We start from the raw sequence: 56974 nt of genomic DNA, 5'->3' as shown, positions 1-56974 counted from the left end.
TAGACGCCGCGTTTGACGTGATCGGCGAGCGCGCGCAGGTGGGCATTGCACGGGGTCAATTCGGACCAGGTGTTGCAGATGCCGATCACCGGGCGGCCGTCGAAAGCGTCGGCGGGGATGCCCTGGTTCTTCATCCAACTGCGGTGCATGAAGGCGTTCTTGCCTTCACCGCCGAACCACGCCTGGGAACGCAGCTTGCGTTTCTTGTCCGTCACGATGCCTCTTCCCGATCCTGGCGACGCTTGTTGCGGTTCTCGACGCTGCGGCGCACGTCTTCCTCGGCATTGTCGATGAGCACCAGCAATGCCTTTTGCGCGCCGATCGCGTCGCCGGCGGCAATCTTCTCGGCCACTTCCCGATGCAGCGGCAAAGAATGGCGCTGCCCGTCCGGATTGTCGTTGGAGAGGCGAAAGCTCATCACCAATGCGGTTTCGACCAGTGCCGCCAGTGAGCCGATCAGCTCGTTGCCGGTCATGCGCAGAATGGTCTGATGGAACAAAAGGTCTGGCTTGGCGAAGCGGTCGCCATCGTCGACAACCGCTTCCATTTCGGCCAGCGCGGCATTGATCTCGGCAATCTGCGCCGGTGTGGCGCGCTGGGCCGCGAGGGCGGCCGACATCGGTTCGATGGCGCGCCGCAGCTCGAACAGCGCCCGGACATCCTCGGCGCTGACGCCGCTGGCGTAGCGCCATGACAGGACGTCCGGATCGAGGAAATTCCAGTCGGAGCGGGGACGCACCCTTGTGCCGGTCTTCGGCCGCGATTCGACTAGCCCTTTGCCGGCCAGAACCTTGATCGCCTCGCGCAGAACTGTGCGGCTGACCCCCAGCATCTCGCTGGAATCGTCGGCATTGGGCAGTGCCTCGCCGGGCAGGAAATCGCCTTGCACGATGCGCAATCCGATCTGCTCGACAACAGTCGCATGCAACGCCGTAGAGCCGCTGGAGACCGCCACTGCAACCCTTGACGTGCGCGCAGCGCTGAAAGATTTCTTATTCCTCATACTATTCATATGATATGTCTTATAGGCGTTGCGAGTGGAGTCAAGGGATGGGGGAGTGCCGATGACAAAGAATTCCGCTGCCGTTGCCGGGCAGCACCAAGCGCTGGTCTCGATCAGCGATCGCATTGCGACAGTTGAAATTGCTCCGGCCGCCGGCGGCGCGCTGGCATCGTATCGCTGGCGGCAAAACGGATCCGTCATGGACTGGCTGCGCCCTGCGGATCAGGCGGCGATCGACAGCCGCGATGCCGGCGCCATGGCCTGCTTCCCGCTGGTTCCCTATTCCAATCGCATAAGGGGCGGGCGGTTCGAATTCGCGGGCCGCGCCGTCGAGTTGCCGACCAGCTCCGACGATCCTCATCACGAGCATGGCCATGGCTGGCGTCGGCCATGGACAGTCGTGCGGCACGAAGCCAGCACCACCGTCCTATCCTATCGCCATGCCGCCGATTCCTGGCCGTGGAACTATGAAGCAAGGCAAGCGATCTCGCTTGTCGATGGCGGGCTGGTCATTGCCATCTCGCTGCGCAACCTGTCGGATGCGCCGATGCCGGCAGGCTTCGGCCTCCATCCCTATTTCCCGTCGACGCCGTGGACACATATCCAGGCGCGGGTGTCCGGCATGTGGGAGACCGACGCGGAAATCCTTCCCACCCGGCACGTCCTGCCGCTCGCTGGCTCCAACCCGACCACGGGCTTCGACGTGTCGGAGACGGATTTCGACACGGTCTTCACCGGATGGGCGCGCCGCGCCCGGATCTCCTGGCCGGAGCATGGGCGGCAACTGGACATCGAGGCCGAGGCGCCGCTCGATTTCCTCGTGCTCTACACACCGCCCGGCGAGCCGTTCTTTTGCGCCGAGCCGGTCAGCAACATCACCGATGCCTTCAACCGCAAAGGTGACGCTGGCATCGACACCGGCTGCATCGTGCTGGCACCCGGGCAGATGCGATCCGCAAGCGTTCGCTTCACGCCTTCCCAGGCGATCTGATCATCAAATCGACCGCCCAAGCGAGGCCGGGTCAGAAGGGATAATGTTGGCCCGGATCCTCGATCGTCACCCAGCGCAAATCGGTGAACTCGGCGATCGAGGCCTTGCCGCCGAAGCGGCCATAGCCTGAGCCCTTGACGCCGCCGAACGGCATCTGCGGCTCGTCGCCGACGGTCGGGCCGTTGATGTGGCAGATGCCGGCTTCGATGCGCGCGGCGACGGCAAACGCGCGCTTGATGTCGCGGCTGAAAACGGCTGACGACAGGCCATACTCGGTGTCGTTGGCGACACGCACGGCCTCATCCTCGCCCTTCACCCGGATCAGCGGCTTGACCGGTCCGAAGGATTCTTCGGCGTAGACGCGCATCGCCGGCGTGACATGGTCGAGCAATGTCGCCTCCACCACGGTGCCTGTGCGCTTGCCGCCTGCCACCAATTTGGCGCCCTTGGCGACAGCATCGGCGACGAGATCCTCCATCTTGTCGGCCGCTTGGCTGCTGATCAGCGATCCCAGCACGACATGGCCGCGCGGATCGCCGGCCGGCAGTTGCGAGGCGCGGGCAGCCAGCTTGGAAACGAACTCGTCGGCGACCTTGTCATCGACGATCAGGCGCTCGGTCGACATGCAGATCTGACCCTGATGCATGAAGGCGCCGAACGTGGCCGCGTTGACCGCCGCGTCGATGTCGGCATCGTCCAGCACCAGCAGCGGCGCCTTGCCGCCGAGTTCGAGCAGCGCCGGCTTCAGATGCCGTCCAGCGAGTTCGGCGATGATCCTGCCGACCTTGGTCGAGCCGGTGAAGTTGACACGCTTGACCGAGGGATGCGCGACCAGCGCCTCGACAATGCCGGCGGCATCCTTGGGATCGTTGGTGACGACATTGATGACGCCCTTGGGCAACCCTGCTTCGACCAGCACCTGGCCGATCAGCCGGTGCGTACCGGGGCACATTTCGGAGGCTTTCAGCACCACCGTGTTGCCGCAGGCGATCGCCATCGCCACGGCGCGGGTGCCAAGAATGACCGGCGCGTTCCACGGCGCGATGCCGAGGCAGACGCCGGCCGGCTGGCGGATCGCCATGGCCAGCGTGCCCGGCTTGTCCGAAGGGATGATCTCGCCGGAAATCTGCGTCGTCATCGCCGCCGCCTCGCGCAGCATGTTGGCCGCCAGCATGACGTTGAAGCCAGCCCAGGGGCCGGTCGCACCGGTCTCTTCCATCATCAGCTTGGTGAATTCGCCGACCTTGGACGCCATCACGTCAGCAGCCTTTGACAGCAAGGCGCGGCGCTCGCCAGGCCCGGTCTTCGACCATGCTGGGAAGGCGGCCGTTGCAGCTTCGACCGCGGCATTGGCGTCGGCGATGCTGGCCGCGGCGGCGCGTGTCGCCAGTTTGCCGGTGAACGGATCCATGCGGTCGTAGGAGGCCGAGCCGGACGCATCCCTTTTGTCGCCGTCGATCAGAAGTCCGATATCCATTGTAGTCTCCATCGCTCCGATTAGGCTTCCTGGTTAGAAGCCGAGCACTTCGGCATTGATCGACGCCTCGAGGCCGCCGTCGACCGGCACGTTGGCGCCGTTGATCCAGCGCGCCCCATCCGAGCACAGGAACAGCACGACAGGGGCGATATCGCCCGATGTGCCGGCGCGCCCAACCCTGGCGATGTCGCTGTCGACACGGGCGTCGCCGAGCACGGTGCGGAACTGTTTCAGGATCGGCGTCTCGACCGGTCCGGGGCTCACCGCATTGACGCGGATGCCACGCCGTCTGAACAGATCATTATGCGCCGCGCGGAAGGTCCACAACAGCAGCAGTTCCTTCGAGACGGGATAGCCTTCCTCGTTCTGGACAGCATGGTCTTCGACCACCTTGGCGACATCGGGAAACCCCTCGATGCCGACCATCGTGGCGGCGCGGTTGAGATTGGCGCGCCAGCCGTATCCGGCAATCGACGCAACGTTGACGATGGCGCCGCCTTCACGAAGTCTTGGCGCCAGGCCTTCCGACAGAGCCCGCAGCCCGAAGAAATTGACAGCCAGCGTCGACGCCGCGCCGGTGTTGCCGGAGAGGCCGGCGACGTTGCAGAGCGCGTCGAGGCGCTGCGGCAGGCGAGCGATCAGCTCGTCGACACCGGCCTTCGACGAGATATCGGCCTCGACGAAGCTGCCGCCCGGAGCAGTCGGCTCACGCACATCGACACCGATCACGTCGGCGCCAACCTGGCCGGCAAGTTCCGCCGTGCGCGCGCCGATGCCGGAGGCGACACCGGTGATGAGGATCGTCTTGCCGAAAAGCATGGTCATGCCTTCTCCCGATATGGTGTGGCTTGCGGTGGCGAAGGCATTGCATCGCCATCGGCGGCGGCTGGGAACCTGACGCGGTAACCGACCGGCAGCAGGCGAAGCCCAAAACGCTCCTCGATCGTCCCCCACAGGCCGCGCGGCAGGAAAAGCGAGAACAGCACGGCGGTGGCGCCGAGCCCGACCAGGTACCAGACGCCGATGCCGCCGAACCACGTCTCGATGAGGAAGAACACCAGCGCGCCCAGAATGGCGCCCTCGAACGTGCCGATGCCGCCGACCAACACCATGAAGATCATGTAGGCGGTCCACTGGACATTGAAATAGGTCTTCGGCTGAAAGGTGATCGAGGTCGCCAGCCACAGCGCCCCGGCAATGCCGATGCCGAAGGCGGCAAGCACGAACAGCAGCCGCTTGGTGCCGGTGACGCGCACGCCGACCGACGCGGCGGCATCCTCATTGTCGCGGATCGCCCGGATCGCAGCACCGGTGCTGCCGCGCAGCAGGCCAAACAGGATGGCGAGCAGGGCGGTCATCGACGCCAGCGCGAGCCAGTAGATCGCTGCCCGCCTGGCGCCCGCGTCATAGACATTGAGCGAGATCAGCGATGTGCCGGTTTCGCCCTGCACCAACCGGTCGAGATTGACCAGAAGATGCGTCAGCGCCGCGATCACCCACATGCCGATGGCGAACTCGCCATTCCTCAGCCGCAGCATGAACAGCGAGAGCGGCCAGGAGACGGCGCCGACAATAATTCCGGAGGTGAACAGTGCGAGGAACGGGTTGATGCCGGCATCGGCCAGCCGGATGGCGAAATAGGCGCCGAGCCCGAAGAACACCTGTTGGCCGACCGAGACCAGGCCGCCGAAGCCGGCCAGCGCGTTCCACATCGCCGCCAGGATCACATAGATGAACAAAGCCGTGATCCGGTCGACCGCGCCGGCCGACAGGAAGTGCGGGGCAACTGCAAGCAGCGCGATGATGACAGCCACCGCAATCGCGGCGATGCGCGACGTCGCCGTGCCGCGCTCGATGACTGGCGAGGTCGAGACGGCGCTCATGTTGGCTTCCTCGTGGGCAAGCGCTGCAGGCCGCGCAGGCCGAGGCCCGAAGTGGAGAGCCGAATGAACAACACGATCAGGAATGCGACATGGCCGCCGATCAGAAAACCTTGCGGATGCACCTGCGCGCCGAGTGTCTGCGCAAGCGCCAGCACGATGCCGCCGATCAGCGTTCCCCACAGCGACCCGGCGCCACCGATGACTGCCGCCTCGAAGGCGAACAGCAGTTGCGGTGCGCCGGCATAGGGATCGAAGGTGGAGCGCATGCCGAGGAATGCGCCGGCAAGGCCGACCGTGACCATGGCGATGGAAGCGGCGATGGCATTGGCGCGGCGCGCGTCGACCCCGACCAGGCCGGCTGTATCCGGGTCCTCCGAGGTGGCGCGGATTGAGCGTCCGAGCCTTGTGTGGGTCAGGAACAATTGCAGCCCACCCAACAGGATGACGGCACTGGCGAACATGATCACGGCGAGCTTGCCGACATAGATGCTGCCCGGCCATTCCCAGGAATCATAGGACAGGCTGCCGATATAGGGCGCCAGCGAACGCGTATCGGCGCCGAACTGCTCGAAAAGCAGGTTGTCGATGACGATGGCGAGGCCGAACGTCGTCAGGATCGGCAGCAGGGCTCCGCCGCGCGCGCTGCGTTCAAGCAGGAAGCGCTGCAGCACCCAGCCGATCGCCGCCATCAGCGGCAGCACGATGAGCAGGCCGACAAAGGGTGAGATGTGGAACCGCGCGGCGAGCCACCACAGGGCAAAGGCGGCGAACACGGCAAGGCTGCCATGGGCGAGGTTGATGATGCGCATCACCGAAAACATGAAGGACAGGCCGCAGGCGATCAGCGCGTAGTAGCCGCCGAGAAGGATGCCCTGGATGATCTGGTTGCTCATGCGGGAACGCTCCCGGGGCTTTTCCGGTGCAGCCCGAAATAGGCCTTCGTCACATCCTCGCGCGAAACTGCCTTGCTCGGCCCTTCGAGCGCGACACGCCCTTCGAGCATGCAGATAACCCTGTCGGAAACCGCGAGGGCGCGGTTGAGGTCCTGTTCGACGAGGATGATGGTCGTGCCTGAAGCGATCAGCCCTTGCAGTGCGGCATAGACACGGTCGACGATCAGCGGCGACAGGCCGAGCGAGACTTCGTCGAGCAAAAGCACGTCGGGATTGCTCATCAGCGCGCGGCCGATCGCCGTCGCCTGCTGCTCGCCGCCTGACAGATGGCCCGTCTTGGCATGGCGGCGCGGCTTCAGATTGGGGAACATCTCCAGCACCTTGTCGACGCTCCAGTCGCCCGGCCGGCCGGCGGTCTTGCCAAGCAGAAGGTTCTCCTCGACCGTCATCTGCACGAACAGTTTTCGTCCCTCCGGCACCAGTGCAATGCCCATGCCGACACGCCTGTGCGATGGCACATTGCTGAGATCGGCACCGCTGAGCAGCACGCGGCCGGCCGCCGGGTGATGCGCGCCGGCGATTGCCCTCAGCAGCGTCGTCTTGCCTGCGCCGTTGGCGCCGACCAGTGCCAGCGTTTCTCCGCGTTCGATCGTAAAACTCACACCACGTACCGCTTGCAGCAAGCCATGCCGCACAACCAGGTTCTCGACCGAAAGCAGGCTCATTTCGGGCCTCCGCCGAGATAGGCTCGCACGACCTCGGGGTCGGCCATCACCGTTTGCGGATCGCCATCGGCGATGATCTTGCCGGCGTCCATGCAGATCAGCCGCTCGGCCACCTGCAGGAGAATATGGACGATGTGCTCGATCCAGACGATGCCGATCTTGCGCCGGCGCAATTCCTTGATCGTGTCTACGAGTTCGCCGGCTTCACCGTCGGTCAACCCGCCGCCGATCTCGTCCAGCAAAAGCAGTGTTGGTCTTGCGGCAAGCGCGCGCGCCAGTTCCAGACGCTTGCGGTCGAGCAGGCCGAGCGTTTCGGCGCGCCGGTTGGCAACGCCGAGCATGCCGCACAGTTTCAAGGAGCCGAGTGCTTCCTCATAGGCCTCGTCGCGGCCAAGGCCGGCGCCATGCGAAGCGGCGACGAAGACATTCTCGAAGGCGGTCATGCCGCTGAACGGTTTCGGCACCTGGTGCGTGCGCACCAGGCCGAGCCGGCAGCGCTGCATCGCCGATAGCGGCGTCACCTCGCCACCCTTGAAGGTGACCGTACCCGAGCTTGGTGGAAAGGCGCCGGCCAGCACGCTGAGCAGCGTGGTCTTGCCCGCGCCGTTCGGGCCGACGATGCCGACAGCCTCGTTGGCAGCCATGCTGAAATCGACGGCATCCAGCACCACAAGCGCGCCGAAGCGCTTGCAGATACCGGCGGCAGCGAGGATCGCCTGTTGCTGCGGATGGGTCACCAGGCGATCCTCGTCAGCGGTCCATCAGCCGTTGTAAGGCAGAAGCTTGGCTTCGACGGGCACTTTCGGATCGGTGGCGTTCTCGGTCACGACGTAATCGAGCGGGAATTTGCTGCCTTCCTTGGCGGCGACCCACTGCGTGCCGATAATCGGGCCGGGCGACACATTGGCCACCGGCCCGCTGGTGAAGTCGACCTTGCCGACCATCGTCTCGGTTTTCAGTGTGCTAAGCGCCTTGGCCACGGCGGCCTTGTCCTTGGCGTTCGTGCTTGCCTTCAGCGCCTCGAAGCCGGCGTCGAGCAGCGACATCGAAGCACCGAGCTGCTGCGTCCACTGCTTGCCGCTCGCCGCCTCGTAGCCATCGGCCAGCTCGATGCCCGAAACACCGGTCAGCGGCGACTTGTAGGGGAAGGCCTTGTGCCAGTAGGCGGCGCTCGAAATCTTCATGCCGAGATCGCCGAGTGCCTCGATGTCGGACGGGAAGAGGCCAGTCTTGGCGACCTGGCAGATCTTGATCTGCTTGATCAGCCCCTGCTGCGCCGCCTGCCGCCAGAACGCCGCGAAATCCGGCGGGATCGGGAACGAGTTGAAGATCTCGACGCCTTCCTGCTTGAACAGGGCGATCTGCGAGGAATAGTCGGTGGTGCCGGTTTCATAGGCGCCGGGATCGACAATGGTGAAACCTTGCTTGGCCAGCAGCGGCGCCAGGTGGGCGCGGATGGCATTGCCGTCGGCGTCGTTCGGATACATGACGCCGACCTTCTTGTTGGTCTCGATCAGGTTCCATTGCGAGATATAGGCCTTGAAGAACTCGCCGACGCCGAAGCCGAAATGATAGGTCCATTTGAACGGCGAGGGCGCATCGGGCTTGGCGCCACGGCCGAAATACCAGGCCTCCCACGGCATGACCGTCGACAGGCACGGCACGCCGGCAGCCTCGCAGGCGTCGGCCACCGGATTGATCACCTCCGGCGTCGATACCGCCAGCATCAGGTCGATGGCCTGGTTGTTGATCAGGTCCTTGGCCAGCTGGCCCGCGCGGGAGGGATCCGATTGCGTATCCTGATCGAGTATCTCCACGCTGTATTTCTTGCCGCCGATCTCAATGCCGCCGGCCAGCGCCTTGCGGGCGAGATCGAGCACATAGCCGTCGGTTTGGCCGAAGCCGGCGAGCGGCCCGGTGCGCGGGCTGACGAAGCCAACCTTGAGCGTGTCGCCGGCCTGGGCAAGGGCGCCGCGGCCGCCAAGCGTGAGCGCCGCGCCGCCAGCGATCGAGGTGGCGATGAACTGGCGCCGCGAAATGCCTGGAATACTGGATTTGCTGCCTGGTGCGTGAGTCATGCGTTCCTCCCTCTGTGCTCCTCAGTCGCCACAGTGCACCAGCGGTTTGGTTGGGTAAAATGATATTTTGCGGTGTTTCGTTAACCCCTGGGTTAGGAAATTCGGGACGGACAGCGGCCATCTCTAGCCCTAGCTGCCCCGCCTTGCCGCTTCGCGGACGGTCTGCAGCAGGATGGAGAAGGCCGGCGAGGGCGCGGCATCGGTCCGCATCGTCAGGCCGACCGGTCCCTTGGTTTCCTCGGTGTTGACCGGCAAGGCAACGAAGGCGCCGCTGCCCAGCTCGTTGGCGACGACGCCGGCCGAAATGATCCAGACGGCATTGCTTTGCCGCAGGAAGGCGCGGCCGAAGGAGTCCGAGACGGTTTCGATCTCGGTTGCCGGCGCCGTCATGCCGTTGGTGATGAACAGGCGGTCGACGAAGGGGCGGATGACCGATTCCCGCGTCGGCATCAGCATCGGGAATTCGTCGAGCCGTGCGAACACATCCTGTTCCGGATCGAGCAGCGGATGTCCCGCCCGCACCACGAACAGCACCGGTTCGGAGTAGAGGTGCTCGAAGAAGAAGCCGGTCATGTTTTCCGGCGCCGCCAACCGTCCGACGACGAGATCGAGCGCGCCGGTGCGCAACTGTTCGAGCAGCACCGCATTCTCGCCGGTGACGATCTTGATCGCCGCACCGGTACCCTCCTTGAGGAACAGGCTCATGGCAAGCGGCATCACCCGAGCCGACACCGTCGGCAGCGCGCCGATGCGGATCGGGTGCCGGTTGACCGCTCCGTCCTGGCGGACGGAATCGACGCCTTGCTTGAGTGCCGTGATCGCCGTGCCGGCATGGCGAAGGAAGATTTCACCGATGCGCGTCAGTCGGATGCCGCGGCCGTCGCGCTCGACCACCGCCACCCCCAGCGCCTCTTCCAGTTCCCGCAATGTCTTGGTCACCGCCGGCGGGCTGACATGCAGCAAGTCAGCCGCTCGCGCCACGCTTCCTTGTCGCGCAACTTCCAAGAATGCCTGCAGGTGGCGGAACCGGATGCGGCTCTCGGACATGGATTTGATAACCCCTGAGTTAATGAAATGGCGTAAAATATCATTTTACCGAACCAAACGCCTTGTGCAATGTGGGGACGGAGGACCGAAATCGTGCCATTCGTAACCATAGGCGGCATCACGCTGCATCATCGCCACATCACAGCGGCCGGCAATGCGCGCCCAATCATATTCATCAATTCACTCGGCACCGACTTTCGGATCTGGGACGAAATTGTCTCGGCGCTTGATGGTGAAATGCCGCTTCTGGTCTATGACAAGCGCGGTCACGGGCTATCCGATATCGGCGACATCAGGTCGATCGACGATCATGTCGATGACCTCTTAGGCCTCATCGATCATTTCGGGTTGAGCAAGGTGGTGCTGTGCGGTCTGTCGGTCGGAGGTCTGATCGCACAAGGCTGCTATCGCAGGCGCCCAGAAATTGTCGAAGGCCTGATCCTGTGCGACACGGCCCACAAGATCGGCACGACAGAGAGCTGGAACACACGCATCGCGACGGTCGAAAGCAAGGGCATCCAGGCCGTTGCGGATGGCGTGCTCAAAGTGTGGTTCACCCCCGCCTTCCACGCGGCGCGTCTGGCCGAGCTCGACGGCTATCGGAACATGATGACGAGGCAAGCGCTTGCAGGTTACATTGGGACTTGCGCGGCCGTTCGCGATGCGGATTTCACCGATGCTGCACGTCACATCGCGGTGCCGACGCTTTGCGTCGCCGGCGACCAGGATGGCTCGACGCCTCCCGATCTCGTCCGCTCGCTGGCCGAGCTGATCCCCGGCGCTCACTTCGAGATCATTCCCGATGCAGGGCACATTCCTTGCGTCGAACAGCCTGAAGCACTGATCGCGCTGATCCGCAGTTTTATCGCATCGCTTGCCCCTGGAGCAGAAACCCATGGATGAAGTCCCCGGCAACGCAGCCAGATATCGCACCGGCCTCGCGGTGCGGCGCTCGGTGCTCGGCGACCGCCATGTCGACCGGGCCGAGGTCGCCGCGACCGATTTCGACCAGCCTTTCCAGGAGCTGATCACCGAGGCGGCCTGGGGAACCGTGTGGGCACGGCCGGGCTTCACCAAGCGTGAGCGTTCGATCGTCACGCTGGCGCTGCTGGCCGCACTCGGCCATGATGAGGAGGTTGCCATGCATGTGCGCGCCACCGTCAACACCGGTGCTTCGCGCGACGATATCTGCGAGGCGTTCCTGCATGTCGCCATCTATGCCGGCGTGCCGGCCGCCAACCGCGCCTTCAAGATCGCCAAGGACGTATTTTCGGAAATGGACGGAAGCCAGAATGCCCGCTAAGTCCGGCTCGAACCGGAGACCCGAGACCGGCGCCTTCTTCCAGCGCGACCGGACCTGGCATCCGCCGGCGCTGACGCCGAACTACAAGACCTCCGTGCTGCGTTCGCCGCAGAAGGCGCCGCTGTCGTTCGACAACACGCTGTCGGAGATTGCAGGCCCGGTCTTCGGTCACGCCATGCTGGGCGAGCTCGACGCCGACCTGATCCACAATTTCGCCAGACCCGGCGAGAGCGCCATTGGCGAGCGCATCATCGTCTATGGGCGGGTGCTCGACGAACGCGGCGTTGGCGTGCCCGGCGCGCTGCTCGAATTCTGGCAAGCCAATGCCGGCGGCCGCTACCGCCACAAGAAGGACGGCTATCTGGCGCCGCTCGACCCGAATTTTGGCGGCTGTGGCCGCGCTATATCAGGCGAGGACGGCGGCTATGCCTTTCGCACCGTCAAGCCCGGTCCCTATCCCTGGCCGAACGGGCCGAACGACTGGCGGCCATCGCACATCCATTTCTCGGTCTTCGGACACGGCTTCGCGCAGCGGCTGATCACGCAGATGTATTTCGAGGGTGACCCGCTGATCTGGCAATGCCCGATCGTGCGCGGCATCCCCGACAAGGCAGCCATCGAAACGCTCATCGCCACGCTCGACATGCAGGTGACAATCCCCTTCGACGCGCGCGCCTACAAGTTCGACGTCGTGCTGCGCGGCCGGCGTTCGTCGCTGTTCGAAAACAGGCTGGAGGGCAATTGATGGCCCAGTCGCTCGGCCGGCTCAGGGAGAGCCCCTCGCAGACCGCCGGACCCTACGTCCATATTGGGCTGACGCCCAATTTCTGCGGCATCGGTGGCGTCTATCCGACCGACCTTGGCACCACGATGGTCAACGACAAGACCAAGGGCGAGCGCATCGGCCTGAGCATCCGGGTGCTTGACGGCACCGGTACGCCGCTCAAGGACGCGTTGATCGAGATCTGGCAAGCGGATGCGGATGGGCTCTACAACTCGCCGGCAGAACTGCGCGGTGCCGCCGATCCGAACTTTCTCGGCTGGGGCCGTTGCCCGACCGACATGGACACGGGCCTGTGCACGTTCGAGACGATCAAGCCGGGCCGCGTGCCTTCGAGCGATGGCCGCCTGATGGCGCCGCACATCACGCTCTGGATCGTCGCCCGCGGCATCAATCTCGGCCTGCACACACGGCTGTATTTTTCCGATGAGGAAAAGGCCAATGCCGGGGATGCGATCCTGGCGCGCATAGAGCACCGCGTTCGCGTGCCGACGCTGATCGCCGAGCGCCAGGGCGACACCTACGTCTTCGACATCCATCTCCAGGGGGAGAAGGAAACGGTCTTCTTCGACAGCTGATGGTCAGGAGGAGCAGGACATGACCGTATCGCCCTTCGACCATCCACTGCTCTCCGCTCTTCTCGGCGACGAGGAAGCGGCGAGACACTTTTCCGTCGAGGCGGAAATCGATGCGATGCTCGCCTTCGAACGGGCGCTGGCGCAAGCCGAGGCCGAAAACGGGATCATCACCAAGGATGATGCCGCAGCGATCATGGCCACACTTGCCACATTCCGGCCCGACACCGCCTTGCTGCGGGCTGCCATCGCCAGGGACGGCGTCATCGTGCCGGAGCTGGTGCGCCAGATCAGGGCGGCGGTCGGCGAACCGCACGGCCAGAAAGTGCATTTCGGCGCGACCAGCCAGGATGTCGTCGATACCGGCCTGATGCTTCGGCTGAAATACGTCGTCGAGCATCTCGGCCTGCTTCTGACCGAAACTGTCATGCGCATCGCCTCGCTCGAAGAGCGTTTTGGCGGTAGGGCGCTGGCCGGGATGACGCGCATGCAACCGGCGATTCCGATCAAAGTGGCGGATCGCACGATGGCGTGGCGGGCGCCGCTGCAACGGCACCAGGAGAGGCTGTCGGAGCAGTCCGAGCGTCTGCTGGTGGTGCAGTTCGGCGGTGCCGCAGGCACGCTGGAAAAGCTCGGCGGCAAGGGGCCTGCGGTGCGCGCAGCCCTTGCCACCAAGCTGGGCCTTGGCGACGCCCCGCAATGGCATAGCCAGCGCGACGCGCTCGCCGACTTTTCCGGCCTGATGTCGCTGGTGACCGGCAGCCTCGGCAAATTCGGCCAGGACATCGCGCTGATGGCGCAAGGTGGAACCGAGATAGAGCTTTCCGGTGGCGGCGGCTCGTCGGCCATGCCGCACAAGCGGAACCCCGTGAAGGCCGAAGCGCTGGTGGCGCTTGCCCGCTTCAACGCCACGCAGCTTTCCGGCATGCATCAGGCGCTCGTGCATGAACAGGAGCGCTCGGGCACCGCCTGGACGCTGGAGTGGCTGCTGCTGCCGCAAATGATCGTCGCGACCGCCGCGTCGCTACGCCTTGCCGCCGAACTGGCCGCACAGGTCGAAGGTCTCGGCCACTGATGCGCACACAAATCGTCATCATCGGGTCCGGACCGTCCGGCCTGCTGCTCGGCCAGCTTCTGGCCGGCATCGGCGTCGAGACGGTCATTCTGGAACGCGCGAGCCGGGAGCATGTGCTTGGCCGCGTGCGGGCAGGGGTGCTCGAACAGGGCACGGTCGAGCTGCTGGAACAGGCCGGCGCGGCGGTGCGGCTGCATGCCGAAGGGTTGCCGCATTCCGGCATCTCGCTCGCCTTCGACGGACGCCTGCACCGTATCGACCTCGAGGTACTCACCGGCGGCAGGCATGTCACCGTCTATGGCCAGACCGAGGTGACGCATGATTTGATGGACAAGCGCGACGCGGCAGGACTGACCACGATCTACGAGGCGGCAAATGTCACGCTGCACGATTTCGACGGCGCCGCGCCTTTCGCCACCTATGACCGGGACGGGGTCACGCATCGCATCGATTGCGACTTCATTGCCGGCTGCGACGGCTATCATGGCATCAGCCGCAAATCGGTGCCCGAGCGTGCTCTGAAGACCTTCGAGCGGCAGTATCCGTTCGGCTGGCTCGGCGTGCTGGCCGAAGTGCCGCCGGCCGACCACGAACTGGTCTACGCCAATCATGAGCGGGGTTTTGCGCTGTGCTCGATGCGCTCGACGCATCGCAGCCGCTACTATGTGCAGTGCCCCGAGGGCGACCGCGTCGAGGCGTGGTCGGATGAGCGCTTCTGGGACGAGTTGCGCCGCCGCTTGCCCGAGCAGACGGCCGCAAGCGTCGTCACCGGGCCATCCTTCGAGAAATCGATCGCGCCGCTGCGCTCCTTCGTTGCCGAGCCAATGCGCTCCGGCAGGCTTTTCCTGGTCGGCGACGCCGCCCACATCGTGCCGCCGACCGGCGCCAAGGGCCTCAACCTCGCCGCCAGCGACGTGCGCTATCTCTTCTCGGGTTTGCGCGACTTCTACCGCGACAAAACCATGGCTGGCATTGATTGCTATTCGCAGAAGGCGCTGGCACGGGTCTGGAAGGCGGTGCGCTTTTCCTGGTGGATGACGACGATGCTGCACCGCTTTCCCGACACCGGCGAGTTCGGCCAGCGCATCCAGGAGGCCGAGCTCGACTACCTCGTGCAGTCGCGTGCCGCATCGACCGCGCTCGCCGAGAACTATGTCGGCCTGCCCTACTGAGGGCTGCGGATCATCCGGCGCCTTGTTGCCTGGCAAAATCCAAAAGCATCGGGCGCTGCCCCACGAGGATCTTCACTTCGGCCTCGGGCAAGGTGAACCACCCCGCTTTGTCGACCTCTGGGAACGCCTTGAGGGATCCCGACCTTGGCGGCCATTCCATGGTGAAGCTGTTGCTCTTGATGGTGGCCACATCGATGTCGATGGTCGCCTCGACAGACCAGGCCGAGACGATCTTGCCGCCCGGTTGCCTGTAGTCGCCGAGACGCTCGAAGGAGCCATCGACCTTGACGCCGAGCTCTTCCTCGGTCTCGCGTTGCGCTGCCGTCAACTCGTCCTCATTCTCGTCGACAAGACCTTTCGGTATCGACCACGCACCATCGTCCTTCTTCGCCCAGAACGGTCCGCCTGGGTGGACCAGCAGCACCCTGAGATCGCCGTCGCTGCGGCGATAGATCAGCAATCCCGCGCTGCGTTTTGCCATTTTATACGTCCCGTCTGCGAAGCCGGCAGCCTGCCGATGGTCCTTGAATCGTTGACGCGAACCTTGCACCAAGGGATTGCGACGCTATGTCTGGCGCGTCTGCATTGCACCTCACTCGCGAGTCCGGCAATGTGACACCATCGCTTATTTGGCGGCACGAAGGCTAGGTGACGATGCAACTCGGTCTTATCGGCTATTATAGCGACTTCGTGGTGTATCCGCTGGTGATCGCCGTGCTGGCAGTGGCAGGGCTGCTCGAGGCCGGCGAAGAGAGTGCGCCAGGCTGGATCGGCACGGTCCTCGCCTGTCTCGGCCTCTGGACGCTGACCGAATACCTCCTGCACAGGTTCGTTCTTCACCACATCCCCTACATCAAGGACCTGCATGATCGTCACCATGTCGAGGAGCGCAGTTCGGTGGGCACGCCGACCTGGCTCAGCCTCGGGGTGCATGCCCTGGTCGCGTTTGTGCCCGTTTGGGCGGTCTCGGACTTCGCAACCGCGAGCGCGGTAAGCTGCGGGCTGATGCTGGGATATCTCTGGTACATCAGCGTCCACCACATGATTCATCATTGGCATCCAACCCATCCGAGCTATCTCTACACGCTCAAGCGTCGCCATGCCGTGCACCATCACATCGACGAAACGGCCAATTTCGGTGTCACGTCGGCGCTTTGGGATCGGATCTTCGGTACCGCGCGGCTCTGAAACAAGGGGCCTGCGTCCCGCCCCTCAACGCCTCTTTCCGCGACCGCCAGGAGACTTGGCTCCGCGCGGCCCGCTCTGGACCGGTGTGTTGTTCTGGTTTTCGTCGGACAGTTTGCGCCAGCGGGCAAGGCGCTCCGGATCGAGCGTTCCGGCCTTTAGGGCCGCCTGCACCGCGCAGCCCGGCTCGTGCACATGCGTGCAGTCGCGGAACTTGCACAGCGGCGCGAGTTCGGTGATTTCGGCAAACAGCGTGTCGATGCCGGAGGCGACGTCGCTGACCTGCAGCGTTCGCATTCCCGGCGTGTCGATCACCCAGCCGCCGCCGGCAATGGCGTGCAGCGATCGCGACGTGGTGGTGTGGCGTCCCTTGGAATCGTGCTCGCGAATGCCTCCGGTCTGTTGCGGCGATTGCTGCGCCGATCCGGCCAGCGTGTTGACCAGTGTCGATTTGCCGACGCCGGAAGAGCCGATCAGCGCCACCGTCTGGCCTGCACCGCACCATGCGGCGAGCGCGGTCGCGGCATCCGATGTGCGGGGATTCAGCATCACCACCGGCAATCCACGCTGCAACGCGGCAGCCCGCCTTTCATACGTCTCGGCGTCTTCAGCGGTATCGGCCTTGGTCAGCAAAATCACCGGCGTCGTTCCGGCCTCGTTGGCCAGCGCCAGATAGCGCTCGAGGCGGGCGGGATTGAAGTCGGCATTGCAGGAGGTGACGATGAACAACGTGTCGACATTGGCCGCGGCGAGCTGCGGCACCCTGCCGCCTTGGGTGCGGCGTTCCAGCACCGTCTTGCGGTTCAGGCGGCGCTGCACAAGGTGGTCATGCCCATCAACCAGCACCCAGTCGCCGACGGCATAGTCGCCGGTGTTGGCCTGCGCCGGCAGCGTCAGATCGAATGGCCCTGCCTGGGACAGGCCGGTCAGGCGGTCGCGATGGACCGAGGCGATCCGCGTCGGGATAAGATTGGCTTCGCCGGGCTCGAGCTGGTCGCCAAAAAATTCCGTCCAGCCCAGGCTGGCAAGCGATGGCGTGGAGTGATCCGTCACGGCTTTGACCACAGCGTCGCAGACATTAGACAGTATCCCTGGCAAAATCGAAGGAGAGGCGGACCACCACCTCGGGCGGCGATTGCTCAGCTGTATGGGCGGCATGGTGGCATTTGGCAAGCTGGAGCCTTGCTGATGGCTGAGCGGCAATCTTGCGTTCGAAACCAATCCCTTGATCGCCGAGCCGACGATACGCGCCATGCCCCGTTTTGTACCTCGAAGCCTGTATTGCCAGCTTCGCGGCGTCAATAAATTATTTGACGTACGCAATATTTTTGCGCTGTATTGGGAACTGTAAAAATTTGACTGAATAAGTTCGCTCACGCATTGCCGCTTCCGGTCAACGGTCGCATGACTGGTGACAGCCCAATCGTGTCGGCAATGACGGCAAGGGGACCTGAAATATCGATGGCGGAGAAGACACACCGCACGATGGATGACTTCGCCCAGGCATGTGGCGTGTCTCGGCCGACGCTGTCCAAGTATTTCGACGATCCGGCGAGCGTGAAGCCGGCGACGCGGGCGCGCATCGAAGCCGCGCTGCGCTCTTCGGACTATCAGCCGAACCTTTTCGCGCGCAACCTCAACCGCAAGCGTACCCGCAACATTGGCATCGTCGTACCGACGATCACCGATCCATTTTATGCCGAGATGGTCAGCCGTATCGAATTTCGCTGCCGCGACGAGGGCTATTGGCCGATCGTCATCTCCTCGCATGGCTCGCCGAAGCTGGAAGCGGAGTCGGTCAGGACGCTGCTGTCGCTCAAGGTCGCCGGTGCGATCATCGCCCCGCTTGGGCTGGCCTCCGACCGCGGCGTTTTCGACAAGCTCGGACAGGACATTCCTATCGTCTATTTCGACACCTATATCGAGGGCGATACGCCGTTCGTCGGCAACGACAACCGGCAGAGCGTGTCGACCATCGTCGACTATCTGTGCCGGTCGGGCGAACCGCCGATCTATCTCGACATTCCGCATGTCAACCACAACTCCGGCGAACGCCAGGAAAGCTACATCGTCGCGATGGAGAGCGCCGGGTTCAAGCCGGCCGTCATCGAGGCCGCGCGCGACTACACCTGGGACTTCGAACGCATCGGCTATGAGCAGACGGAAAAAATGCTGGAGGCCGGCACCTTGCCCGGCCGCACCATCCTGTGCGCCAATGATCGTCTCGCCTTTGGCGTGATGGCGGCCGCGTACTCGCGCGGCCTGAAGGTCGGCCGCAAGCCCGATTGCGATCTGCGGGTTGCCGCGCATGACGATCATCCGCTGAGCCGCTACACCTGTCCGGCGCTGACCACCATGGCGCAAGATTTCACCGCCATGGCCGGGCGCAGCGTCGAGATCCTGTTGGCCTTGCTGGACGAGGCCGATCCGCCGAAGCAAAGCTTGGCTCGCACGGTCAAGCTCGGCGCCACCCTGGTGATGCGTCAGTCGGCCTGATCTTTCGGGGTCAGGGCCCCTTGTCGAATTGGCGCCAGGCCGCCGTCGCCTCGGCCACCGCTTGCCGCGCGGCAGGGATATGGCGTCCCATCGAGACGAAGCCGTGGATCTGGCCCGGCCATTGCCGCAGGATCACAGGCACGCCTTCGGCTTGCAGGCGCGCTGCATAGGCTGCCCCTTCGTCGGCCAGGATATCGCAGCCGGCAAGCGCCACGAATGCCGGTGTGACGCCGGCGAGATCAGGCGCCAGCAAGGGCGAGACGCGCCAGTCCATGATGTCGTCGGGTGTTCGTACATAGTGGTCGCGGAACCATGCCATGGTGGCGGCCGTAAGTCCGAAGCCTTCGCCGAAAAGCCGGTAGCTGTCCGATGTCTGCCGCGCATCGGTGTTGGGATAGATCAGGATCTGCGCGGCAAGCGGCGGAACGAGCCCATCGCGGGCAAGCAGCGCCAGCACGGCGGCGAGATTGCCGCCGGCGCTGTCGCCGGCAACACCGATGCGCGCCTTGTCGATGCCGAGATCGGCGGCATTCTCGGCCATGAAGCGAAGTGTTGCCAAGCAATCCTCGAGCCCGGCGGGAAATTTGTGTTCCGGCGCCAGGCGGTAGTCGGGGCAGACAACGGCGCCAACGAGATTGGCCAATAGGCGGCAGATCTCGTCATGCGAATCGAGATTGCCGATGACCCAGCCCCCGCCATGCAGGTAGAGCAGCGCCGGCGCCCCGGTTTGCGGCGCGCCGATGCCGCGATGGATGCGGAGCGCAATAGGCCCGTTCGGCCCGTCGATCTGCTGTTCCAAGGTCGTTGCGACCGGCTCACGCTCGCCCTGTAGCGTCGGGAACGAGGCGTTGTAGGCGGCGCGTGCCGCCGCCACGCTGCCGGTCTCGAACGGCTCGCCGCCGGCTGCACGACCAATTTCGAGGACGCGCAACGCATCCGGATCGAGCTTCATGATCATACCCTCAGGCCAGCAGGTCGCTTGCCTCTTCCTCGGTCAGCAGGGCCGGCTGGACGACATCGCCCGCGACGGCGACCGAGCCCTGTGTTTCACCGGAGCGCAGGATCGCCTCCATGATCTCCAGCACATGCAGCGCAAGGCTGCCGGAGGCGCGTGGCGCGTTGCCGCTTTGAAGCGAGCGCACCAGATCGGCGACGCCGAGCATGCGGTAGTTGGCGCGGTCGGGTGCCGCATAAGGCCAGTTGCGGGCGCCGTAGAGCTCACCTTCGCTGGCGAAATCCCTCCACTCGGCGCCGCGTTCGGACAGCGACACGGTGCCGCCGAACGTATCGGGGTCAGGCAGGCGCAGCGAGCCTTCCGTGCCGTGCAGTTCGATCGGATGGTTGGAGTGGCGAAAGACATCCCAAGAGGCGCCGAAGGTGACGGTCGCGCCGGAGCGGAATTCGAGAAGCGACAGCACGTTGGTCGGCGTGCCGACCTTGAACGTGGTGTTCTTGAATGGTCCCTCGGCTGATATCAGCCGCTCCTCCTGGCCGCGCGTCGCCATCGCCATGACGCGCTCGACCGGACCGAGCAGATTGACCAGCATGGTCAGATAGTAGGGGCCCATGTCGAACACCGGGCCGCCGCCCGGCTGGTAGTAGAATTGCGGGTTGGGATGCCAGTGCTCCATCCCGCGGCCCATCATGAAGGCGGTGCCGGTGACCGGGCGGCCGATGGCGCCGTCGTCCATCAGCCGGCGGGCGCGGCGTCCGGCAGCACCGAGGAAGGTGTCGGGCGCAGAGCCGAGCAGCAGGCCGCGTGATCTCGCCTCGTTGACCAGGCGTTGTCCGTCGGCGGCCGAGGTGGCGAGCGGCTTTTCGGTGAAGACGTGCTTGCCGGCCGAAAGCGCGGCAAACGAAATGTCGAAATGCGCAGCCGGAATGGTCAGGTTGAGGACAAGATCGATCTCGGGATCGGCCAGCAACGCATCGACACCGAGCGCCCTTATGCCATATTCCTTGGCCCGCACCGTCGCCATATCTGCCGAGATATCGGCGCAGGCGCGCAATTCGATGCCGCCGAAGAGAGCGGCATTGCGCAGGTAGGTCATCGAGATGTTGCCGCATCCGATGACGCCGATCCCGAGCTTCGTCTTTGATTTTCCGTGCATTTTCGATCGTACCTCCCAACGCGGTCATCGTCTGTCGAATCCGCCCGGTCGGTAACGGATCGCTTTCGCAAAGGGCTATACAACATTTTAAATATTGACGCGCGTAAAATTTTTATACAACATGCGAAAATGCTGGCGCGATATCGGGAGGCTGCCAGCCCTAGGAGGAGAAAATGACAGACATGAAAAAACGGCCGACCGCCGCACCTAAGCCTGTGGGTCATGTGACGATCGCCGATCGCCGGCAATTTCTCATCGGTTCCGCCGGCCTTCTCGGCGCGGCGGCGTTCGGGGCAGGGACATCCCTTGGCATTGGCCGTGCTCGTGCCCAGTCACGCGCCGAAATCAGCTTCGCCAGCGCCGCCTTCTTCGGCAAGGAGACCTTCGGCGACCTGATCAAGGCCTTCAACGAATCGCAGGACCGCGTCCTGGTCAAGAACATCGAATTGCCGCCGCCGAGTTCCTCGACGGAGGTCTACCAGGGCCTGGTGCAGCAACTCGCCCGCCGCACCGGCACGCCCGACGTCTTCAGCCAGGACGTGATCTGGATCGCCGGCTTTGCCGCCGCCGGATGGGCGTTGCCGCTCGACGAGTACTTCCCGGCCGACAAGCGCGGCGCCTACTTCACCGGAACCCTCAATGCCTGTACCTATGGCGGCAAGCTCACGGCCCTTCCCTGGTTCATGGATTCGGGCATGTTCTATTACCGCAAGGACGTGCTGGAAAAGCATGGCGGCAAGGTGCCGGAAACCTGGGCCGACATGGCGACCATTGCGGCTGCCGCGCAGAAGGCCGGCGATATCGATTTCGGCTATCTCTGGCAAGGCAAGCAGGCCGAGGTTTTGGTCTGCGACGCGGTCGAGATCATCACCTCCAACAACGGCGCGATCCTGGCACCCGACGGCAAGTCGTCGCTGATCAACCAGAAGGGCGCGGTGGAGGCGATCCAGTTCCTGCACGACACCATCGCCACCGGCAAGATCAGTCCCCAGGACGTGCTGTCCTGGGACGAGGAGCCGTCGCGCCAGCCCTTCACCTCGGGCAAAGCGATGTTCATGCGCAACTGGTCCTATGTCTACCCGATCGCCCAGGACGCCAAGGCTTCCCAGGTGGTCGACAAGGTCGGCGTCGCGCCGCTGCCGTCATTCCCCGGCGGCAAGAGCTCGGCCTGCCTCGGCGGCTACCAGCTCGGCGTCAATGCCAACTCGAAGCAGCGCGAAGCCGCGATCGAACTCTTGACCTGGCTGTCGTCGACCGAGACCCAGCACCGCATCGCGCTGAACTTCGGCCTGGCGCCGACACGCCCCGCGCTGTTCCAGGACGCACAGATCAAGAAGGAACAGCCGTTCATGGCCAGCCTGGAAAAAGTATTCACCGGCGCCACGGCACGGCCGATCACGCCCGAATACGCCAAGGTGACGCTGGCCCTGCAGTCCGGCATCTCCAAGGCGCTGGTTTCCGGCAACGTCCAGGCCGAGATGGACGCACTCGCAGCGCAAATCGACAAGATCGTCGGCTAACCATGTCCGCGGCGGCCACTGTTTCCGGTATCGGCCGACCGCGGCGCAGGGCGCTTCCCAGCGCCATGTGGGCCTTGCTCCTGCTGACGCCGGCCTTCGTGTCGCTGGCGTCAGTCTCCTTCTACCCGATAGTCAATGGGCTCTATCTCTCGCTGACCAACACCTCGTTGATCACGCAGGAGCAGGGTTTCACCGGCTTCTCCAACTATGTAGAACTGTGGGGCGACCCGCAGTTCTGGAACGCCTGGTGGCACACAATGTGGTTCACCGCCGCCTCGACCGTGCTGGAGACGGTGATCGGGCTCGGCATGGCGCTCATCCTGTGCGAAGCCTTCAAGGGGCGCGGGCTCGTCCGCGCGGCCATGCTGGTGCCGTGGGCGATGCCCACTGTCGTCACTTCGAAAATGTTCGGCTGGCTGTTCGACGGCCAGAACGGCATCATCAACTACATCCTCCTGCATGCCGGGCTGATCGACCAGAACGTCAACTGGTACGGCTCCACCGACACGGCGATGATCACCATCATCATCGCCGACGTCTGGAAGACGACGCCGTTCATGGCGCTGCTGCTTCTGACCGGATTGCAGACCGTTCCCAATTCGCTGATCGAGGCGGCGCGCATGGATGGCGCCAAGGGCTGGATCACCTTCTGGTATATCCGCCTGCCGCTGCTGATGCCAACCTTGCTGATCGCCGGCTTGTTCCGCGCGCTCGACGCCTTCCGCGTCTTCGACCTCGTCTATGTGCTGACCGGAGGAGGTCCGGCCGATTCGACCGAAACGCTGTCGACGCTGTCCTATAAGGTGCTCTTCTCGACGCTGCAGTTCGGCTACGGCTCCGCGGTCTCGACGGCGATGTTTGTCACGGAGGGTCTCATCGCGCTGGTGTTCTGCCTGTATCTCGTTCGCCAGATCAGGAGGGCGGGATGAACGACACGCGCTCACCGATGCAGACGTTCTTCATCTATGCCGGTGCCGTGCTGATCCTCGTCTGGTCGGGCGGTCCGTTTCTCTGGCAGTTCTCGACCTCGTTCCAGCTCGACAAGGCGTTGACGTCGGGCTCGCCGTCGCTGATCCCGCATCCCTTCACGCTGGAGCACTACTACAACGCCTTCGTCGAGAAGCAGCTTCACCGCTACGTCTGGAACTCGCTGGTGGTTTCGCTGGCGACGACCTTCCTGTGCCTGTTCGTTGGCTCGCTGGCCGCCTTCGCGCTGTCGCGGCTCAACATCAAGGGCCGCTTCGGCATTCTCATGGTCATCCTGTCGGTGTCGATGTTCCCGCAGATCGCATTGGTCGGGCCGCTCTATCTGGTCGCCACCAATCTCGGCCTGCTCGATACCTACACGGCGCTGATCATCACCTATCTGGCGCTCGGCCTGCCGCTGGTGACCTGGGTGCTGTTCGGCTATTTCGAGACGCTGCCGCGCGAAATCGACGAGGCGGCGCGCATGGACGGTGTCAGCATTCCCGGCCTGCTCTGGCGCATCATCCTGCCGATGTCGCTGCCCAGCCTGGTGACGACTGGCCTGCTCGCCTTCATCACCGCGTGGAACGAATTCCTGTTCGCGCTCGCCTTCACCTCCAACATCGACCGGCAGACGATCCCGGTCGGCATCGCCAACTTCACCAACCTCTATTACGTCCCCTGGGGCGACATCGCCGCGGCGTCCGCCGTGGTGACCGTGCCCTTGATCCTTCTGGTGCTGTTCTTCCAGCGCCACATCATCGAAGGACTGACCCAGGGCGGCGTCAAGGAATGAACGACATGACAAAGACGAAGCTCAAGGTCGGCTGCCAGACTTTCACCTGGGAAATGCTTGGGGACCGTTTTGCCGGCGGCCCGGACGATCTGCTCAAAGCGATCGCCGATGGCGGCTATGCCGGCATCGAGATCACCGACACCATGATTGGCGGCTATGCCGACAGGCCGTCACAATTCGCCACGGCACTGAAGTCATCGGGCCTTACTCTTGTCTCCTTCGCCTTCGGCTCGAAGAGCGGCTTCACGCTGAAGGAGGAGATCGGCGCCGACCTCGAAACCGCCAAGCGCTGGATCGACTTCGCCTCCGCATTTCCTGGCGCGTTGGTGTCGATAGGCTCTGCGACGGTGGTCTCCGACGGTCCGCGCGAGGACAAGTTCGCGATCGCGGCCGAGGTCTACAACAGGGCCGGCGAGCTTGGGCGCAAGGCTGGCGTCGAGGTGGCGGTGCATCCGAGCTCGCACCACAACACGCTGCTGTTCGACCGCGCCGACTACGACACGATCTTTGCCTTGCTCGACCTCGATCTGGTCGGCTGGGTGCCGGATACCGGCCATATCCTGCGCGGCCACAAGGACATGGCCGATACGCTGCGCACCCACCGCGACCGCATCCGCTACATCCACCTGAAGGACGTCGATGCCAACGGCACCTGGGCCATGCTCGGCAAGGGCGTCTGCGACACTCCTGCGGTCATCGAGATCGCCGGCACCGCACCGCGCTTCAACGGCTGGCTGGTGTTGGAGGAAGAATCCGAAACGGCCGCCGCCGATCCCGCCGGCGCGGTCAAGACCAACCGCCAGACAGTGCGCTCCTACGGCGCTTGAAGAACGAGACGATGATCAAGAAACAGGACAGACGCCTCAGGGTCGGCGTGCTCGGTTGCGGCCCCATCGCGCAGTTCGCGCATCTGCAATCCTGCGTCAAGGCCGGCAATGCAGACCTTTACGCCATCTGCGACGCGGCACCCGACCTGCTCGCACGCATGGGCGCCACCTACGAGCCGCGGAAGATCTATGCCGACTACGACGCGATGCTGGCCGACCCCGAATTGGAAGCCGTGATCGTCGCCACCTCGGACGTCTATCACGTACCGATGTCGATCAAGGCGCTCGATGCCGGCAAGCATGTTCTGTGCGAAAAGCCGATCGGCACCTCGGTCGAGGAAGGCGAGGCGCTGGCGCAGGCGGTCAGGCGCTCGGGCAAGATCCTGCAGGTCGGCCATATGAAACGCTTCGATCCGGCGCTGGAGGCGGCGCGCGATTTCGTCCGCGACGAGATCGGCGAGGTGCTGGCGCTGAAGGCCTGGTATTGCGATTCCACCCATCGCTACACCAACACCGATGCCGTGCAGCCGCTGCCCGTCACCAGCAAGCTCGCGAAGAAGCCGGCGGGAAATCCGAAAGCGGATCTCAGGCAGTATTTCATGCTGGCGCACGGCTCGCATCTGGTCGACACCGCGCGCTTCCTGTGCGGCGATATCGTCGCCGTGCGTGCCCGCCTCAATGAGAAATTCGGCGCCTATTGCTGGTTCGTCGAGACCGAATTCGCCAGCGGTGCGCTCGGCCATCTCGACCTCACCGTTGCCGTACGCATGGACTGGCACGAAGGCTTCCAGCTCTATGGCGAGAACGGTTCGGTCATCGCCAAGACCTTCAACCCCTGGTACTTCCGTGCCAGCGAGGTTGAGATCTTTCACGAGAAGACCGCCACCGCTCACAAGCCGCTTGGCGCCGACGGCCATTTCTTCCGCCGCCAACTGGAAGGCCTTGCCCAAACGGCGCTGGAAGGCACGCCGATGCGCGGCGCCAATGTCGAGGACGGCATTGCCTCGATCCGCGCCATGGTTGCCATTGCGCGTTCGGTGGAGACCGGTGAGCGGGTGGAACTCGCCTCGGTTTCGGGAGCGGTCTGATGCGTCTCGGCATTTTCGCCAAGACTTTTTCGGATGCCGAACCGGCCGTCGTGCTGACGGCGGTTAAGCAGGCGGGCTATGAGACGACGCAGTTCAATCTTGCCTGCGCGGGCCTGCCGTCGATGCCGGATGCGGTGCCGGCGGATGCCGTCACAGCGATCCGCGCCGCCGCGCAATCGAGCGGCGTTTCACTTGCAGCGCTTTCGGGCACCTACAACATGGCGCATCCCGACAAAGCCGTCCGCGACGACGGCCTCAGGCGCCTGGCCGTGGTCATCGAGGCTGCTGCTGCCCTGGACATCCCGCTGGTCACGCTCTGCACCGGCTCGCGCAACGCCGCCGATCAGTGGGCGTATCATCCCGACAATGCCACGCCGGCCGCCTGGTCCGACATGGCTGCCGAGATGGAGAAGGCGCTGGTGCTGGCCGAGGAGGCCGGCGTCGATCTCGGCATCGAGCCCGAGCAGGCCAACATCGTTACCTCAGCCAGGGATGCGATCAGGCTGATCGCCGAGATGGGATCGAAGCATCTGAAGATCGTGCTTGATCCGGCAAACCTGTTCGAATACGCGACGCCCGGCGAGGCGCGCGCCATCGTCGCCGCAGCGATCGACGAGGCTGCCGGCCATATCGCCATGGCGCACGCCAAGGACCGCTATAGTGACGGCCGCTTTGCCACATCAGGGCAAGGCATCGTCGATTTTCCGGATTTCGCCGCGCGGCTGAAGGCTTCGGGCTTCGACGGGTCGCTTGTCACCCACGGCCTGTCCGCCGACGAAGCCCCCGGCGTCGCCGCCTTCCTGCGAGGGCTCCTCTGATGGGCGTCGCGCCGACGATCCTGCTTCGCGACGATGCAGCGCTTCGTGTCTTCGATACGGGGCAGGGCGGACTTCCCGTCATCTTCCAGCATGGCCTTGGCGGTGACGCGACGCAGGCCGCGCAGAACTTTCCCGACAGTCCTTCATACCGCCGGCTGACCGTCGAATGCCGCGCGCAGGGCGGTTCCGACGCCGGCACGACACGGCCCTTTTCGATCGCGATGTTCGCCGATGATGTGCTGGCCGCCGCCGATGCGGCCGGCCTCGACCGCTTCGTCGCCGGCGGCATCTCGATGGGCGCGGCCATCGCCTTGCAGCTTGCCGCCCGGTACCCGGACCGCGTCCTGGGTTTGGTGCTTGTTCGCCCTGCCTGGGCCTTCGACGCGGCGCCACAAAACATGCGGCCCTATGTGGAAGTGGCGGAGCTTATCCGCAACCGTCCACTGGATGAGGCGCGAGACGCCTTCGCGGCCTCCGCCACGGCGGCTCGCTTTCGCACCGAAGCGCCGGACAATCTTGCCTCGCTGCTCGGCTTCTTCGCGCGCGACAACGCGGCCGTCTTCGCCGAGGTGATGCAGGCGATCGCAAATGATGGGCCCGGTGTGACACGGGCAGAGGCCGCCGCCCTTGCAATCCCCACGGTCGTCATCGGCAGCTGTATCGATCTCGTCCATCCGCTGGCGACCGCTCGCAGCCTTGCCGGCGTCATCCCCAACGCGGCCTTTGCCGAGGTGACGCCGAAAGCCGCCGACAAGGAGCGCCATTTCGCCGAGATCCGCGCCACCATCGGCAGCTTCCTCAAAGGTCGTTTCAACAATCAGGACCAATCATGACTTCAAAGCCCCTGTCAGGCCCGGCCTCCATCGCCGCATTGCCGCGTGATCGCATGATCGCCGAATTCTCGCTGTGGTCGGCCAATCTCGCCAACTTCGAGAGCGATCTCAGGCGTATCGAGCCCTATGTCGATCTTCACCACATCGATGTTGCGGACGGGCATTTTGCCCCGTCCTTCCTGTTCTTCCCCGATCTTGTCGCTCGCATCGCCGGGCTGACGGCTAAACCCATCCATGTTCATCTGATGGTCGATGAAGCAATCGTCGAGGCACAGACGCGCCAGTTCATCGAAGCAGGCGCCGACATGATCAGCGTCCATGCCGAGAATGGCGAGGCGGGATTGCGCGCCGTTAGGTTGGCGCGTGAACTCGGCGCCGAAGCCGGCGTCGTGCTCAGGCTGGAGACGCCGGTCGGGACGGTGACGCCTTTCGTCTCCGAGGTTGCCTTCGTAACGCTGCTTGGCACCGCAATCGGCGTCAAGGGCCAGAGCCTGTCGGATAAGGCCTGCGACAGGCTGGGCGCTGCCCGCGCCATCCTGAGAAAGGCCGGCCGCGAGGCGGAAGTGGTCCTGGCGGCCGATGGCGGCATCCGTCACGAGACCGTGCCATTGCTGCGTGCCGCCGGTGCCGAAACAGTGGTTCTCGGTTCGCTCGCCTTCGGCGACAAGGATCTCGCCGGCCGCATCGGCTGGCTGCACGGATTGAAGGCAGCGGCATGACAATAGAAGCCGCCCTTGCGATCGATCTTGGCGGGACGGAGCTTCGTGCCGCCCTGGTCGACCGTGAAGGCAAGATCCTGGCATTCGCGGCGGTGTCGACGCAGGCGCAAGCCGGCCCCGATGTGGTGATCGGCCAGATCGAGGCGCTGGCGGCCACCGTCCATGCCGAGGCTCCGGCACTCTCGATCGTCGGCGTCGGTGTCGGTGCGCCGGGGCCGCTCGATCCGCTGGCCGGCATCGCTGTCGGCCCGCCGACACTCGCCGGCTGGCTGGACGTGCCGCTTGCCGACATCCTCGAACGGCGGCTCGGCCTGCCGGTGCGGCTGGAGAACGACGCCAATGCGGCGGCACTCGGCGAATGGCGCTTCGGCGCCGGCCATGGCGCTCGCTCGCTGGTCTTCGTCACGGTTTCCACCGGCATTGGCGGCGGTGTCGTCGTCGACGGGCGCATCCTGCATGGCCGCCGTGGCCTCGCTGCCGAGATCGGCCATATGACCATCACCAGTGAAGGCGAGCGCTGCGTGTGCGGTGTCGTCGGCTGTTTCGAGGCCATCGCCTCGGGAACCGCGCTCGGCCGCCGCGCCACCGCTGCCACGGCCGCCGGCGACGGCTCGGCCTTGCGGCGCCTCTCCGTGGATGCGGAGGTGACCGGCCGCCATGTCGTCGAGGCGGCACGGCTGCGGGACGGTCTTGCCTCGGCCTTGCTGGAGGAAGAAGCGCGCTGGCTGGGCGTTGGCTTTACCAACCTCTTGCATCTCTATTCGCCCGATGTGCTGGTCGTCGGCGGCGGCATTGCCAATGGGCTCGATCTGATGCTGCCGACCATCGAGGCGACCATCAGGCAGCGGGCCATGCGCGCCTATCGCGACGTGCCGGTCGTTCAGGCCCAGCTTGGCCGCCATGCCGGGCTCGTCGGCGCCGCCAGCCTTGTCCTGTTCGATGATGTGGGCACGATTGCCGCTCGCATGCCTGTCGGTCCAAGCACATATCCGGATACGAGGAGGGACTTCAATGGCTGAGCTCAAGCTGCGCGGCGTGCGCAAGTCCTACGGCAATGCCGAGGTGATCAAGGGCGTCGACCTCGATGTCGGCGACCGCGAGTTCGTCGTCTTCGTCGGCCCGTCCGGCTGCGGAAAGTCGACGCTGCTGCGCATGATCGCCGGCCTTGAGAAGATCACGTCCGGCGAGCTCATGCTCGACGGCGCGCGCATCAACGAGGTCGATCCTTCAGAACGCGGCCTCGCCATGGTGTTTCAGTCCTATGCGCTCTATCCGCATATGACGGTCGCCGACAATATGGGCTTCGCGCTGAAGATCGCCGGACTGCCGCTCGCCGAGCGCGACGCCAAGGTCAAGGCGGCGGCCGAGGTGCTGCAACTGTCGCATCTGCTCGGGCGGCGGCCGAAGGAGCTGTCCGGCGGCCAGCGCCAGCGCGTCGCGATCGGCCGCGCCATCGTGCGCCAGCCGAAAGTCTTCCTGTTCGACGAGCCGCTGTCGAACCTCGACGCCGCACTGCGCGTCAACATGCGGCTGGAACTGATGCAACTGCACGAACGGCTCGCCGCCACCATCGTCTACGTCACGCACGACCAGACCGAGGCGATGACCATGGCCGACAAGATCGTCGTCCTCAACGCCGGCACCATCGAGCAGGTCGGCACGCCGCTCGATCTCTATGCCAGGCCAGCCAATGTCTTCGTCGCCGGCTTCATCGGCTCGCCGAAGATGAACATGCTGCCGGTCAGGGTTCTCTCGGCCAATGCGGATGGCGTTGCGGTTGCTTTGCCGGGCGGGTCCAGCGTGGTCGTTCCGGTCGAGGCGGGTTCGCTTGTGCCCAACAGTGAGCTGCTGCTTGGCATAAGGCCGGAACATATCCGCATCGCGGATGCGGGCCAGTTCAAGGGCGAGGCGGTGCTGGCCGAGCGACTCGGCGGGCTGACCATCCTGCATGCGGATATTGGCGAGAAGACGAGGCTTGTCGTGCAGACCGAAGGCACCGATATGACCCCGCTGCACAGCCCCATCGCGCTGCAGGCCGATCCGTCTCGCTGCCATCTCTTTGCGGCGGATGGCGAGGCGCTGGCGCCTTTGGCCAAAGCCCGGACTGCCTGACATCGTTGTGGGCAGTACGACAACGGCCGGAAGCAGCAAGCCTCCGGCCGTCAGCATTGGTATTGAACAGTGGATTACTCGGCGGGAACGATGTCCGCCGGCAGGCTGTCGTCAGCAGTGCCCGCCAGGGCCCTGGCCAGCTTGGCCTCGTCGAGTTCGCCTTCCCAGCGCGCCACCACCAGCGTGGCGACGGCATTGCCGACGAAGTTGGTCAGCGCCCGGCACTCCGACATGAAGCGGTCGACGCCAAGGATCAGCGCCATGCCGGCGACCGGCACCGCGGGGACCACCGACAGCGTGGCGGCAAGGGTGATGAAGCCTGCCCCGGTAATGCCGGCGGCGCCCTTGGACGAGAGCATGGCAACCAGCAGCAGCAGGATCTGGTCGCCGATCGACAGGTGGATGTTGGTTGCCTGCGCGATGAACAGCGCTGCCAGCGTCATGTAGATGTTGGTGCCGTCAAGGTTGAAGGAATAGCCGGTCGGGATGACCAGCCCGACCACCGAGCGCTTGGCGCCGGCCTTTTCCATCTTCTCCATCAGCGAGGGCAGGGCGGCTTCCGACGAGGATGTGCCCAGCACCAGCAGCAGCTCTTCCTTGATGTAGCGGATCAGCGCCAGGATCGAGAAGCCGTTGTAGCGGCAGACGGCACCCAGCACGACGAAGACGAACAGAAACGACGTCACGTAGAAGGTGCCGACCAGCATGGCGAGGTTGATGACCGCGCCGATGCCGTATTTGCCGATGGTGAAGGCCATGGCGCCGAAGGCGCCGATGGGGGCGGCCTTCATCAGCACGCTCACCAGCTTGAAGATTGGCGTCGTCAGCGCTTGCAGGAAATTGAGGACGGGCGTGCCCTTGTCGCCGACCAGCGCCAGCGCAATGCCGAACAGTACCGAGAAGAACAGCACCTGCAGGATGTCGCCGTCGGCGAAGGCGCCGACGATGGTCGAGGGGATGATGTTCATCAGGAAGCCGGTGACCGACTGGTCGTGCGCCTTGGCGGCGTAGGTGTTGACGGTCGACACGTCTAGTGTCGCCGGGTCGATGTTGAAGCCGGCGCCCGGCTGCACGACATTGGCGACGACGAGGCCGATGATCAGCGCCAGCGTCGAGAAGGTGAGGAAATAGAGCATCGCCTTGCCGGCGACGCGCCCGACCTTCTGCAGGTCGCTCATGCCGGCAATGCCCGTCGTCACGGTGAGGAAGATGACCGGGGCGATGATCATCTTGACCAGCTTGATGAAGGCGTCGCCAAGCGGCTTCATGCTTTCGCCGACGGACGGATAGAAATGGCCGAGCAGGATGCCGACGGTGATCGCGACGAGCACCTGCACGTAGAGTTGGGCATAGAAAGGTTTGCGCCGCGCGGCAAGCGCGCCTGATTGGTCTGCGATGTGCATCGAACTCTCCCTGGCCGGATAGGGCGGAATGCACCGCCCTGCGTGACTTCTCCCATCGCGGCGCTCCGGTCGCGCGCCGCTAGCCAGGACTTTTGCAAGCGTCGTGCCAGATCGGGGAAAGGCCGGAATCCACGGATTTCCGCCTTTGTCGGACGCCGCGCGGGCAATGCCTGTGCGGATTTCCGCACAGGCAGCGTTTGCCTGGGCGGATTTTCGCATTACACTGGCCGAAAAGCCGCGAACAAAAGGGAGAGGGCAGACGCCGCAAGCAGGCACCGATAGCGAATCCCAAGAGTTTGCCGGGCGTGAGTTGCTGCGCGAGGCGGTGGCCCGGCTGCGCGATGGCCGCTGGCTTGTCGTGGTCGTCGCCCTTGCCGTCCTGGCCGGTGCAATCGCCATTGCCGGGCGCATTGCCTCCGGCCAGGCGGCCGACAATTTGCGTGACGGTGCGCTGGCCGCTCTGCCGCTGGCGGCGGGAACCCTGACCGGCGAAATCGAAAAGCAGCGCCTGGTTCCATTGGTGCTGGCGCGCGACGATGCGGTGCGCGGCGCTCTGCGCCGAGCCGGAAAGATGGAAGAGAAGGCCCTCAACGACAAGCTCAAGGCAATTGCCGGCGATGCCTCGGCGTCCGCCATCTATGTCATCGACACAGCCGGCATCGCGATATCAGCCAGCAATGCCGGCGAGCCGACCAGTTTTGTCGGCATCGACTACAATTTTCGGCACTATTTCAGGGAAGCCATGGCCGACGGTGCCGCCAGCCAATATGGCCTCGGCACGATCAGCGGCAAACCGGGCCTTTACCTGGCCAGCCGGGTCGACGATGGCGGCAAGCCGCTTGGCGTTGCGGTGTTGAAGGTCGAACTCGACCGCGTCGAAGCCAATTGGCGCTCCAGCGGCTTTCTCGTTTTCGTCACCGATGAACGTGGCGTGATTCTGGCCACCAGCCAGCCTGACTGGCGATTTCATGCCCTGGCGCCGCTCTCGCCCGCTGACACCGCCGCGGCCCACGAGCAGCTTCAGCTGGCCGATGCCAGCTTCGAACCCCTGCCGCTGCGGCGCGGCGCCGGTGACGGCCTGGCGACGATCGACAGTGCCGGAAAATCACGCCAGTTCGTCGAAGTGGCGCAGGATCTGCCCGGAGCGGCTCCCGGCTGGCGTCTCTGGCTGCTGACGCCCGCCGACGCTGCTCTCTCCTCCGCGGCCAACACAGCGCGCCTGACGACGCTGCTGGGGCTGCTGCTGATGGGCCTGCTTGCCTACGTGCTCACTCGGCGCCGGCGCGCCCGCCGGCTGCGGCAGGAAGCGCTGGCGCGCATGAACGTCGAACTGGAAAGCCGGGTCAGCATGCGAACGGCCGAGCTGACGCGTTCCAACACCGCACTTGCCGGCGAAATCGCCGAGCGCGAGAACGCCGAGGCCAAGGTTCGCCGGCTGCGTGACGATCTCGCTCAGGCCAACCGGCTTTCCATCCTCGGCCAGATCGCCGCCGGCGTGGCGCATGAGATCAACCAGCCGGTCGCCGCGATCCGCACCTATGCCGAGAATGCCGGCCGCTTTCTCGACAGCGGCAAGACCGGACCGGCCAGCGGCAATCTGACGTCGATCGTCTCGATGACCGAACGCATCGGCGCGATCACCAGCACCTTGCGCACCTTCGCCCGCCGGCCCGGCGTCGCCGCCTCGCCGCTGCCGGTGCGCGAGGCGATCGACGGTGCGCTGTCGCTGCTGTCTGGGCGCATCCGCGATTCCGGCGTGACCATCGTCAAACCGCACGGCGATGCCTCGCCGACGGTCATGGCGAGCCGCATCCGGCTGGAGCAGATCCTGGTCAATTTGTTGCAGAATGCACTGGATGCGATGAAGGACCAGCCCGATCCCCGCATCGAGATCGAACTTGCCGAGCGCGACGACAGGGTGCTGATTTCGGTGCGCGACAATGGTCCGGGCCTCGGTCCGGAGGCGGCCGGCAATCTGTTCATGCCGTTCCAGACCACCAAGGAGAAGGGGTTGGGCCTCGGGCTGGTGATCTCGCAGGAGATCGCCCAGGAACTGGGCGGCACGCTGCGGCTTGATCCCGGCGGCGCCAGCGCCCCCGGCAGCACCGGAGGCGCCTCCTTCACCATCGATTTAAGGCGAATAGAATGACGCAGGGATCAGGGCTGGTCGCGCTCGTCGACGACGATGCGGATCTGCTTCATGCCACCACGCAATCGCTCGAGCTTGCCGGCTTCACCGTGATCGCATTCAGCGCCGCCGAGGCAGCGCTTGCCGTCGTCGATGGGACTTTCGAGGGCGTTGTCGTCAGCGACATCCGCATGCCGGGCATGAATGGCTTGCAGCTGTTCGATCGCATCAAGGCGATCGACGCGGATATACCCGTGATCCTGATCACCGGCCATGGTGACGTGGATCTTGCGGTGGCCGCGCTAAAGGACGGTGTCTACGATTTTATCCCAAAACCCTATGCCGCGGATCGCCTTGTCGAGGCGCTGAAACGGGCATCGGAGAAACGGCGTCTGGTGATGGAGAACCGGCGACTGCGCGAAGCCGCGGCACTGGCCGCCGACGGCCTGCCGCTGATCGGCGAGGCGCCCGCCATTAGAAGGCTGCGCGAAACCTTGCGGCAGATCGCCGACATGGATGTCGACGTGCTGGTCGAGGGTGAGACGGGAACCGGCAAGGAAGTGGTGGCGGACCTCCTGCACAGATGGGGGCGGCGGCGCGCCAAACCCTTCGTAGCGCTGAATTGCGGCGCCCTGCCGGAGACCGTCATAGAAAGCGAACTGTTCGGCCACGAGGCGGGCGCGTTCACCGGCGCGCAGCGGCGGCGGATAGGCAGCATCGAGCATTCCAGCGGCGGCACGCTGTTTCTCGACGAGATCGAATCCATGCCGTCGGCCCTCCAGGTCAAGCTGCTGCGGGTGCTTGAAACGCGCAGCGTCACCCCGCTTGGTTCGAACGAGACCCGCCGTGTCGACCTCAGGGTCGTCGCGGCGACCAAGGTCGATCTCGGCCGGCCAGACCAGCGCGGCGATTTTCGCGAGGATCTGTATTTTCGCCTCAACGTGGTGACGCTGCGCATCCCGCCCTTGCGCGAACGGCGCGGCGACATTCCGATGCTGTTCGGGCATTTCCTCGGCAAGGCCTCGGAACGGTTCGGCCGGCCTGTCGCCAAGGTGAACGCGGCGGTCGGCGACCATCTCCACTCGCACGCCTGGCCGGGCAATGTGCGTGAACTCGCGCATTTTGCCGACCGCGTCGCGCTCGGTCTCGGACCGGAGGATGAGGTGAGGGTGGTGTCCGCAGACGTGCCGGAGCCAGAGGCAACACTGCCCGAGCGGGTCGGCCACTATGAGGCGCAACTGATCCGCGATGCGCTGCGCGACAATGGCGGCGATGTACGCGGCGCCATCGACGCGCTTGGCGTGCCGCGCAAGACCTTCTACGACAAGCTCAAACGCTACGGCATTGCCGCGTCCGAATTTCGCAATGGCGGCGATCAGGACACGCACCCTGTTCGTGGACAGGTATAGACATTGCGCAAGGCCGCTGCGCTTCGTAACGCTGGTTCGTATCCAGCTGCGCATCTCGGAAGAAGCCATGAACACGACCCTTGAAACCACGGCAAATCCCTTGCCGGAGGAACTCGCCTTTCTCGGGGAACGTCTGACGGCGTTCAATGACGGCGATGTCGGCGCGTCCGAAAGAAAGGCGCTTGCCGTGTTCGTGCGCGACGAGGGTGGCGCGGTCGTCGCCGGCATCTCCGGCTACACGGCCTGGGGCTGGCTCTACGTGCAATGGCTGTGGGTCGATGAAAGGCTGCGCGGCCAGCACATGGCCGGCAGGATGCTGGACGCGGCTGAGCAGGAAGCGATGGCGCGTGGCTGCCAGAACGCCTGGATCGACACTTTCAATCCGAATGCCGCCAAGGTCTATCAGCGTCAGGGTTACGAGCCCTTTGGAACGCTTGCCGATTTCCCTGTCGGTCGCAGCCGCATCTTTCTGAGGAAGAAATTGATTTCCTGATCAGCCCGCAAGTTTTCCGCCGCGCATGGGCTGCGGTGCGCCGGTGGTGCTCGGAAAACTGATCGGCAGGCCGCGCAGCACGCGCACCGCGAGGAAGGCGAAGCATTCCGCCTCCACCGCGTCGCCGCTCCAGCCGAGGCTTTCGGCCTGCACCACCTCGACGCCGGCGCGGCTGGCCAGCATTGCCATCATCGTCGGGTTGTGGCGGCCGCCGCCGCTGACCACCAGTTTTTTTGGGCGGCTTGGCAAAAGGTCGAGCGCCTTGCCGACGGCGCCGGCGGTGAAGGCGGTGAGCAGCGCCGCACCATCCTCGGCATTCAGGCCGTCCGCCATCGCGGCGCCGAAGTCGAAACGGTCCAGCGATTTGGGATAGGGCTTGCTCAGATAGGGGTGCTGCAATAGCTTGGCGAGCCGGGCCTCATCGACCGTTCCCGCACGGCCAAGCGCGCCGTCGCGATCCATATCGCCGAGCCCCTTCGACTTGATGAAATCGTTCAGCGGCGCGTTGGCGGGGCCGGTGTCAAAGGCAATGACGTTGTCGGCGCCGTCCCACCAGGTGATGTTGGCGACGCCGCCGAGATTGAGCACGGCGACCTCACCACTGGCGCCGGCGTTGCGCATCAGCGCGGTGTGATAGGCAGCGGCCAGCGGCGCGCCTTGCCCGCCGGCGCGCATGTCGGCCGAACGGAAATCATAGGCGACCTTGGTGCCCAGTATGCTGTGCATCAGCTCGCCGTCACCCAATTGCCGGGTTTGGCCGATACGTCCGACCTGCGGCGCGCGATGCAGCACGGTCTGGCCGTGAAAACCGACGACGCCGATATCGGCCATCGTCATCCCATAGCCTTCGACCAATTCCTTGACCGCCGCCGACTGGGCACGCGTCAGGGCTTCCTCCGCCTTGCGAAAAATCGCCGGCTCCGGCCCGACGAAATTCCAGGCTCTCGCCGCCGTCAGCGTCTCTTCCAGCAGGGTGCGGATCGATGGGGGATAGGGCATCAGCCGATAGGTGCCGAAATCCTCGATCCGCTCGCCGTCGGTCTTGATCAGCGCGACGTCGATGTTGCCGTCAAGCACGGTGCCGGTCATCAGGCCGACGGCCCAGATTGGTTCCATTATTGCGCTCCATTCATGAGATCACCGACCGTTTGCCGAAGCTGAACGATTCCGCTGTCGAAATGACGTGTCGGATGGATCCGGTTGGTGAGCAAGGTCCAGGCCCTGCCTCTGTCGAAGTCGATCCACAATCCCGTGCCGGTAAAGCCGGTGTGGCCGATGGTTCCCGGGCTGCACAAGGCCCCGCCGGACCAGCCCTCATAGGGGCGCTCCCAGCCATGGGTGCGGGTGGCGGACAAGGGCGTGCGCATCAGCGCAATTGAACGCTCGGATGCGCCAGTGCCATCCAGCAGCCCTTGCGCGAAATCGAGGACGGAAGCGGCTGTTCCGAACAGGCCGGCATGCCCAGCGCCCTGCAGCGCCGAGCAATTGTCGTCGTGGACCTCGCCGGACAGCACGCGATGACGCCAGGTGCAGTCTTCCGTCGCCGCGGCGACATCGGGCTCCGTTGACCAGGCAAAGCCGGGGCCGGGATCCATGTCGCGGATGATCTTGCTCGACAGCCGCTCCAGCGCGAAGCCGAGCAGGATGAAGTTGATGTCGGAATAAACGGGATCGCGGGCCCGCCATTCGCGCTGCAGGATGAAGGCGCGGAGCAGTTCGGGATCGCGTCCGTAGGTGTAGATCGGCTCGACGGCTGGAAACGGCGTCTGGTGGCCGAGGCACTGCCGGAACGTCACTTTCCGCTCCCAGGCCTCTGCATCATACTGGCGCAGGTCCGGCAGGACAGAGACCAGCGGCGCATCGAGATCGATGACGCCGTCTTCCGCCAGCGCCAGGATGCGCGGTGTCGTGAAGATGATTTTGGTCAGGGACGCCAGATCGAACCAGGTGTTGTCCTGCATGGAGCGGGGCTTCGGCACGAGTTGCGCCGAGCCGATCGATCGGATGATGCGGTCGCCGTTACGGTTGACAGCGCCGAGCACGCCGCCGGGAATGCGTTTGGCGGAAACCGACGCTGCGAGCGGCTGGAAGGCGCGATCGAAGAGTTGGGCGAGGTCATCAGAGGGGATCGCAGTCACGCTTCCGCCCTCGCCATATGATCGCTGCCGAACCGCTCCCACCTGGCCGGAGCCGGCTCGAACCCGCGCGGGCGCACCAGCGAGGGCACCTGGCGCGTGTCGAGCTCGAAATGCTCGTGCCGTCGGTCGACGGTCGGAACGGCGGCGATCAGCTTCTTCGTATAGGAATGCTTCGGCTTCGACAGCACCGAGGTCGCATCGCCGATCTCGACGATCTGGCCGGCATAGATGACGGCGATGCGATGAGCGATCCGCTCGACGACCGCCATATCGTGCGAGATGAACAGATAGGCCAACCCGAATTCACGCTGCAGGTCGACCAGCAGTTCCAGCACCTTGGCCTGCACAGAGACATCCAGCGCCGAAACTGCTTCATCCAGAACCACGACAGACGGGTTCAGCATCAGCGCGCGGGCAATGCACAGCCTTTGTCGCTGGCCGCCGGAGAATTCATGGGGATAGCGCTCCAGACTGTTTTTCGGCAGGCCGACGCGTTCCAGCAGGCTCGCCATCCTGACCCGCGTTCCGGCATCCACCCGGCCGCCTGTGGCGATGACCGGTTCGGCCAGGATGCTCTCGATGCTGAGCCTAGGGTTGAGCGAGGCATAAGGGTTCTGGAACACCATCTGCACGGGCAGGGCGCTCTGCTGCGCGGAAGCCTTTCGAGCGCCGACCGTGAAGCTGCCACGTGTCGACCGCACCAGCCCGAGCACGGCGCGCGCGGTGGTGGACTTGCCCGATCCACTCTCGCCGACGATGGCCAGCGTCTCGCCCGGCATCAGGTCGAAATCGACGCCGTCGACGGCATGCACCGCTCCCGTGGCGCGGCTGAAGAAACTGCTCTTGAGGGGGAATCGCACCACCAGACCATCGACCTTCAAGGCCGGTTCTGTGCCTGCGCCCTTGTCGCGCCGTCCGTCCGAGCGCGTCGTGCCGCCGTTGGTGAAATGCGGCACCGCATGCAGCAGATGCTGCGTATAGGGGTGCTGCGGACTGTCGAGGATCTGGTTGAGCTCGCCTTGCTCCACGGCCTGACCGTTTTGCATCACCATCACCTTGTCGGCGATGCCGGCGACCAGGCCGATGTCATGCGTGATGAAGATCATCGACATGCCGGTTTCCCGCTTCAACTCGGCCAGCAGCGCCATGATCTGCGCCTGCACCGTCACGTCGAGCGCCGTTGTCGGCTCGTCGGCGATCAGCAGGCGCGGATTGCAGGCCAGCGCAATGGCGATCATCACCCTTTGCAGCATGCCGCCAGAAAGCTGGTTGGGCGTGTATTTCAGCCGCCGCGCGGCATCGGGAATGCGCACGCGGTCGAGCGCATCCTTGGCCGCTGCCGTGGCTTGTCCTCCGGTGAGGCCACGGTGCAGGCGAAACGATTCCTCGATCTGCGAGCCGATGGTCAGCACCGGATTGAGCGAGGTCATCGGCTCCTGGAAGATCATGCCGATCTCGGCGCCGCGAATGCCGGTCAGTTGCGGTTCAGTCGCCGTCATAAGGTCGAAGAGGCTGCCGTCGGCGCGTTTCAGCTTCATGGCGCCGCCGGTGATGCGACCGCCGCCGAAATCGATGAGACGGTTGATCGATAGCGCCGTGACGGATTTGCCCGAGCCGCTCTCGCCGACAATGGCAAGTGTTTCGCCGTCGGCTAGGTCGAAGCTGACGCCGCGCACCACTTCATTGGCTTGCGGATTGCGGCCGAAGCCGACGCGCAGGTCCGAGACGGAGAGAAGCGGGATCATGCCGGCGCCCTTCGCATCTTCGGGTCGAGGATATCGCGCAGGGCGTCACCCAGCAGATTGAAGCCGAGGATGCTGATCATGATCGCCAGACCGGGGAAGATCATCAGCCAGGGCGCCGTTTCCATCAGATTTCGGCTGTCGCTCAGCATCAGGCCGAGCGAGGCGGCGGGTGGCTGCGTGCCGAGCCCGAGGAAGCTCAGACCCGCCTCGGTCAGAAGCGACCAGGCCAGGGCAAGCGTCACCTGCACCGTCAATGGCGCCACCAGATTGAGCAGCAGATGCCGCGTCACGATGTAGGATGAGCTGCTGCCGAAGGTGCGCGCAGCATCGACGAATTCACGTGCCTTGAGCGACAGAGCAGGGCCGCGCACAACGCGGGTGAAGATCGGCGTGTAGACGATGCCGATGGCAACGATGCTGGTCCATGTGCCCGGCCCTGCAACGGTGACGATGAGCAGCGCCAGGAGGATCGCCGGGAAGGCCAGCAGCACATCCATGATCCGCATCACGACACCGTCCCAGCGGCGCCCGAGCCAGGCGGCGGCCAGTCCCAGAACCGTGCCGGCAAGGGTCGCGAAGGCCACCGAGAAGAAGGCAACCGTGAACGACTGGCCGATGCCCGCCATGAGCCGGCTGGCCACGTCGCGGCCGAACAAATCGGTGCCCATCCAGTAGGCGCCGTTGGGCGCGTGCAGCCGGTCGACCCGGTATTGCGTGATGGGATTGTGCGGCGTCAGCCCCAGCATGCCGAGGATGGCAATCAACAGATAGACGCCGACGATGACGCCGCCGATGCGGCCGCTGCCGTGGCTGAAGATGGCGCGCAGGATGCGCATCAGGACTCTCCCAGCCGGATGCGCGGATCGAGCGCGACATAGGCGAGGTCGACCAGGAGATTGACGATCATGAAGTTGAAGGCGATGAACAGCACGCTGCCTTGCACCAGCGCGTAGTCGCGTTGCTGGATCGCATCCAGCACCATACGGCCAAGTCCCGGCAGGGCGTAGATCTGCTCGACGATGACGGCGCCACCCAGCAGATAGCCGAACTCGATGCCGCTCAAGGTGACGACCGGGATCAGCGCATTGGGCAGGGCGTGCCGCCAGATGACGCTGCGCGCCGAGGCGCCTTTGCTGCGGGCGGTGCGGACATAGTCGTCGCTCAACACATCGAGCATAGCCGAGCGCGATATGCGGGTGACGGATGCGGCGAAGGCGAAGCCGAGGGTGATGGCGGGCAGGATCATCTGGCTGAGATTGCGCAATGGATCTTGCCAGAGCGGCGCGAATTCGCCCATCGCCGGCAGCACGCCGAAGCCGGCCGACAGCGTGTAGATGATCAGCAATCCGAGCACGAAGCTCGGCGTCGACTGGCCGATCATGGCGACGATGCGCACGCCCAGATCGGACAGTTTCTCATTGTGCGTGGCGGCGAATATCCCGGCAGGCATGCCGACCACCAACGCGATGATCATCGACAGCACGGCCAGCTCGAGCGTGAGTGGAAAGCGCTCGAGGATGACATCGAGCACCGGCCGGCCATAGGTGACCGAGATGCCGAGATTGCCGTGAAGGATGCCACCAATCCAGCGCCAGTACTGGATGAACCAGGGCTGGTCGATGCCGAAATAGGCGGCGAGCGAGTCGCGTTGCGCCGGCGTCAGCAGGCCAGCTTCGGTGCCCAGCATCGCCGTGATCGAATCGCCCGGCACCATCCGGATCGCCACGAAGACCAGGATGGACACGCCAAGCAGGACGAGAGGAAACGTCGCCAGTCGTCGCATCAGATAGTTCACGCGAAGAAGTCCTCTCGTCCAATACCTGCGGCGGCTACTGCTGGATGGTAACCTTGCTCAGGCTGAACAGCGTGCCGGTCGGCGTCGGCACGAACCCGGCGATGTTCTTCTGCTGGGCCGTGTAGCTGTAGGAGGTGTAGAGCCAGATCCACGGCGACATTTCGGCGAGGTGCTTCTCGAACTCGGCGAAGATCACCTTGCGCTTCGCCGGATCGGTCTCGGCGCGGCCCTGCTGCATCTGGCTGTCGAGCGTGTCGTCGATGTAGTTCGCCACCTTCTGCAGATTGCCCGCCTTGGTCCAGTAGCGGTTGTACATTGTGTAGGGGTCGGCGCGGCCGCCGTTGAGCGCGATCGCCATGTCGAAATCGCCCTTCAGCCAGGCGTCGACATAGACGTTGAGCTCCATCATCTTGATGTCGAGCTTGACGCCGATTTCGGCGAGTTGCGACTGGATGACCTGGGCTTCCGCCGCCGCCGTCGGCGGCTCGCCGGTGGCGCCGATCACGGTCGCCGAAAAGCCATCGGCAAAGCCGGCTTCAGCCATCAGCTTCTTGGCCTTGTCGAGATCGCGTTTGTAGCAGAACAATTGGCTTGGGTCGGTCGCGAGCGCCGGGATGGTCAGCGGTCCGGTGACCTTGCCCTCGCCGAGCGAAGCGGTGTCCAGCACCTCCTGCCGGTCGATGGCGCAAGAGATGGCCTGGCGCACCTTCAGTTCGGTCATAGGCTTGCGCGACGGATTGAGCTGCAGCACATGATAGGCCAGCACCGGCACGCGGTTCAGCTGCAGGCTGGCCTCCTTCGGCACCAGTGTGGCGACCAGCGGATCGTTGAGCAGCGCGAAGTCGATCTGCTTGGTGCGCATGGCGGCCAAGATCGCCGCTTCGTCCGGCAGCACGCTGATCTCGATGCCGTCGACGCCGGTAGCACCCCCGGCCCAGTCCTTGTTGGCGCTCAAAACCTCCTTGGCATTGGGGTCCCACTTGTCGAGCTTGAACGGGCCTGAGCCGACCGCCTTGGTGCCGATCGAGCCGGCCTTGATTTCGCTTGCCGGAACGATGGCCGCGTTGACGTCGCTCATCGCCGTCAGGATGGGCGCATCCGGCTGCGACAGATGAAACACGACGGTGGCCGGATCCGGCGTGTCGATGCTGGCGATCGACAGGAAGTTGGCGCGGGCAGCCGCACCGGTCTTCTCGTCGAGGATACGCTCGAACGATGCCTTGACGTCGGCCGAGGTCACAGCCGTGCCGTCCTGGAATTTCGCCTTGGGATCAAGCTTGAAGGTCAGCGCCTTGCCGTCCTTGGAGAACTCCCAGGATGTGGCGACGGCCGGGATGATCTGCAGGCTGGCGTCGACCCGCACCAGCGGCTCATAGATCAGCTCCAGCAGCCGCAGCGATGAAAAGGCCGTCTGCTTGTGCGGGTCAAGCCCGGTGGCGTCCTGCGACCAGGCCATGTGCAGCGTTGCTGCTTGCGTCGAAACCGTCGCGACGCCGAGCATCGCCGCCAGCGTGATACCCGACAGCAGTGTTCTTGTAAGATGCCCTATCATTGTCGTCTCCCATTTTGATTTGACTTGATGCCTTGCAGTTTCTGCCGACCGCTTCCAAGACACACGCGCTTTGGAGTATCGGCCCAGTCTATGCGGCCTCGCGCCGTCTTGTCTAAAGCGGCTTTAGCCGTCTTGCTCATGCGGCTTCATGCCGTCCTCTCGCTAATTGCCTTTCGCAAGAACCCTCCGGCGTTGCCGAGCGCCGCGCGCGCCTCCTCGACACCCATGCCGGTGATCGTCACCAGGATCGCCAGCTTCACATCATTGCCGGTCTGGCCGAGCACCTGTTTTGCCTGCTGCGCCGAGCAGCCCGTCGTCTGCATGACGATCCGGATCGCCCTGGCAACGAGTTTCTTGTTGGACGGGTTAAGATCGACCATCAGGTTCTGGTAGCTCTTGCCGATGCGGATCATCGAGGCGGTGGTCAGCATGTTGAGCACCAGCTTCTGCGCGGTTCCCGATTTCAGCCGGGTCGAGCCGGTAAGCACTTCCGGGCCGACGACCGGCGAGATGGCAATGTCGGCGATGCCGGCAATGGTCGACGCCGGATTGCAGGACAGGGCAACCGTTGTTGCGCCCACCTGCCGGGCATAATTCAATCCGCCGATGACATAGGGCGTACGGCCACTGACAGCGATGCCGACCACGACGTCGTCCGATGTGAGCCCGATCTCCTGCAACGCCCTGGCGCCCATTTCAGGATCGTCCTCGGCGCCTTCCGTCGACCGCACCAGGGCGTCCGGGCCACCGGCGATCAGGCCGACGACCATACCTTCAGGCACGCCGAAAGTCGGCGGGCACTCCGAAGCATCGAGAACGCCGAGCCGCCCGCTGGTGCCGGCGCCCATATAGATCAGCCGGGCGCCTTTCTGGAAGGCAAGCACGATCCGATCCACCGCGGCCGCGATGTCAGGCACGACCTTTTCGACAGCCACCGGGACGGCCCTGTCCTCATCGTTGATCTTGCGCAGGACGTCGACGGTCGGGAGCACGTCGATGTCCATCGTCCTCGGGTTCCGGCCCTCGGAAATCAGCCGGTCCAGCTCGGACATCAACCCTTGTTCAGTCATTCAGTGCTTTCAAAACCATACCGCACAGCCGGAACAGCAAGGCACGCCGACCGACACCAGCACACACGAACCAAGGGTCCGTCGTCGCTACCCTGTTTTCTTTCGTTAACTTTTTAGAATTTGATATTCATACCGTCAACACAAATTTGGAATATTTTATTCCTTATGGGGCAAGCGCTACCGACCGTCGAGGGACCTTTTGGCAAGAATGATCGCGCCCGACACGGCATCGCCGTCAGCCGGCTTCAGGCGGCGCCGGACATCGGGGGAGAGCCAGGGTTCAAGCGGACTGGCGAGGCCGCCCAGCAAGGTCACTCGGGGCGCGCCTTTTCCGAACAGCACCCGCACCAGCGTATCGACTTGCTCGGCAGCACTTTGCACGATGCGCCGTCCGGCCGGATCGCCTTGATCGGCATCGCGCAACACCATCGGCGCCAGTGCGGCATAGTCGGTGGCACTGGCGCGGTCCATCCAGGCGACCGCTTCCATCGGGTCACCCTCGAAGCGCTGCATCATCTCCGCCAGAAGGGCTGTCCGCTCATGCCGGCCATCATGGGCGCGCAACGCCAGTTGCACGGCTTTCAGGCCAAGGTGAGCGCCGCTGCCCTCGTCGGAGATTGGAAAGCCGTAGCCGCCGACACGCAGGTCGCGGCCGTCGACAAAGCCAAGGCCGATGGAGCCCGTTCCGGCGATGACAATGGCGCCGTCCTGGCCGGAATGCGCGCCCAGGCAGGCGCCGACGCCATCGCTGACGAAATCGATGCTGGCGAACGGATGCACGATCGCCTGCAATGCGTCCAGCGCACCCTTGCGGCCGATGCCGGCAAGGCCAATGCCAGTGTGGATCCGGGCTATCTCCGCAGCCCCGAAGCCTGCTTCCTCGATCGCCGTGCCAAACGCTTTCGCGACCGACGCCCAGGCCGCATCGATGCCGAGCCGTGTTGTCGCCGGGCCGGACAGACCTTGTCCCAGCACGTTTCCCTGGCCATCCTCGATGCGGGCGCGGCAGCCGGTGCCGCCCCCGTCGACGCCCAGAAAATAGTGTTCCGCGCCGTTCATGCGCTCAGCCGCTCTATGTCGGCGCCGCACAGACGCAGCTTGCGGTCCAGCTGTTCATAGCCGCGGTCGAGGTGATAGACCCGATTGATGGTCGTCTCGCCCTGGGCGACCAGCGCCGCCAGCACTAGTGACACCGATGCGCGCAGGTCGGTGGCCATCACTGGTGCGCCGTGCAGTTTCTTGCTGCCACGCACCAGCGCCGTGGTGCCCTGCAGCTTGATATTGGCGCCGAGCCGCATCAGTTCGGGCACATGCATGAAGCGGTTCTCGAAGATGGTTTCGCGCAGCAGCGATGCACCCTCGGCGCAGCACATCAGCGCCATGAACTGCGCCTGCAGATCGGTCGGAAAACCGGGATAGGGTTCCGTCGTCAGGTCGGCGGCTTTAAGCGGCCGGTCGCGTGAGACGATGAGCCCGCGGTCGCCGGGCCAGACGCTGACGCCGGTGGCCTCCAGCAGTTGCACCGCCGAGGCCATGTGCTCGAGCCGGGCATGCGTCAGCTCGAGCTGGCCGCCGGTGATCGCCGCGGCGATGGCATAGGTGCCGGCCTCGATTCGGTCCGGGATGATGTCGTGCCTGGCGGCATGCCAGCTGGTGCCGCCGGCGATCAGGATGCGGTGCGTGCCGGCGCCCTCGATGCTGGCACCCATGGCGTTGAGGCAAGCGGCGAGATCCGCCACTTCGGGTTCGCGCGCCGCGTTGAGGATCTCGGTTTCGCCCTTGGCCGTGGTCGCCGCCATCATTGCGGTTTCCGTTGCCCCGACCGACGGCGAGCTCAAGACGATGCGCGTGCCGGTCAGCCCGTTCGGGGCAGAGGCGACGATCGAACCGTTCTCGATGGCGATCCTGGCGCCCAGTGCCGCGAGTGCCGCGACATGCATGTCGACCGGCCGCGCGCCGATCGCGCAGCCGCCCGGCAGCGAAACCCTGGCATCGCCGAAACGCGCCAGCAGCGGCGCCAGCACGAGCACCGTCGCCCGCATCTTTCTGACCGTATCGTAGGACGTCTCCTTGGAGACGGCGGCACTGGTGTCGATCGTTGCGGCATGCGCCGACCGCGTCACCTCGGCACCGTGCAGCCGCACCACGCCGAGCATGTTTTCGACATCGGTCACATCAGGCAGATTGGTCAGTTCGAGCGGGTAGGGGCTGAGCAGGGCGGCCGCTATCTGCGGCAAGGCAGCGTTCTTGGCGCCGGATATGGTGACCGCGCCTTCCAGTCTTTGTCCGCCGACGATCCGCAATCTGTCCATGAGCTGAAACCTTGTGCGACGAAAGCCGGCCACACTCGGGCGGCTCTCTCTGGAGATGCTGCTCCGAATCCCGGATTTGGCCTGGTCCAGTTCGAGAATTAATTCTACGTTCTTGGCTGTCAATCGGAATTGGAATATTTTATTCCTTAGCCCGGCACCTGAAAGCGCGAGGAAATCCCGTGTCCGTCCTGAACAGGATCAATGCGAAGCTCGACGGCATGGCGCCTGGCGATCGCGAGATCGGCCAGTACATCGTCGACAATCCGGACCAGATGCTGCGGCTGTCAACGGCGGCTCTGGCTGCCGAGATCGGACGCAGCCAGTCAAGCGTCGTCAAGTTCAGCCAGAAGCTCGGCTATGCCAGTTACCAGGAGCTGAAGCTCGCCGTCAGCGAGGCCAAGGCGCAGGAATGGCAGGTGCCGGCCGGCGTGATCCACGGGTCGATCGAGGTCGGCGACAGCTACCAGGTTATCCTGAAGAAGCTGATCGGCAGCAAGCTTCTGTCGATGCAGCGGACCGCCGAGGCCAACACCGAGCGCATCATCTCCAGGACGCTGGAACTGCTGGACAAGGCGCGCCGCATCCATCTGGTCGGCGTCGGCGCCTCCTCGCTGGTGGCGCGCGATTTCTCCTACAAGCTGATGAAGCTCGGCCGCAATGTCCTGCACGACAGCGACAGCCACATCCAGATGGCCAATGTCTCGACGCTGGGGCCTGGCGATGTGCTGTTCGCGCTGTCCTATTCCGGCGCCAGCATCGAAACCTTGCGCATTGCCGAGCTTGCCCGCAAGCGCGGCACGACGGTGATCGCCGTCACCGGCCTGCACGACAATCCGCTGAGCCGGGTCGCCGACATCCGCCTCTACACCATTGCAGACGAAGAGCGTGCGCGCTCCTCCTCCATCACCGCGCGCGACGCGCAGCTGACGCTGACCGACCTGTTGTTCATCCTATTGGTGCAGAAGCAGCCGGATGCCAATGAGTATGTCCACAACAGCGAAGTGGCGGTCTCGGTGCTGAAGGCGGAGCGGTCTTCGTAGCGCCAAGGGCGATACTGGACCGCGCAACGCCGGTTCTGCAGCCGCCTGGCTCAACAACCGCAGCAATGCACCTCTTGCCTGTCAGCCGCGAAGGCGCGACCCTGCCGGATCTGGCGAAACGCTTCCGCCGAAATCCGCAAAGGGAGAAAAATATGACATCCGATGTGGCCGTTATTGCAGGCGCCGGCGCTGGTCTTAGCGCCTCGCTGGCGCGCCTTCTCAGCCGGGAAGGCTTTCGCGTGGTTCTGGCCGCCCGCAACGTTGAGAAGCTGAGCGCTCTGGTCGACGAGACCGGTGCGCTGGCCGTCGAGACGGATGTTGCCGACGCTGCGTCCGTCGCCAGGCTGTTCGACGCCGCCGACAAGGCCGGCCCGCTGGCGCTTGTGGTGTTCAACGCCAGCGCGCGCACGCGCGGCCCGATCGCCGAGCTCGATGCCGAAGCGGTCAAACAGGCATTGCTGGTCGGCGCCTATGGCGGCTTCCTGGTCGGCCAGCAGGCGGCGCGCCGGCTGCTTGTCCGGGGGGGTGGATCGATCCTGTTCACCGGCGCCACCGCCAGCGTGAAGGGATTTTCCGGCTCGGCCGGCTTTGCCATGCCGAAGTTTGGCCTGCGCGGCCTGGCGCAGTCCATGGCCCGCGAACTCGCCCCGAAGAACATCCACGTCGCCCACTTCATCATCGACGGCCAGATCGAGCCGCCCGGACAGGCAGCCGATCCCGACCGGCCGGACCGCCGCCTGTCGCCGGACGCCATCGCCGAGGCCTATCTCGCTGCCCATCGCCAGCATCGCAGCACCTGGAGCTCGGAGATCGAGCTGCGGCCCTGGGTCGAGACGTTTTGACAATCCAGATGATCGCCTAAGGGCCAGCTGATGGCCTAAGGAAAAGTAACGAGATCCTTCAGATGCTGCTTATATATTACGCAATGTTCATATTCTGTGGTGCTAAGGTACTTATACAATACATAAAAAGGCACAGTGTAATATATACGTTTGCTTAACGTCGGTTGTGCATGCTGCGGGCTTTTCCGCGCTGATTGAGAACGCGCATGCCGATTACACGTCGTACACTCCCTGTGAATGGATTGGTCGTCATCGACAGCAATGCGGCCCTGGCTCGCGCCTGTCTGACGCGATTGGGTTTCGGTGCGCAGGAAGCCCGAGGCCTGCCGACTGTATCGCGGTTGCCGGGCCACGACCGATCGATGCGCGCCAGCCCGGTCGCGCTGGCTTAGCTGTATGGATAGATGTCAACCTCATCGATGTCGGCAGCGGTGAAGACGGTCGGGCCTAAACGCTCTCGAGATAGGTCTCGATCTCAAAATCGCTGACATTGAGCGCGAACGTGTTCAGTTCCTGGCGTTTGCAGGCGACGAAAGAGTCGCGCAGGATTGCCGGAAAGATCTCCGCCACATGCGTCCCGCCTTCAAAGGCGGCGATCGCGGACGCCCAGTCCGGCGGCAGCTTTGCCGGCGGAAGGCCTTGGGCATCGCTGCCGATCGGATCGCCTGGCGACAACTGTCTTTCAATGCCTGTCAGCGCGGCGCCCAATATGGCCGCAAGCACCAGATAGGGATTGGCGTCCGCTCCCGAAACCCGATGCTCGATACGGCGCGCAGCGGTCGGTCCGCCTGGAATACGGATCGCCACCATGCGGTTCTCATAACCCCAGGCAACCGCGGTGGGCGCATAGGATCTTGGGCGCAGCCTGCGGTAGGAGTTGAAATGCGGCGCGAACACCAGCGTGCTCTCGGCCATCGCCGCAAGCAGGCCGCCGACCGCATGACGCATGATCTCCGAGCCCTGATCGGTGCCGTCGTCGAAGACATTGCGCCCTTCGCCGTCGACCAGGCTGAAATGGACGTGAAAGCCATTGCCGGCCCGGTCGCCATAGGGCTTGGCCATGAAGCAGGCGGCAAAGCCGTGCTTGCGGGCAATGCCCTTCACCGTGCGCTTGAACAGCACCGCGTCGTCGGCAGCCCGCAAGGCGTCCGCAACATGGGTCAGATTGATCTCGAACTGACCGACACCGTTTTCGGCGATGGCCGTGTCGACGGGAATGCCTTGCGTCCGGCAGGCCTCATAGACGTCGTGGATGAAGGATTCGAAATCGTCGATTTCGTCGATCGACAGCGCCGCATCGGAATCGAGACGGCGCCCAGTCACCGGCGAGACAGGTCCGACCGGCCGCTGCGACTGCGGATCGACGAGGTAGAATTCGAGTTCCGTTGCCGCGACCGGGGTCAGGCCCAAAGCCTTGTAGCGATCGAGGATGCGGGCCAGCGCCCGTCGCGGGTCGCCGAGATAGGGCGCGCCGGTCTCATCGGCGAGCCAGAGCGGGATGAGCGCCGTCGGATGGGCAGTCCACGCCACCGGGAGAATGCCGCGCCCCGTCCATTGGCAAAGTCCGTCGGCATCGCCGGTCGAGAACACCAGGGTGTTGCCTTCGATGTCCTCGCCCCAGATATCGAGCCCGATCAGCGAATAAGGCATGCGCAGCTTGCCTTCCAACGCCTTCCTGGCCTGCTCGACCGGAATGCGCTTGCCGCGCATGATGCCGTTGAGATCGCACACCGCGGCCCTCAGGCTCTGGATGTCGGTTCTGCTTTCAAGCCAGTTCAAAACGTCCGCAATTGCATCGCTCAATTTCTAACCTCTGGATTTTGAAGGTCCCGCCGCCTGACCGGCCGCACTGTCCCTGGTAAATATAGCTTGTGAGTTTTCGGGAAGCATATCCGGCTGATGCCAGATATTTTCCTTATTTTTTCAATTCACTAGCTGGGATGTCGGGAGGCATTTCAAAACCAATTGCGCGATCTGCGATCGCAACATAGAGGCAAGAAGCCGGAAAGCCAAGGGGCATCGCCCGAATCCGCACAAACGCGACGCGCATCAGTCTCTCGCCTTCGGAAATCTGGCCTGCTGCAGGATATGCTTAGCGCCTTCGTCGATGTCACGCACAATGGCCGCGCGTGCGCGTTCCCCATCCTGGGCCTCGATCGCCGCGACGACTTCCTCGTGATAGTCGATGTCGAGAATGGAGGCGAGGTCATCCTCGAACCCCATGGCGAGATTCCTGAGGAAAGGGCCGACCTGCATCCATACGGTCTCGATCAGGAAGATCATCTGCTCGTTGCCGCAATGGCGATAGATCGAGAATTTGAAGTCGTGGTTCTTGCGCAGATAATCGTCGATATCGCCCTTGCGGGCAGCCAAGGTCAGGTCGGTGCAGTGACGCCGAATCGTCCGCAGATTGTTGCCGTTGATGCGTTTTGTCGCCAGTTCGGTCGCCGAGCCTTCGAGGATCGTGCGCACGGCGCTCAACTGCGAAAACCGCTCGGCCGAAATGACTGGCACCTCCACGCTGCCGTTCGGCATCGGGCTCAGCGCGCGCAATGCCTGGAGCCGCATGAAGGCGCTGCGCACCGGCATGTCGCTGGTGCCGAGTTCCTTGGCGAGTTTGCGCGAGGTCAGCTTCTGGCCCGGCGTGAACTGGCCGGACATCAGCGCCCGCACGAGCTCCAGATAGACTTTCTCATGCAAGGGAACGGTGTCGACGGGGGTCAACCCGAATTGTGTTTTGTCGGCCATTGCGGGGCGCTACTTCATTCGTTCTGAAATCAAGCCTGACGACAACAGCCGCAGATAATCTCGCCTGGCCGAGCGCGGCGAGAACGCCGAAGTCAGCGATTTATCAACACATGATAGACGCTTCGATCGTTGCGCGGCAAGCCAGCTCGCCACCCTGCCGGCAGTTGCACTCAAAGTCTTGCGGCCAGATTGTTGGGCGCTCTGCCAATTTGTGCAAAACCATCATCACAAATCTTGACCTTGCGCGCACTTGCACCTCTGGCCGCTCTCTGGCTTTTTGGGGTACCCATCGCAACGGACTGATTCGCGTCATGCCGCTCGATTGCAATATGACCAAGGCAGTCTGCGGGTGGGTCGTGAAGCGCGCGCAATTTGGCGAAGGAGAAGCAGGCATGGCCGAGTTCAAGAAGCCCGAAATCTCCGAGATGAGACCCAAGATCACCGTTATCGGCGTCGGCGGCGGCGGCGGCAATGCCGTCAACAACATGATCGCCGAGCAGCTTCAGGGCACTGAGTTCATCGCCGCCAACACCGACGCGCAGGCGCTGACCATGTCGAAGGCGACGCGGCTGATCCAGCTTGGCGCCCACGTCACCGAAGGACTGGGCGCCGGATCGCTTCCCGAGATCGGCCGCGCCGCGGCCGAGGAATCGCTCGACGAGATCATGGATCATCTGGCCGGCACGCATATGTGTTTCGTCACCGCCGGCATGGGCGGCGGCACGGGAACCGGTGCAGCTCCAATCATCGCCCAGGCGGCGCGCAAGGCCGGCATCCTGACGGTCGGCGTCGTCACCAAGCCTTTCGCCTTCGAGGGCAGGCGCCGCATGCAGATGGCCGAAGAAGGCATCGAACGGCTGCGCGAGAGCGCCGATACGGTTATCGTCATCCCGAACCAGAACCTGTTCAGGATCGCTGACGCCAAGACCACATTCGCCGATGCGTTCGTCATTGCCGACCGTGTGCTCTATTCCGGCGTCAGCTGCATCACCGATCTCATCGTCAAGGAAGGCCTGATCAATCTCGACTTCGCCGATGTCAAATCGGTGATGCGCGACATGGGCCGCGCCATGATGGGCACCGGCGAGGCCTCCGGCGAAGGCCGGGCGATGAAGGCGGCGGAAGCCGCGATCGCCAACCCGTTGCTCGACGAAGTGTCGATGAAGGGCGCCAAGGGCGTGCTGGTCTCGATATCGGGCGGCAGGGACATGACCCTGTTCGAGGTCGACGAGGCCGCCACCCGCATCCGCGAAGAGGTCTACGAGGACGCCGACATCATCGTCGGCGCGATCTTCGACAAGAACATGGAAGGTCGATTCAGGGTCTCGGTGGTGGCGACGGGTCTTGACCGTGCGTTTGGAGCAGAGGAAGCCGATGCCGGCATCGCGCGCGATCACGCGGGCCAGCCGCCGGCGCGCACGCTTCAGTAGAGCGCATCCAGCTATATCCTCGCCAGGACATGCCTGGCTGAGGGGAGATCGCGGATCGGCCCTTGCGACGCAAATTAACGCGGCCGGCTGTATCGATCTCTGGCGCACTTCTGCTACAACAATCCTTCACATCAGGCCATCTATACTGACAACCGGGATTCGTTCGAGCAACGAGGGGCGCGGCTTGGATTTCGACTTGAAGACCATCGAGGCGCTCGCGCCCGACCAGGCGTCGTTGAGCGCCGCTTCCAGGCTTACCAGGCAATCGAACTGGCCACGGCTAGAAAAGAACGAACAGCTGGCGCTCATCTGGGGGGAATGCCAAGGCTCAGGCTCCAATCCTTATCGCGTGGTCGTCGACACCGGTGACCATGGCTACAAATGCACCTGCCCGTCGCGAAAATTTCCCTGCAAGCACACCTTGGCGCTGATGTGGATCGCCGCCACCACTCCGGCCAGTTTTGCCGCGGCCGGCGCGACGCCGGAATGGGTGAACGATTGGCTCGGCCGTCGCAGGAAGACCGCATCGCCGCCTCTGGAGACGACGCCCGTTGCGGGCAGCAAGAGCATTAGCGAAGCCGCGCAAGACGACGAACGCGTTGTTGTCGAGGACGCGGCTTCGGTCGAGCGTCGCGAGACAGCGCAGCGCAAGCGGGCTGACGACACCCGGTCCTCCGTGTCGGCGGCGCTGGATGAGCTGGATCAATGGATCGCCGACCAGCTGCGGCTTGGTCTTGCCGGCTTTGTCGACAACAGCAGCGACCGTTGCCGACGCATCGCGGCGCGGCTGGTCGACATGAAGGCGACGGCACTTGCCGGCCGCATCGACGAGATACCGTCACGGCTGATGGCAGTGCGCAATGAGGAACGGCCGGATATGGCGATCCGCGAACTTGGCCAGCTCGTGCTGCTGGCCAAGGCCTGGCGATCGGCACCCGACGATCCGGAATTGAAGCGGCTGGTATCGACTTCCGAAAGTCGCGAACAGGTGCTCGCCAATCCCGACGCGACACAGATCGAAAGCGTCTGGGAGGTGCTCGGCGAGAAGATCGAGTCACGCCGTGACGGTCTTGTCAGCCATTCGACCTGGCTGCTCGACCTGAAGAGTGCCACCCCGCAATTCGCCCTGCTGCTGGACTTTTTTCCGGCTTCCGCCGGTCGCCGATCCAACGCCTTCAAGTCTGGCGCCCGTTTCGAGGCCAGATTGGTCTTCTATCCGGCGCGGCAACCGCTGCGGGCATTGCTGGCGGACCGCAAGGGTGACATAGCCTCCGGTGATTGGCCGGATTTCAGCTTTGGCGTATCCGATCCGCTCGCGGACCATGGTGCTCGCCAGGACACTGCGCCCTGGATCACTGATTCTCCTGTCATGCTGCCGCCCGGAGCGGTTCTGCTGGACGATCGGGGTGCCTCCTGGTGGCAGGCCGCAGGCGATCCGCATGGTATCGCATTGCCAATCGCCGGCACCATCAACGCAACGCTGCTTGGGCTGAACCTTTCGGCAACGGCGGCACTCTGGAACGGGAGCCGCCTTGACCTCTTGGCGGCGCAAAGCGGCTTCGGGAGGCTTGATCTGTCGTGAATGAGAGCGAGCTGACCGGGTTGGCGGCCATGCGCGATTGCTGGATCACCGGAGGAGCCGCCTTCGACCTGGCTCCGGCCGCGTGGAAGGCGATCGCCGGCAACGCAAATCCCGACGAGCGCGAGCGCCGGCTGCTGGCCATCGCCGCGCAGGCCATCGAAATCGCCTTGCGGCCGGCCGCGCCGAAGACGCTGAAGCAACGGCCGCCACTGCCAAAGCTTGCCTTGCCGATGCTGCCGGAGCAGCTACGACCGCTTTTGCGAGCCGCGCTGAAGCATGCAGCCGACGCAAGGTACAAGACACGCGTGGCGACGCTCGTCGCCAGCCGAGGCTTTGTGCTGCATCCGATGGACTGGATGCCTGCTGCGTCGTATCGGGAAAGTCCGGATGTTTATGCCCCGTGGGTCGACTGGCAAGCAGGTGTGGATGGCGAAAAGCAGTCCAGCCGGGAGCAACTGACCGCAGAGACTTGGGACGACTTCTATCCTGCCGCGCGCCGTATCGCGCTGGCCGATTTGCGCCGCACCGCACCGGCTTTGGCCAGACAGCTGATCGAGGCCAAGGGATCAAGTGAGGCGGCGGAGATCAGGTCCGCGCTCATCGAACTCATGGGCGTCGGGTTGAGCGCCGATGATGCGCCGTTCCTGAAGGGCCTCTTCGCCGATCGGTCAGGCAAAGTGCGCGAACTGGCTGGCCGGCTGCTGGCAAGATTGGGAGAGCAAGGCAACCCACGCGATGGCGGGCTGGAAGATGCGACGGCCGAGCTGGCCGCCTTCATCTCGGAAGGCAATTCCGGATTTTTCCGCCGCCGCACCACCTACGCACCGGCAAAGCTTAAGTCGCCCAGTCAAGAAAGCCGTCGCATCGATTTGTTTGCGACCTGTTATCTCGGCGATCTCGCAGCCCGCTTCGGCGTCACCGAGTCCGATTTCGTCGGGGCATGGCAGTTCGGCTTCGACGACAAGGCGGATCTCTTTTTCGTTCGAATGGTCTCGGTGTCCGGCGGCGAGGCGGCCGTGGCGCATTTGGCGGACACACTTGTCGCAGAAGGCGGCAAGCCGGCGCTTCTCGTCCTCCATCTCATGGCGCGCCTGGACAGCGGCAGGAAGCGTGCCTTGATCAGACAAATCCTGAAAGACACGGTCGATCTTCACGCGCTCATCCAGGTCGAAGGCGTCGAAGCAGGCTGGCTGGAATGGGGAGACCTGACAAACGGCCAGACGCTCCCGGCATTGCGTTCCGCTGTTGCGGGTAACGACGAGCCCTTGAAGCGAAGCGTCGACCAGATACTGGAAACCTTGGGCCTTCTCGCCACCGCGGCGACGGCGGAAAAATTGATCGGGGACGTTGTTGCGGCTGGCATGGCTCCGGCGGCGCCTTCGCTAGGTCTTCTGCGCCTCAACGCATCACTGGCCTGAACCAACACACCATCAATCCGGAGAACAGCAAATGAACGCAGCCATCCGTCTTCCGGTAGAGCAGGCCTACGCCACCGAGTTGCAGGCACTCGCACGCAACGACGACCGGCAAAGGCCCGCCGGATGGAGCCTCTCGCCAAAGGCGGTGCTGACCTATCTGCTCGGCGGCAAGGCTGACGACGGCACGCTGATAACGCCCAAATATGTCGGCCGCCGGCGGCTGATGGAGACCGCCGTGGCGACGCTCGCCACGGATCGCGCGCTGTTGCTGCTCGGTGTTCCGGGCACGGCGAAATCCTGGGTGTCGGAGCATCTCGCCGCCGCCATCATGGGAGACTCGACATTGATCGTGCAGTGCACGGCCGGCACCGATGAGAACCAGATCCGCTATGGCTGGAACTACGCACAGCTTCTGGCAAAGGGCCCAAGCCAGGACGCGCTGGTGCCGACGCCACTCTATCGCGCTATGAACGATGGCAAGCTCTGCCGCCTCGAGGAGCTGACGCGCATGGGCTCCGATGTGCAGGACACGCTGATCACCGTGTTGTCCGAAAAGATGATGCCGATCCCCGAACTCAACACCTCGATCTATGCGCAGCGCGGTTTCAACATCATCGCCACCGCCAACAACCGCGACAAGGGCGTCAACGAGCTGTCCTCGGCGCTGAAGCGCCGCTTCAACGTCGTCGTGCTGCCCCTGCCTGAGGACATGGCGGAGGAAGTGGCGATTGTCTCCAAGCGGGTCGGCGAGATGGCCGGCGGTCTTGACCTGCCGGTACCGAAGAATGTCGTCGAGGAGATCTCCCGGGTGCTGACCATTTTTCGCGAGTTGCGCTCCGGTGCGACAGCCGACGGCAAGGTGACGCTGAAGACGCCGTCCGGTTCGCTGTCCACGGCCGAAGCCATTGCCACCATGGTCGGCGGCCTCAGCCAGGCGGCCTGGTTCGACAGCGGCAAGCTTGGCGCCGAAGGCCTTGCCGCCAGCCTCGTCGGCGCGATCGTGAAAGATCCCGTGCAGGACAAGCTGGTGCTGGAAGAATATCTGGAAACCGTGCTCAAGAAGCGGCCAGACTATGCCGGCTACTACGCGGCCTTGAACGCGGCGATCTGACGCCATGGCGCTCAGCGACGTTTCCTATTTCGGCATACGCCATCACGGGCCCGGCTCCGCCGACAGCCTGGTGCAGGCGTTGCAGGAGTTGAAACCGGTCGCCGTGCTGATCGAAGGGCCGGCCGACGCGTCCGCGCTGCTGCCACTGCTCGCCCGTCCCGAGATGCAGCCGCCGGTGGCGCTGCTTTGCTATCCGGAGGACGATCCGGCCTCGACGAGTTTCTGGCCGTTTGCCGAGTTTTCGCCGGAATACCAGGCGGCCCTATGGGCTGTCGCCAACAACG

55 protein-coding genes (2 of these 55 cut by a window edge) are annotated in these 56974 nt (G+C 64.3%); 29 read left to right on the top strand and 26 right to left on the bottom strand.

Going from position 1 to position 56974, the window contains the following annotated elements; all coding sequences use genetic code 11:
* Together ASD12_RS02390 and ASD12_RS02385 are read right to left on the bottom strand one after the other, a co-directional pair.
* Positions 1-215, bottom strand: the beginning of a protein-coding gene (locus tag ASD12_RS02390; protein ID WP_056581582.1) for an IlvD/Edd family dehydratase. It extends 1513 nt beyond the left edge of the window; only the first 215 of its 1728 coding nucleotides appear in the window; the start codon lies at positions 213-215; the stop codon falls past the left edge of the window.
* Entirely contained in the window at positions 212-955 is a 744-nt protein-coding gene (locus tag ASD12_RS02385; RefSeq protein ID WP_082525196.1) for a FadR/GntR family transcriptional regulator, read from the bottom strand. The genes ASD12_RS02390 and ASD12_RS02385 overlap by 4 nt, the downstream gene beginning before the upstream one ends.
* A gap of 109 nt (positions 956-1064) precedes the next feature.
* On the opposite strand from ASD12_RS02385, the gene ASD12_RS02380 reads away from it, so the two are divergent.
* Positions 1065-1994, top strand: coding sequence for an aldose 1-epimerase (locus tag ASD12_RS02380; RefSeq protein ID WP_056581576.1), 930 nt, complete (start codon positions 1065-1067; stop codon positions 1992-1994).
* A 31-nt stretch (positions 1995-2025) separates the two neighbouring features.
* Here ASD12_RS02380 and ASD12_RS02375 read toward each other — a convergent pair whose 3' ends face one another.
* The 8 genes from ASD12_RS02375 to pcaQ all read right to left on the bottom strand — a co-directional run bounded on the left by ASD12_RS02375 (position 2026) and on the right by pcaQ (position 10097).
* Positions 2026-3471: an aldehyde dehydrogenase gene (locus ASD12_RS02375; RefSeq protein ID WP_056581573.1), complete on the bottom strand. Its 1446-nt coding sequence runs from the start codon at positions 3469-3471 to the stop codon at positions 2026-2028.
* Between the two features lie 33 nt (positions 3472-3504).
* Positions 3505-4290, bottom strand: a complete 786-nt coding sequence (locus ASD12_RS02370; protein WP_056581929.1) for a coniferyl-alcohol dehydrogenase — start codon at positions 4288-4290, stop codon at positions 3505-3507.
* A gap of 2 nt (positions 4291-4292) precedes the next feature.
* Entirely contained in the window at positions 4293-5354 is a 1062-nt protein-coding gene (locus ASD12_RS02365; protein ID WP_056581570.1) for a branched-chain amino acid ABC transporter permease, read from the bottom strand.
* Positions 5351-6247 carry a branched-chain amino acid ABC transporter permease gene (locus ASD12_RS02360; RefSeq protein WP_056581564.1) on the bottom strand — a complete coding sequence of 299 codons (897 nt, stop codon included), beginning with the start codon at positions 6245-6247 and terminating at the stop codon, positions 5351-5353. Before ASD12_RS02360 ends, ASD12_RS02365 begins: the two co-directional genes overlap by 4 nt.
* Positions 6244-6972: an ABC transporter ATP-binding protein gene (locus ASD12_RS02355; protein ID WP_056581562.1), complete on the bottom strand. Its 729-nt coding sequence runs from the start codon at positions 6970-6972 to the stop codon at positions 6244-6246. The genes ASD12_RS02360 and ASD12_RS02355 overlap by 4 nt, the downstream gene beginning before the upstream one ends.
* Complete coding sequence (locus tag ASD12_RS02350; protein ID WP_056581558.1) at positions 6969-7712, bottom strand: ABC transporter ATP-binding protein; 744 nt, start codon at positions 7710-7712, stop codon at positions 6969-6971. The genes ASD12_RS02355 and ASD12_RS02350 overlap by 4 nt, the downstream gene beginning before the upstream one ends.
* 21 nt (positions 7713-7733) lie before the next feature.
* Positions 7734-9050, bottom strand: a complete 1317-nt coding sequence (locus tag ASD12_RS02345) for an ABC transporter substrate-binding protein (protein WP_056581555.1) — start codon at positions 9048-9050, stop codon at positions 7734-7736.
* A 129-nt stretch (positions 9051-9179) separates the two neighbouring features.
* Positions 9180-10097 carry a pca operon transcription factor PcaQ gene (gene pcaQ / locus ASD12_RS02340; protein ID WP_056581551.1) on the bottom strand — a complete coding sequence of 306 codons (918 nt, stop codon included), beginning with the start codon at positions 10095-10097 and terminating at the stop codon, positions 9180-9182.
* Between the two features lie 93 nt (positions 10098-10190).
* On the opposite strand from pcaQ, the gene pcaD reads away from it, so the two are divergent.
* From pcaD to pobA, 6 genes are read left to right on the top strand one after another with little or no spacing between them, the layout of a single operon-like run.
* Positions 10191-11000, top strand: a complete 810-nt coding sequence (gene pcaD, locus ASD12_RS02335) for a 3-oxoadipate enol-lactonase (protein WP_056581547.1) — start codon at positions 10191-10193, stop codon at positions 10998-11000.
* On the top strand, positions 10993-11400 hold the full coding sequence (pcaC, locus tag ASD12_RS02330; protein ID WP_056581543.1) for a 4-carboxymuconolactone decarboxylase: 408 nt from the start codon (positions 10993-10995) through the stop codon (positions 11398-11400). The genes pcaD and pcaC overlap by 8 nt, the downstream gene beginning before the upstream one ends.
* On the top strand, positions 11390-12145 hold the full coding sequence (gene pcaH / locus ASD12_RS02325; protein ID WP_056581541.1) for a protocatechuate 3,4-dioxygenase subunit beta: 756 nt from the start codon (positions 11390-11392) through the stop codon (positions 12143-12145). Before pcaC ends, pcaH begins: the two co-directional genes overlap by 11 nt.
* Positions 12145-12759: a protocatechuate 3,4-dioxygenase subunit alpha gene (gene pcaG, locus ASD12_RS02320; RefSeq protein WP_056581539.1), complete on the top strand. Its 615-nt coding sequence runs from the start codon at positions 12145-12147 to the stop codon at positions 12757-12759. Before pcaH ends, pcaG begins: the two co-directional genes overlap by 1 nt.
* Positions 12760-12778: 19 nt before the next feature.
* On the top strand, positions 12779-13831 hold the full coding sequence (locus ASD12_RS02315; RefSeq protein ID WP_056581537.1) for a 3-carboxy-cis,cis-muconate cycloisomerase: 1053 nt from the start codon (positions 12779-12781) through the stop codon (positions 13829-13831).
* Positions 13831-15003: a 4-hydroxybenzoate 3-monooxygenase gene (pobA, locus tag ASD12_RS02310; protein WP_056581524.1), complete on the top strand. Its 1173-nt coding sequence runs from the start codon at positions 13831-13833 to the stop codon at positions 15001-15003. Before ASD12_RS02315 ends, pobA begins: the two co-directional genes overlap by 1 nt.
* 10 nt (positions 15004-15013) lie before the next feature.
* Here pobA and ASD12_RS02305 read toward each other — a convergent pair whose 3' ends face one another.
* On the bottom strand, positions 15014-15484 hold the full coding sequence (locus ASD12_RS02305) for an NUDIX domain-containing protein (RefSeq protein ID WP_056581522.1): 471 nt from the start codon (positions 15482-15484) through the stop codon (positions 15014-15016).
* A gap of 173 nt (positions 15485-15657) precedes the next feature.
* On the opposite strand from ASD12_RS02305, the gene ASD12_RS02300 reads away from it, so the two are divergent.
* On the top strand, positions 15658-16191 hold the full coding sequence (locus tag ASD12_RS02300; protein ID WP_056581519.1) for a sterol desaturase family protein: 534 nt from the start codon (positions 15658-15660) through the stop codon (positions 16189-16191).
* Between the two features lie 24 nt (positions 16192-16215).
* On the opposite strand, the gene rsgA is transcribed toward ASD12_RS02300, so the two are convergent.
* Positions 16216-17253, bottom strand: coding sequence for a ribosome small subunit-dependent GTPase A (gene rsgA, locus ASD12_RS02295; protein WP_056581516.1), 1038 nt, complete (start codon positions 17251-17253; stop codon positions 16216-16218).
* 396 nt (positions 17254-17649) lie between these two features.
* On the opposite strand from rsgA, the gene ASD12_RS02290 reads away from it, so the two are divergent.
* Positions 17650-18684 (top strand): LacI family DNA-binding transcriptional regulator, encoded by a 1035-nt coding sequence (locus ASD12_RS02290; protein WP_056581513.1) that lies wholly within the window; start codon positions 17650-17652, stop codon positions 18682-18684.
* A gap of 10 nt (positions 18685-18694) precedes the next feature.
* Here ASD12_RS02290 and ASD12_RS02285 read toward each other — a convergent pair whose 3' ends face one another.
* Positions 18695-19636, bottom strand: coding sequence for an alpha/beta hydrolase (locus ASD12_RS02285; protein WP_082525229.1), 942 nt, complete (start codon positions 19634-19636; stop codon positions 18695-18697).
* Between the two features lie 10 nt (positions 19637-19646).
* Positions 19647-20795 (bottom strand): Gfo/Idh/MocA family oxidoreductase, encoded by a 1149-nt coding sequence (locus tag ASD12_RS02280; RefSeq protein ID WP_056581509.1) that lies wholly within the window; start codon positions 20793-20795, stop codon positions 19647-19649.
* Positions 20796-20968: 173 nt separating this feature from the next.
* Here ASD12_RS02280 and ASD12_RS02275 point away from each other — a divergent pair, with 173 nt between their 5' ends.
* The 10 genes from ASD12_RS02275 (at position 20969) to ugpC (ending at position 30474) form a co-directional block, all read left to right on the top strand.
* Positions 20969-22315, top strand: coding sequence for an ABC transporter substrate-binding protein (locus ASD12_RS02275; RefSeq protein ID WP_056581508.1), 1347 nt, complete (start codon positions 20969-20971; stop codon positions 22313-22315).
* A gap of 65 nt (positions 22316-22380) precedes the next feature.
* A complete protein-coding gene (locus tag ASD12_RS02270; RefSeq protein ID WP_244482709.1) occupies positions 22381-23244 on the top strand; it encodes a sugar ABC transporter permease in 864 nt (287 codons plus the stop codon).
* Positions 23241-24077 (top strand): carbohydrate ABC transporter permease, encoded by an 837-nt coding sequence (locus ASD12_RS02265; RefSeq protein ID WP_056581503.1) that lies wholly within the window; start codon positions 23241-23243, stop codon positions 24075-24077. The genes ASD12_RS02270 and ASD12_RS02265 overlap by 4 nt, the downstream gene beginning before the upstream one ends.
* Positions 24078-24082: 5 nt before the next feature.
* Positions 24083-24904: a sugar phosphate isomerase/epimerase gene (locus tag ASD12_RS02260; protein WP_056581928.1), complete on the top strand. Its 822-nt coding sequence runs from the start codon at positions 24083-24085 to the stop codon at positions 24902-24904.
* Positions 24905-24915: 11 nt separating this feature from the next.
* Entirely contained in the window at positions 24916-25992 is a 1077-nt protein-coding gene (locus tag ASD12_RS02255) for a Gfo/Idh/MocA family oxidoreductase (RefSeq protein WP_056581500.1), read from the top strand.
* On the top strand, positions 25992-26810 hold the full coding sequence (locus tag ASD12_RS02250) for a sugar phosphate isomerase/epimerase (RefSeq protein WP_056581496.1): 819 nt from the start codon (positions 25992-25994) through the stop codon (positions 26808-26810). The genes ASD12_RS02255 and ASD12_RS02250 overlap by 1 nt, the downstream gene beginning before the upstream one ends.
* The gene (locus tag ASD12_RS02245) at positions 26810-27643 is read left to right on the top strand and encodes an alpha/beta hydrolase (RefSeq protein ID WP_056581493.1); all 834 of its coding nucleotides are present in this window, start codon (positions 26810-26812) and stop codon (positions 27641-27643) included. Before ASD12_RS02250 ends, ASD12_RS02245 begins: the two co-directional genes overlap by 1 nt.
* A complete protein-coding gene (locus ASD12_RS02240; protein WP_056581490.1) occupies positions 27640-28362 on the top strand; it encodes a ribulose-phosphate 3-epimerase in 723 nt (240 codons plus the stop codon). Before ASD12_RS02245 ends, ASD12_RS02240 begins: the two co-directional genes overlap by 4 nt.
* Complete coding sequence (locus ASD12_RS02235; protein WP_056581487.1) at positions 28359-29381, top strand: ROK family protein; 1023 nt, start codon at positions 28359-28361, stop codon at positions 29379-29381. The genes ASD12_RS02240 and ASD12_RS02235 overlap by 4 nt, the downstream gene beginning before the upstream one ends.
* Positions 29374-30474 (top strand): sn-glycerol-3-phosphate ABC transporter ATP-binding protein UgpC, encoded by a 1101-nt coding sequence (ugpC, locus tag ASD12_RS02230; protein WP_056581485.1) that lies wholly within the window; start codon positions 29374-29376, stop codon positions 30472-30474. Before ASD12_RS02235 ends, ugpC begins: the two co-directional genes overlap by 8 nt.
* A gap of 74 nt (positions 30475-30548) precedes the next feature.
* On the opposite strand, the gene ASD12_RS02225 is transcribed toward ugpC, so the two are convergent.
* Positions 30549-31877 carry a dicarboxylate/amino acid:cation symporter gene (locus tag ASD12_RS02225; RefSeq protein ID WP_056581482.1) on the bottom strand — a complete coding sequence of 443 codons (1329 nt, stop codon included), beginning with the start codon at positions 31875-31877 and terminating at the stop codon, positions 30549-30551.
* Positions 31878-32049: 172 nt separating this feature from the next.
* On the opposite strand from ASD12_RS02225, the gene ASD12_RS02220 reads away from it, so the two are divergent.
* From ASD12_RS02220 to ASD12_RS02210, 3 genes are all read left to right on the top strand, one after another.
* Positions 32050-34026, top strand: coding sequence for a sensor histidine kinase (locus ASD12_RS02220; RefSeq protein ID WP_056581927.1), 1977 nt, complete (start codon positions 32050-32052; stop codon positions 34024-34026).
* Positions 34023-35414 carry a sigma-54 dependent transcriptional regulator gene (locus tag ASD12_RS02215; RefSeq protein WP_056581480.1) on the top strand — a complete coding sequence of 464 codons (1392 nt, stop codon included), beginning with the start codon at positions 34023-34025 and terminating at the stop codon, positions 35412-35414. Before ASD12_RS02220 ends, ASD12_RS02215 begins: the two co-directional genes overlap by 4 nt.
* Before the next feature lie 67 nt (positions 35415-35481).
* Complete coding sequence (locus ASD12_RS02210) at positions 35482-35907, top strand: GNAT family N-acetyltransferase (RefSeq protein WP_056581478.1); 426 nt, start codon at positions 35482-35484, stop codon at positions 35905-35907.
* On the opposite strand, the gene ASD12_RS02205 is transcribed toward ASD12_RS02210, so the two are convergent.
* From ASD12_RS02205 to murA, 9 genes are all read right to left on the bottom strand, one after another.
* Entirely contained in the window at positions 35908-37023 is a 1116-nt protein-coding gene (locus ASD12_RS02205) for an anhydro-N-acetylmuramic acid kinase (RefSeq protein WP_056581477.1), read from the bottom strand.
* Positions 37023-38045: a serine hydrolase gene (locus ASD12_RS02200; RefSeq protein WP_056581475.1), complete on the bottom strand. Its 1023-nt coding sequence runs from the start codon at positions 38043-38045 to the stop codon at positions 37023-37025. The genes ASD12_RS02205 and ASD12_RS02200 overlap by 1 nt, the downstream gene beginning before the upstream one ends.
* Complete coding sequence (locus tag ASD12_RS02195; RefSeq protein ID WP_056581472.1) at positions 38042-39790, bottom strand: ABC transporter ATP-binding protein; 1749 nt, start codon at positions 39788-39790, stop codon at positions 38042-38044. The genes ASD12_RS02200 and ASD12_RS02195 overlap by 4 nt, the downstream gene beginning before the upstream one ends.
* Positions 39787-40626 (bottom strand): ABC transporter permease, encoded by an 840-nt coding sequence (locus ASD12_RS02190; RefSeq protein WP_056581469.1) that lies wholly within the window; start codon positions 40624-40626, stop codon positions 39787-39789. The genes ASD12_RS02195 and ASD12_RS02190 overlap by 4 nt, the downstream gene beginning before the upstream one ends.
* Entirely contained in the window at positions 40626-41585 is a 960-nt protein-coding gene (locus ASD12_RS02185; RefSeq protein WP_056581466.1) for an ABC transporter permease, read from the bottom strand. Before ASD12_RS02185 ends, ASD12_RS02190 begins: the two co-directional genes overlap by 1 nt.
* A gap of 34 nt (positions 41586-41619) precedes the next feature.
* Complete coding sequence (locus ASD12_RS02180; RefSeq protein ID WP_056581461.1) at positions 41620-43137, bottom strand: ABC transporter substrate-binding protein; 1518 nt, start codon at positions 43135-43137, stop codon at positions 41620-41622.
* Between the two features lie 146 nt (positions 43138-43283).
* A complete protein-coding gene (gene murQ, locus ASD12_RS02175; protein ID WP_056581459.1) occupies positions 43284-44207 on the bottom strand; it encodes an N-acetylmuramic acid 6-phosphate etherase in 924 nt (307 codons plus the stop codon).
* 177 nt (positions 44208-44384) lie between these two features.
* Entirely contained in the window at positions 44385-45266 is an 882-nt protein-coding gene (locus ASD12_RS02170) for an N-acetylglucosamine kinase (RefSeq protein WP_056581455.1), read from the bottom strand.
* A complete protein-coding gene (murA, locus tag ASD12_RS02165; RefSeq protein ID WP_056581447.1) occupies positions 45263-46519 on the bottom strand; it encodes a UDP-N-acetylglucosamine 1-carboxyvinyltransferase in 1257 nt (418 codons plus the stop codon). Before murA ends, ASD12_RS02170 begins: the two co-directional genes overlap by 4 nt.
* A 179-nt stretch (positions 46520-46698) precedes the next feature.
* Here murA and ASD12_RS02160 point away from each other — a divergent pair, with 179 nt between their 5' ends.
* Positions 46699-47559: a MurR/RpiR family transcriptional regulator gene (locus ASD12_RS02160; protein WP_056581443.1), complete on the top strand. Its 861-nt coding sequence runs from the start codon at positions 46699-46701 to the stop codon at positions 47557-47559.
* 152 nt (positions 47560-47711) lie between these two features.
* Positions 47712-48401: an SDR family NAD(P)-dependent oxidoreductase gene (locus ASD12_RS02155; RefSeq protein ID WP_056581440.1), complete on the top strand. Its 690-nt coding sequence runs from the start codon at positions 47712-47714 to the stop codon at positions 48399-48401.
* Positions 48402-48848: 447 nt separating this feature from the next.
* Here ASD12_RS02155 and ASD12_RS02150 read toward each other — a convergent pair whose 3' ends face one another.
* Both ASD12_RS02150 and ASD12_RS02145 read right to left on the bottom strand, forming a co-directional pair.
* On the bottom strand, positions 48849-50204 hold the full coding sequence (locus ASD12_RS02150; RefSeq protein WP_056581437.1) for a glutamine synthetase family protein: 1356 nt from the start codon (positions 50202-50204) through the stop codon (positions 48849-48851).
* 246 nt (positions 50205-50450) lie between these two features.
* Complete coding sequence (locus ASD12_RS02145) at positions 50451-51149, bottom strand: GntR family transcriptional regulator (protein WP_056581434.1); 699 nt, start codon at positions 51147-51149, stop codon at positions 50451-50453.
* 392 nt (positions 51150-51541) lie between these two features.
* On the opposite strand from ASD12_RS02145, the gene ftsZ reads away from it, so the two are divergent.
* From ftsZ to ASD12_RS02120, 5 genes are all read left to right on the top strand, one after another.
* Complete coding sequence (ftsZ, locus tag ASD12_RS02140; RefSeq protein ID WP_056581926.1) at positions 51542-52579, top strand: cell division protein FtsZ; 1038 nt, start codon at positions 51542-51544, stop codon at positions 52577-52579.
* Positions 52580-52763: 184 nt separating this feature from the next.
* Complete coding sequence (locus ASD12_RS02135; protein ID WP_056581431.1) at positions 52764-54161, top strand: SWIM zinc finger family protein; 1398 nt, start codon at positions 52764-52766, stop codon at positions 54159-54161.
* The gene (locus ASD12_RS02130; protein WP_056581428.1) at positions 54158-55579 is read left to right on the top strand and encodes a DUF5691 domain-containing protein; all 1422 of its coding nucleotides are present in this window, start codon (positions 54158-54160) and stop codon (positions 55577-55579) included. The genes ASD12_RS02135 and ASD12_RS02130 overlap by 4 nt, the downstream gene beginning before the upstream one ends.
* A 31-nt stretch (positions 55580-55610) precedes the next feature.
* A complete protein-coding gene (locus ASD12_RS02125; RefSeq protein ID WP_056581425.1) occupies positions 55611-56690 on the top strand; it encodes an AAA family ATPase in 1080 nt (359 codons plus the stop codon).
* Between the two features lie 4 nt (positions 56691-56694).
* A protein-coding gene (locus tag ASD12_RS02120; RefSeq protein WP_056581422.1) for a DUF5682 family protein crosses the window boundary here: on the top strand, positions 56695-56974 show its beginning. The gene runs 1970 nt beyond the window's last position; only the first 280 of its 2250 coding nucleotides appear in the window; its start codon is at positions 56695-56697; its stop codon lies off the right edge, out of view.

Origin of the sequence: Mesorhizobium sp. Root102, assembly GCF_001425625.1 — a bacterium.
GTDB lineage: Bacteria > Pseudomonadota > Alphaproteobacteria > Rhizobiales > Rhizobiaceae > Mesorhizobium.
This window is presented reverse-complemented; position numbering and strand designations above follow the sequence as displayed.

Coding starts and splice junctions, on each gene's coding strand:
- ASD12_RS02255 (WP_056581500.1), top strand. CDS start 24,916: ATGATCAAGAAACAGGACAGACGCCTCAGGGTCGGCGTGCTCGGTTGC.
- ASD12_RS02360 (WP_056581564.1), bottom strand. CDS start 6,247: ATGAGCAACCAGATCATCCAGGGCATCCTTCTCGGCGGCTACTACGCG.
- ASD12_RS02285 (WP_082525229.1), bottom strand. CDS start 19,636: ATGAAGCTCGATCCGGATGCGTTGCGCGTCCTCGAAATTGGTCGTGCA.
- murQ (WP_056581459.1), bottom strand. CDS start 44,207: ATGACTGAACAAGGGTTGATGTCCGAGCTGGACCGGCTGATTTCCGAG.
- ASD12_RS02265 (WP_056581503.1), top strand. CDS start 23,241: ATGAACGACACGCGCTCACCGATGCAGACGTTCTTCATCTATGCCGGT.
- ASD12_RS02365 (WP_056581570.1), bottom strand. CDS start 5,354: ATGAGCGCCGTCTCGACCTCGCCAGTCATCGAGCGCGGCACGGCGACG.
- ASD12_RS02345 (WP_056581555.1), bottom strand. CDS start 9,050: ATGACTCACGCACCAGGCAGCAAATCCAGTATTCCAGGCATTTCGCGG.
- ASD12_RS02355 (WP_056581562.1), bottom strand. CDS start 6,972: ATGAGCCTGCTTTCGGTCGAGAACCTGGTTGTGCGGCATGGCTTGCTG.
- ASD12_RS02375 (WP_056581573.1), bottom strand. CDS start 3,471: ATGGATATCGGACTTCTGATCGACGGCGACAAAAGGGATGCGTCCGGC.
- ASD12_RS02180 (WP_056581461.1), bottom strand. CDS start 43,137: ATGATAGGGCATCTTACAAGAACACTGCTGTCGGGTATCACGCTGGCG.
- ugpC (WP_056581485.1), top strand. CDS start 29,374: ATGGCTGAGCTCAAGCTGCGCGGCGTGCGCAAGTCCTACGGCAATGCC.
- ASD12_RS02270 (WP_244482709.1), top strand. CDS start 22,381: ATGTGGGCCTTGCTCCTGCTGACGCCGGCCTTCGTGTCGCTGGCGTCA.
- pcaQ (WP_056581551.1), bottom strand. CDS start 10,097: ATGTCCGAGAGCCGCATCCGGTTCCGCCACCTGCAGGCATTCTTGGAA.
- ASD12_RS02240 (WP_056581490.1), top strand. CDS start 27,640: ATGACTTCAAAGCCCCTGTCAGGCCCGGCCTCCATCGCCGCATTGCCG.
- pcaG (WP_056581539.1), top strand. CDS start 12,145: ATGGCCCAGTCGCTCGGCCGGCTCAGGGAGAGCCCCTCGCAGACCGCC.
- ASD12_RS02305 (WP_056581522.1), bottom strand. CDS start 15,484: ATGGCAAAACGCAGCGCGGGATTGCTGATCTATCGCCGCAGCGACGGC.
- ASD12_RS02250 (WP_056581496.1), top strand. CDS start 25,992: ATGCGTCTCGGCATTTTCGCCAAGACTTTTTCGGATGCCGAACCGGCC.
- pcaC (WP_056581543.1), top strand. CDS start 10,993: ATGGATGAAGTCCCCGGCAACGCAGCCAGATATCGCACCGGCCTCGCG.
- pcaH (WP_056581541.1), top strand. CDS start 11,390: ATGCCCGCTAAGTCCGGCTCGAACCGGAGACCCGAGACCGGCGCCTTC.
- ASD12_RS02195 (WP_056581472.1), bottom strand. CDS start 39,790: ATGATCCCGCTTCTCTCCGTCTCGGACCTGCGCGTCGGCTTCGGCCGC.
- ASD12_RS02290 (WP_056581513.1), top strand. CDS start 17,650: ATGGCGGAGAAGACACACCGCACGATGGATGACTTCGCCCAGGCATGT.
- ASD12_RS02275 (WP_056581508.1), top strand. CDS start 20,969: ATGACAGACATGAAAAAACGGCCGACCGCCGCACCTAAGCCTGTGGGT.
- ASD12_RS02280 (WP_056581509.1), bottom strand. CDS start 20,795: ATGCACGGAAAATCAAAGACGAAGCTCGGGATCGGCGTCATCGGATGC.
- ASD12_RS02370 (WP_056581929.1), bottom strand. CDS start 4,290: ATGCTTTTCGGCAAGACGATCCTCATCACCGGTGTCGCCTCCGGCATC.
- ASD12_RS02260 (WP_056581928.1), top strand. CDS start 24,083: ATGACAAAGACGAAGCTCAAGGTCGGCTGCCAGACTTTCACCTGGGAA.
- ASD12_RS02235 (WP_056581487.1), top strand. CDS start 28,359: ATGACAATAGAAGCCGCCCTTGCGATCGATCTTGGCGGGACGGAGCTT.
- ASD12_RS02145 (WP_056581434.1), bottom strand. CDS start 51,149: ATGGCCGACAAAACACAATTCGGGTTGACCCCCGTCGACACCGTTCCC.
- ftsZ (WP_056581926.1), top strand. CDS start 51,542: ATGGCCGAGTTCAAGAAGCCCGAAATCTCCGAGATGAGACCCAAGATC.
- ASD12_RS02315 (WP_056581537.1), top strand. CDS start 12,779: ATGACCGTATCGCCCTTCGACCATCCACTGCTCTCCGCTCTTCTCGGC.
- ASD12_RS02170 (WP_056581455.1), bottom strand. CDS start 45,266: ATGAACGGCGCGGAACACTATTTTCTGGGCGTCGACGGGGGCGGCACC.
- ASD12_RS02125 (WP_056581425.1), top strand. CDS start 55,611: ATGAACGCAGCCATCCGTCTTCCGGTAGAGCAGGCCTACGCCACCGAG.
- ASD12_RS02300 (WP_056581519.1), top strand. CDS start 15,658: ATGCAACTCGGTCTTATCGGCTATTATAGCGACTTCGTGGTGTATCCG.
- ASD12_RS02210 (WP_056581478.1), top strand. CDS start 35,482: ATGAACACGACCCTTGAAACCACGGCAAATCCCTTGCCGGAGGAACTC.
- ASD12_RS02215 (WP_056581480.1), top strand. CDS start 34,023: ATGACGCAGGGATCAGGGCTGGTCGCGCTCGTCGACGACGATGCGGAT.
- murA (WP_056581447.1), bottom strand. CDS start 46,519: ATGGACAGATTGCGGATCGTCGGCGGACAAAGACTGGAAGGCGCGGTC.
- ASD12_RS02205 (WP_056581477.1), bottom strand. CDS start 37,023: ATGGAACCAATCTGGGCCGTCGGCCTGATGACCGGCACCGTGCTTGAC.
- pobA (WP_056581524.1), top strand. CDS start 13,831: ATGCGCACACAAATCGTCATCATCGGGTCCGGACCGTCCGGCCTGCTG.
- ASD12_RS02245 (WP_056581493.1), top strand. CDS start 26,810: ATGGGCGTCGCGCCGACGATCCTGCTTCGCGACGATGCAGCGCTTCGT.
- ASD12_RS02190 (WP_056581469.1), bottom strand. CDS start 40,626: ATGCGCATCCTGCGCGCCATCTTCAGCCACGGCAGCGGCCGCATCGGC.
- ASD12_RS02155 (WP_056581440.1), top strand. CDS start 47,712: ATGACATCCGATGTGGCCGTTATTGCAGGCGCCGGCGCTGGTCTTAGC.
- ASD12_RS02225 (WP_056581482.1), bottom strand. CDS start 31,877: ATGCACATCGCAGACCAATCAGGCGCGCTTGCCGCGCGGCGCAAACCT.
- ASD12_RS02380 (WP_056581576.1), top strand. CDS start 1,065: ATGACAAAGAATTCCGCTGCCGTTGCCGGGCAGCACCAAGCGCTGGTC.